Source organism: Synechococcus sp. W60.3, assembly GCF_047502615.1.
Taxonomy (GTDB): domain Bacteria; phylum Cyanobacteriota; class Cyanobacteriia; order Thermostichales; family Thermostichaceae; genus Thermostichus.
This window is the reverse complement of sequence record NZ_JANSHJ010000003.1, coordinates 47,410-105,080: the sequence shown is the minus strand read 5'-3', so window position 1 is coordinate 105,080 and position 57,671 is coordinate 47,410. Positions and strand designations below refer to the sequence as shown.

The 57,671-nt window shown below is 60.8% G+C and carries 46 protein-coding genes and 1 tRNA gene (1 of these 47 running past the window's edge); 16 read left to right on the top strand and 31 right to left on the bottom strand.

Annotated features, from left to right (window positions below; genetic code table 11):
- Together NW846_RS02035 and glgP are read left to right on the top strand one after the other, a co-directional pair.
- Positions 1-882, top strand: the 3' portion of a protein-coding gene (locus NW846_RS02035) for a SpoIID/LytB domain-containing protein (protein WP_041438653.1). The gene continues 315 nt to the left of window position 1, outside the view; the window shows 882 of its 1,197 coding nt (coding positions 316-1,197); its start codon lies off the left edge, out of view; the stop codon is at positions 880-882.
- A gap of 410 nt (positions 883-1,292) precedes the next feature.
- Positions 1,293-3,494: an alpha-glucan family phosphorylase gene (glgP, locus tag NW846_RS02030; protein WP_414346203.1), complete on the top strand. Its 2,202-nt coding sequence runs from the start codon at positions 1,293-1,295 to the stop codon at positions 3,492-3,494.
- 179 nt (positions 3,495-3,673) lie between these two features.
- Here glgP and ftsH read toward each other — a convergent pair whose 3' ends face one another.
- Complete coding sequence (ftsH, locus tag NW846_RS02025) at positions 3,674-5,590, bottom strand: ATP-dependent zinc metalloprotease FtsH (protein ID WP_011431525.1); 1,917 nt, start codon at positions 5,588-5,590, stop codon at positions 3,674-3,676.
- Between the two features lie 229 nt (positions 5,591-5,819).
- Here ftsH and NW846_RS02020 point away from each other — a divergent pair, with 229 nt between their 5' ends.
- Complete coding sequence (locus tag NW846_RS02020) at positions 5,820-6,293, top strand: hypothetical protein (RefSeq protein WP_011431524.1); 474 nt, start codon at positions 5,820-5,822, stop codon at positions 6,291-6,293.
- Here the strand turns inward: NW846_RS02020 and NW846_RS02015 are convergent.
- Positions 6,290-6,541, bottom strand: a complete 252-nt coding sequence (locus NW846_RS02015; protein WP_011431523.1) for a ferredoxin-thioredoxin reductase variable chain — start codon at positions 6,539-6,541, stop codon at positions 6,290-6,292. The genes NW846_RS02020 and NW846_RS02015 overlap by 4 nt on opposite strands.
- A 778-nt stretch (positions 6,542-7,319) precedes the next feature.
- On the opposite strand from NW846_RS02015, the gene NW846_RS02010 reads away from it, so the two are divergent.
- A complete protein-coding gene (locus NW846_RS02010; protein ID WP_168173328.1) occupies positions 7,320-7,523 on the top strand; it encodes an RlpA-like double-psi beta-barrel domain-containing protein in 204 nt (67 codons plus the stop codon).
- 59 nt (positions 7,524-7,582) lie between these two features.
- Here NW846_RS02010 and NW846_RS02005 read toward each other — a convergent pair whose 3' ends face one another.
- From NW846_RS02005 to NW846_RS01955, 11 genes are all read right to left on the bottom strand, one after another.
- Positions 7,583-7,795 (bottom strand): hypothetical protein, encoded by a 213-nt coding sequence (locus NW846_RS02005; protein ID WP_049749797.1) that lies wholly within the window; start codon positions 7,793-7,795, stop codon positions 7,583-7,585.
- 189 nt (positions 7,796-7,984) lie between these two features.
- Positions 7,985-8,590: a precorrin-6Y C5,15-methyltransferase subunit CbiT gene (cbiT, locus tag NW846_RS02000; protein WP_011431520.1), complete on the bottom strand. Its 606-nt coding sequence runs from the start codon at positions 8,588-8,590 to the stop codon at positions 7,985-7,987.
- A gap of 158 nt (positions 8,591-8,748) precedes the next feature.
- Positions 8,749-8,821 (bottom strand) — tRNA-Thr (locus tag NW846_RS01995).
- A gap of 82 nt (positions 8,822-8,903) precedes the next feature.
- Positions 8,904-10,520 (bottom strand): apolipoprotein N-acyltransferase, encoded by a 1,617-nt coding sequence (locus tag NW846_RS01990; RefSeq protein WP_011431519.1) that lies wholly within the window; start codon positions 10,518-10,520, stop codon positions 8,904-8,906.
- Positions 10,521-10,632: 112 nt separating this feature from the next.
- Complete coding sequence (locus NW846_RS01985) at positions 10,633-11,271, bottom strand: DUF305 domain-containing protein (RefSeq protein WP_414346209.1); 639 nt, start codon at positions 11,269-11,271, stop codon at positions 10,633-10,635.
- A 140-nt stretch (positions 11,272-11,411) separates the two neighbouring features.
- Positions 11,412-16,673, bottom strand: coding sequence for a response regulator (locus tag NW846_RS01980; RefSeq protein WP_414346211.1), 5,262 nt, complete (start codon positions 16,671-16,673; stop codon positions 11,412-11,414).
- A 183-nt stretch (positions 16,674-16,856) separates the two neighbouring features.
- Complete coding sequence (locus NW846_RS01975) at positions 16,857-19,307, bottom strand: methyl-accepting chemotaxis protein (RefSeq protein ID WP_011431516.1); 2,451 nt, start codon at positions 19,305-19,307, stop codon at positions 16,857-16,859.
- A gap of 308 nt (positions 19,308-19,615) precedes the next feature.
- Positions 19,616-20,134, bottom strand: a complete 519-nt coding sequence (locus tag NW846_RS01970; protein ID WP_041438647.1) for a chemotaxis protein CheW — start codon at positions 20,132-20,134, stop codon at positions 19,616-19,618.
- A 111-nt stretch (positions 20,135-20,245) separates the two neighbouring features.
- Positions 20,246-20,611, bottom strand: coding sequence for a response regulator transcription factor (locus NW846_RS01965; protein ID WP_011431514.1), 366 nt, complete (start codon positions 20,609-20,611; stop codon positions 20,246-20,248).
- Positions 20,608-20,994 (bottom strand): response regulator, encoded by a 387-nt coding sequence (locus NW846_RS01960; protein WP_011431513.1) that lies wholly within the window; start codon positions 20,992-20,994, stop codon positions 20,608-20,610. Before NW846_RS01960 ends, NW846_RS01965 begins: the two co-directional genes overlap by 4 nt.
- A 227-nt stretch (positions 20,995-21,221) precedes the next feature.
- Positions 21,222-22,364: a response regulator gene (locus tag NW846_RS01955; protein ID WP_414515196.1), complete on the bottom strand. Its 1,143-nt coding sequence runs from the start codon at positions 22,362-22,364 to the stop codon at positions 21,222-21,224.
- Between the two features lie 289 nt (positions 22,365-22,653).
- On the opposite strand from NW846_RS01955, the gene NW846_RS01950 reads away from it, so the two are divergent.
- Positions 22,654-22,938 carry a YggT family protein gene (locus NW846_RS01950; protein WP_011431511.1) on the top strand — a complete coding sequence of 95 codons (285 nt, stop codon included), beginning with the start codon at positions 22,654-22,656 and terminating at the stop codon, positions 22,936-22,938.
- 18 nt (positions 22,939-22,956) lie between these two features.
- On the opposite strand, the gene NW846_RS01945 is transcribed toward NW846_RS01950, so the two are convergent.
- Together NW846_RS01945 and NW846_RS01940 are read right to left on the bottom strand one after the other, a co-directional pair.
- Positions 22,957-24,075, bottom strand: coding sequence for an electron transfer flavoprotein subunit alpha/FixB family protein (locus NW846_RS01945; protein ID WP_011431510.1), 1,119 nt, complete (start codon positions 24,073-24,075; stop codon positions 22,957-22,959).
- A gap of 137 nt (positions 24,076-24,212) precedes the next feature.
- The gene (locus NW846_RS01940) at positions 24,213-25,064 is read right to left on the bottom strand and encodes an electron transfer flavoprotein subunit beta/FixA family protein (protein ID WP_011431509.1); all 852 of its coding nucleotides are present in this window, start codon (positions 25,062-25,064) and stop codon (positions 24,213-24,215) included.
- Between the two features lie 345 nt (positions 25,065-25,409).
- On the opposite strand from NW846_RS01940, the gene argS reads away from it, so the two are divergent.
- Complete coding sequence (gene argS, locus NW846_RS01935) at positions 25,410-27,206, top strand: arginine--tRNA ligase (RefSeq protein WP_414515194.1); 1,797 nt, start codon at positions 25,410-25,412, stop codon at positions 27,204-27,206.
- Positions 27,207-27,412: 206 nt separating this feature from the next.
- Here argS and NW846_RS01930 read toward each other — a convergent pair whose 3' ends face one another.
- The 7 genes from NW846_RS01930 to NW846_RS01900 all read right to left on the bottom strand — a co-directional run bounded on the left by NW846_RS01930 (position 27,413) and on the right by NW846_RS01900 (position 33,579).
- On the bottom strand, positions 27,413-27,628 hold the full coding sequence (locus NW846_RS01930) for a hypothetical protein (RefSeq protein ID WP_011431506.1): 216 nt from the start codon (positions 27,626-27,628) through the stop codon (positions 27,413-27,415).
- A 15-nt stretch (positions 27,629-27,643) separates the two neighbouring features.
- Positions 27,644-29,299 (bottom strand): hypothetical protein, encoded by a 1,656-nt coding sequence (locus tag NW846_RS01925; protein WP_240527793.1) that lies wholly within the window; start codon positions 29,297-29,299, stop codon positions 27,644-27,646.
- Between the two features lie 285 nt (positions 29,300-29,584).
- The gene (locus tag NW846_RS01920) at positions 29,585-30,460 is read right to left on the bottom strand and encodes a shikimate dehydrogenase (RefSeq protein ID WP_414346683.1); all 876 of its coding nucleotides are present in this window, start codon (positions 30,458-30,460) and stop codon (positions 29,585-29,587) included.
- A 35-nt stretch (positions 30,461-30,495) separates the two neighbouring features.
- Positions 30,496-30,999, bottom strand: coding sequence for a hypothetical protein (locus NW846_RS01915; protein ID WP_011431503.1), 504 nt, complete (start codon positions 30,997-30,999; stop codon positions 30,496-30,498).
- A gap of 67 nt (positions 31,000-31,066) precedes the next feature.
- Positions 31,067-32,299, bottom strand: coding sequence for a response regulator (locus NW846_RS01910; protein ID WP_414346684.1), 1,233 nt, complete (start codon positions 32,297-32,299; stop codon positions 31,067-31,069).
- Between the two features lie 320 nt (positions 32,300-32,619).
- Positions 32,620-33,390, bottom strand: a complete 771-nt coding sequence (locus tag NW846_RS01905) for an SIMPL domain-containing protein (RefSeq protein ID WP_240527312.1) — start codon at positions 33,388-33,390, stop codon at positions 32,620-32,622.
- 3 nt (positions 33,391-33,393) lie between these two features.
- Positions 33,394-33,579, bottom strand: a complete 186-nt coding sequence (locus NW846_RS01900) for a hypothetical protein (RefSeq protein WP_041438644.1) — start codon at positions 33,577-33,579, stop codon at positions 33,394-33,396.
- Positions 33,580-33,770: 191 nt separating this feature from the next.
- On the opposite strand from NW846_RS01900, the gene NW846_RS01895 reads away from it, so the two are divergent.
- Both NW846_RS01895 and NW846_RS01890 read left to right on the top strand, forming a co-directional pair.
- Positions 33,771-34,046: a DUF4404 family protein gene (locus NW846_RS01895; RefSeq protein WP_041438641.1), complete on the top strand. Its 276-nt coding sequence runs from the start codon at positions 33,771-33,773 to the stop codon at positions 34,044-34,046.
- 30 nt (positions 34,047-34,076) lie between these two features.
- Positions 34,077-34,619 carry a hypothetical protein gene (locus NW846_RS01890; RefSeq protein ID WP_414515191.1) on the top strand — a complete coding sequence of 181 codons (543 nt, stop codon included), beginning with the start codon at positions 34,077-34,079 and terminating at the stop codon, positions 34,617-34,619.
- Positions 34,620-34,665: 46 nt separating this feature from the next.
- Here the strand turns inward: NW846_RS01890 and NW846_RS01885 are convergent, their stop codons facing one another.
- Positions 34,666-34,890 carry a DUF2555 domain-containing protein gene (locus NW846_RS01885; protein ID WP_083759181.1) on the bottom strand — a complete coding sequence of 75 codons (225 nt, stop codon included), beginning with the start codon at positions 34,888-34,890 and terminating at the stop codon, positions 34,666-34,668.
- A 112-nt stretch (positions 34,891-35,002) separates the two neighbouring features.
- On the bottom strand, positions 35,003-35,353 hold the full coding sequence (locus NW846_RS01880; protein WP_011431494.1) for a hypothetical protein: 351 nt from the start codon (positions 35,351-35,353) through the stop codon (positions 35,003-35,005).
- 226 nt (positions 35,354-35,579) lie between these two features.
- Between NW846_RS01880 and gltX the strand changes: the two genes are divergently transcribed.
- On the top strand, positions 35,580-37,019 hold the full coding sequence (gltX, locus tag NW846_RS01875) for a glutamate--tRNA ligase (RefSeq protein WP_099813302.1): 1,440 nt from the start codon (positions 35,580-35,582) through the stop codon (positions 37,017-37,019).
- Between the two features lie 40 nt (positions 37,020-37,059).
- On the top strand, positions 37,060-40,197 hold the full coding sequence (locus NW846_RS01870) for a GAF domain-containing sensor histidine kinase (RefSeq protein ID WP_414515189.1): 3,138 nt from the start codon (positions 37,060-37,062) through the stop codon (positions 40,195-40,197).
- A gap of 182 nt (positions 40,198-40,379) precedes the next feature.
- On the opposite strand, the gene NW846_RS01865 is transcribed toward NW846_RS01870, so the two are convergent.
- Complete coding sequence (locus NW846_RS01865) at positions 40,380-41,024, bottom strand: class I SAM-dependent methyltransferase (protein ID WP_414346690.1); 645 nt, start codon at positions 41,022-41,024, stop codon at positions 40,380-40,382.
- A 118-nt stretch (positions 41,025-41,142) separates the two neighbouring features.
- Between NW846_RS01865 and NW846_RS01860 the strand changes: the two genes are divergently transcribed.
- Positions 41,143-41,358: a hypothetical protein gene (locus NW846_RS01860; protein ID WP_011431490.1), complete on the top strand. Its 216-nt coding sequence runs from the start codon at positions 41,143-41,145 to the stop codon at positions 41,356-41,358.
- A gap of 23 nt (positions 41,359-41,381) precedes the next feature.
- On the opposite strand, the gene NW846_RS01855 is transcribed toward NW846_RS01860, so the two are convergent.
- From NW846_RS01855 to NW846_RS01845, 3 genes are all read right to left on the bottom strand, one after another.
- Complete coding sequence (locus NW846_RS01855) at positions 41,382-42,236, bottom strand: ABC transporter permease (protein WP_011431489.1); 855 nt, start codon at positions 42,234-42,236, stop codon at positions 41,382-41,384.
- Between the two features lie 163 nt (positions 42,237-42,399).
- Complete coding sequence (locus NW846_RS01850) at positions 42,400-43,419, bottom strand: daunorubicin resistance protein DrrA family ABC transporter ATP-binding protein (protein ID WP_011431487.1); 1,020 nt, start codon at positions 43,417-43,419, stop codon at positions 42,400-42,402.
- Between the two features lie 74 nt (positions 43,420-43,493).
- Positions 43,494-43,691 (bottom strand): hypothetical protein, encoded by a 198-nt coding sequence (locus NW846_RS01845; RefSeq protein WP_011431486.1) that lies wholly within the window; start codon positions 43,689-43,691, stop codon positions 43,494-43,496.
- Between the two features lie 67 nt (positions 43,692-43,758).
- Here NW846_RS01845 and NW846_RS01840 point away from each other — a divergent pair, with 67 nt between their 5' ends.
- From NW846_RS01840 to NW846_RS01820, 5 genes are all read left to right on the top strand, one after another.
- The gene (locus tag NW846_RS01840) at positions 43,759-44,763 is read left to right on the top strand and encodes a hypothetical protein (RefSeq protein WP_414515187.1); all 1,005 of its coding nucleotides are present in this window, start codon (positions 43,759-43,761) and stop codon (positions 44,761-44,763) included.
- A 288-nt stretch (positions 44,764-45,051) separates the two neighbouring features.
- Positions 45,052-49,659 carry a glutamate synthase large subunit gene (gltB, locus tag NW846_RS01835; RefSeq protein WP_414346694.1) on the top strand — a complete coding sequence of 1,536 codons (4,608 nt, stop codon included), beginning with the start codon at positions 45,052-45,054 and terminating at the stop codon, positions 49,657-49,659.
- Positions 49,660-49,758: 99 nt separating this feature from the next.
- Positions 49,759-50,850 (top strand): magnesium-protoporphyrin IX monomethyl ester (oxidative) cyclase, encoded by a 1,092-nt coding sequence (gene acsF, locus NW846_RS01830; RefSeq protein WP_414346696.1) that lies wholly within the window; start codon positions 49,759-49,761, stop codon positions 50,848-50,850.
- 46 nt (positions 50,851-50,896) lie between these two features.
- Positions 50,897-52,378, top strand: a complete 1,482-nt coding sequence (locus NW846_RS01825) for a site-2 protease family protein (protein ID WP_414515184.1) — start codon at positions 50,897-50,899, stop codon at positions 52,376-52,378.
- Between the two features lie 2 nt (positions 52,379-52,380).
- A complete protein-coding gene (locus NW846_RS01820) occupies positions 52,381-54,336 on the top strand; it encodes a tetratricopeptide repeat protein (protein ID WP_414515182.1) in 1,956 nt (651 codons plus the stop codon).
- A gap of 42 nt (positions 54,337-54,378) precedes the next feature.
- Here the strand turns inward: NW846_RS01820 and lgt are convergent, their stop codons facing one another.
- The 3 genes from lgt to NW846_RS01805 form a co-directional block, all read right to left on the bottom strand.
- Positions 54,379-55,518: a prolipoprotein diacylglyceryl transferase gene (gene lgt / locus NW846_RS01815; RefSeq protein WP_414348323.1), complete on the bottom strand. Its 1,140-nt coding sequence runs from the start codon at positions 55,516-55,518 to the stop codon at positions 54,379-54,381.
- Positions 55,519-55,735: 217 nt separating this feature from the next.
- The gene (locus NW846_RS01810; RefSeq protein WP_414348320.1) at positions 55,736-56,428 is read right to left on the bottom strand and encodes a response regulator transcription factor; all 693 of its coding nucleotides are present in this window, start codon (positions 56,426-56,428) and stop codon (positions 55,736-55,738) included.
- 672 nt (positions 56,429-57,100) lie between these two features.
- On the bottom strand, positions 57,101-57,316 hold the full coding sequence (locus tag NW846_RS01805) for a hypothetical protein (protein ID WP_414515208.1): 216 nt from the start codon (positions 57,314-57,316) through the stop codon (positions 57,101-57,103).
- Between the last annotated feature and the right edge of the window lie 355 nt (positions 57,317-57,671).

Here is a 57,671-nt window from a genome sequence, read left to right as displayed (position 1 = left end):
CCCGATGGGTTGGTGTTCATCGACCAGAACTGGTACCGCGGCTGGGTGGAGCTGATCCCCGGCGAAAGTGGAGTGATCGCCATCAATCAAGTTGGTTTGGAGGACTACGTTTCCAGCGTGGTGGGCAGCGAGATGGGGCACCGCTTCCCGATGGAGGCCCTCAAAGCCCAAGCCGTGGCCTCCCGCACCTATGCCCTCTACCATCGCAGTCGTCGCTCCCAGCAGCCTTTTGACTTGGGGAGTGGGATTGATTGGCAGGTTTACAAAGGGGTGGCTGCCGAATCCAACCGCACCCAGGCAGCAGCCCGCGAGACTGCCGGCCAGGTTCTCGTCCACCAGGGGCAGTTGATCAACGCCGTTTTCCACTCCTCCGGCGGCGGCCACACAGACGATGCCGGCAATGTTTGGCTGGAGTCGCGGCCATACTTGCAGGGGGTGCCCGATTTCGATCACCACTCGCCGGTGTTTAGCTGGACGGCTACCATTCCTGCCCAACAGCTCCAGCAGTTGGCCGGCGGGATCGGGGCCATCCGCTCCATTGAGATCCTGCGCAGCTCTCCCTGGGGACGGGCCATCACCCTGCGCCTAGTGGGATCCCAAGGCAGCAAAGACGTCAGCGGCAGCGAATTCCGGCGGGCTCTGGGGTTGCGCAGCACGATGATCGCCATCAGCCCACGAGGGGAGGCGGCCACCACCGCCAGCCTGACCCCTGCTGGGGCAAACTTTCCCGCTTTCTTCCAAATCCAAGGGCGCGGCTACGGGCACGGGGTGGGCATGAGCCAATGGGGAGCTGCCGCCCTGGCCAGCCAAAACTATTCCTACCAACAGATCCTCAGCCACTACTACCGCAACACCAGCTTGGCCGTGGTGGAGGGACGCTAGGCTCAGTCGGAGCTCCTATCGAAAAAGGCCATTTGGTAGCGAAGGCAGCTAAAGCTTTGCCGAGCTTGTGGCAGTTTAGATTGCCCTGCCGGGATCAGGAGTCAGTGGCAATTCTGGAAACTCTGTTAACTCCGATGCAGCACCGTCTCTTCAGACAGGCCGCAGATCGATCAGCAGCCTTCTCTGAGATTGAAAACCGAACTGCCGGTGGCCATTGTTGTTGCAAGATCTGGGAAAAGACTGAGGAAATCTGGCTTGGAGCTGCTGCAAATTTTGTAGAGATCCTGAATCGTCCTGCCAGAATTCTCAAAGTTGGCTCAATAATAAAAAATTAGAAACGTTTACCAGGCACGATTAACCTCTGCCGCTTCTTTTTCCGGCCTATAGCTTCAACCCCAGGTATCTGTCCTATGTCCCTTGCCACTTTAGCCCCCGCTTTTCCCGAACGTTGCCCGGTGCTGCCGGAGGCGCTCACGCCCCTGTGCGAGATCGCCCGTAACTATTGGTGGATGTGGAACCCCGATCACCTCACCATTTTCCGGGAAATGGATCCCGCCCTGTGGGAAAAAACCTCTCACAACCCGGTGCGCATGCTGGAGGAGGTTTCTTACTTGCGCTTGGCGGCCTTGGCTACTGACGTCAACTACCTCAACACCCTCAATCGCATGGTGCAGGCCTATCGGCAGTACATGGCGGCTGAGGATACCTGGGCCAAGCGCACCATGAAGACCTACGACTGGCAGCGTCCTATTGCCTATTTCTGCGCTGAGTACGGCCTGCACGAGTCTTTGCCCATCTACTCCGGGGGCCTGGGCATGCTGGCTGCCGATCACCTCAAATCCGCCTCCGATCTGGGGGTGCCGCTGGTGGGCGTGGGATTGCTCTACCGCCAAGGCTATTTCCAGCAGCGCCTGGATCTCAGCGGCTGGCAAGGGGAGCTGTACGAAGATTGCGAGTTTGACGCGCTGCCTCTGACGTTGGTGCGGCAGCCAGATGGCAGCCCTCTGTTGGTGGAAGTGGCAATGCGGCAGCGGCTGGTGAAGGCACGCGCCTGGCGGGTGGACGTGGGGCGGGTGCCCCTCTTCCTGCTGGATACCAACCTGCCGGAGAATGATCCCATCGACCGCTGGATTACTGCCCATCTCTACGGCGGCAGCACCGATACGCGCATTGCCCAGGAGTGTATCCTCGGCATTGGGGGGGTGCGCCTGCTGCGCCAGTTGGGCCTGGATCCCATGGTCTATCACATGAACGAGGGGCATGCTGCCTTCTTGACTTTGGAGCTGCTGCGGGAGGAGGTGGCACGGGGTACGCCCTTTGAGGCGGCAGAGGCCAAGGTGCGGGAAAAGTGTGTCTTCACCACTCACACGCCGGTGCCGGCTGGGCACGATGCTTTCAGCCCCAACGAGATGGATGCGTTCTTTGCCTCTTTCTGGCCGCAACTGGGCTTGACGCGGGAGCAATTTTTGGCTCTGGGGGCGCGGCGCGGCGGGGATCCCTGGGAGCGCTTCAATATGACGGTGCTGGCTTTGCGCTACGCACGTGCAGCCAACGGGGTGAGCAAGTTACATGGGCGCGTCTCTCGCCAAATGTGGCATGTGCTCTACCCAGAGCGGTCGGTGGAGGAGGTGCCCATCGGCTCCATTACCAACGGGGTTCACGCCCGCACCTGGGTTGCCCCCCTCTTCTGGAACCTCTACGACCAATACCTGGGTCCCGACTGGCCGGAGCGGGTGTCGGATCCGGAGCTGTGGGCCAAGGTGGAAGAAATTCCCGATGAGGAGCTGTGGCGGCGCAAGGAAGCCCTGCGGGAGCGGTTGGTGTCTTTTACCCGCCACCGGGTGTTGCGGGCGCGGCGCAACCGCGGCGAAAGCAACGAACGTCTCCAGGCCGTCAACCAGTTGTTGGATCCCAAGATCCTGACGATTGGGTTTGCCCGCCGCTTCAGCACCTACAAGCGAGGAGATCTAATCCTGCGCGATCTCGAGCGAGTGACCCGCATCTTCACCAACAAAGAGTACCCTGTGCAGATTATCTTTGCCGGCAAGGCTCACCCGCGAGATGAAGAAGGCAAGCGCCTGATCCAACGGGTGGTGGAATGGTCGAATCGGCCTGAGGTGGCTCACCGGGTCGCCTTTATTGAGAATTACGATGCCTACGTCAGCCGCAATTTGGTCCAAGGGGTGGATCTTTGGCTGAACAACCCGCGGCGTCCTCTGGAGGCCTCCGGCACCTCCGGCCAAAAAGTGGGCTTCAACGGGGGGCTCAACCTCTCCGTTTTGGACGGCTGGTGGCCCGAAGGCTACAACGGTCGCAATGGCTGGGCCATCGGCCAAGAAATCGAAGGTCTGGATCCAGCCGCCCAAGACGATCTGGACGCCAGCTCCCTCTACGATGTGTTGGAATACGAGATTATCCCTATGTTCTACGACCGGGATGAAAAAGGGATCCCGCGCCGCTGGATTGCTCGCATGAAAGAAGCAATCCGCACCCTCAACCCGGTCTTCAACACCGACCGCATGGTGGCTGAGTACGTCCTGAAAATGTATGAGCCCCAGCCTATCGAAACGGAGGTGAGTCGCATCTTGTCGGGCTCGGCCGTCGTTAGCTAAGTTAGCCTCCCTCAACCCAGCCCTTCTCCCTGAGGGATGGCCCAAGCGCGCCGCGCCGCCGACGCGACCACCCCCAACCTCTCTCTGGGAGAGGGGAGATAGTTATCATCATGCAAAAATCGGGATCCCCGCCCTCCTCAGGCGAAAAGGCAGGGATCCCTGGCCTGTGTCCATGGAGACTAGGCACTAGCGTTGAGGGTTATCGGGAAGGTCAGCGGCTCCGGCTCCTCCTCAGGCGGTAGCATCACCACCTCCGAGCTGTCGATGATCGCTTGCAGCTCTTCCCCATCAATGGTTTCGGCCTCCACCAAGCGGCGGGCGATGCGATCCAAGAGGGCGCGGTTTTCCCGGATCAGGTAAGTGGCCCGTTGGTAGGCCTCATTCACCAGACGTCGCACCTCTTCGTCGATGAGGGCCGCCGTCTCCTCGGAGAAATCCCGCTCTGCAGCGATCTCACGGCCTAGGAAGATATTGGCATACTGGCGTCCCAGGGCCACGTTGCCCAGGCGGTCGCTCATGCCAAAGCGGGTGACCATGTTGCGGGCAATGCGGGCCACCTGCTGTAGGTCGCTGGCTGCCCCCGTGGTCACCTCCGCCTCGCCATAGACCACCTCCTCTGCCACCCGACCCCCCAGGGCGACGGTCATCATGTTTTTCAAGTGGGCACGGGTGGTCAGGCCCATGTCATCATCGCTGGGCATGAACCAGGTGAGGCCGCCCGCCTGGCCGCGGGGAATGATGCTGACCTTTTGAATGGGATCGTAGTTGGGCAAGAGGGATCCCACCAGGGCGTGTCCTGCCTCGTGGTAGGCCACCAGCTCCTTGCGCCGCTCGCTCATGAGGCGATCCTTCTTCTCTGGGCCAGCCAACACCCGATCCACGGCGTCGTTGATCTCGTCCATCGAGATCTCGGTGAGGTTGCGGCGGGCCGCCAAGATGGCCGCTTCGTTGAGTAGGTTGGCCAGGTCTGCGCCGGTAAACCCAGGGGTGCGGCGGGCCAATTTCTCCAGATCCACATCGGCGGCCAAGGTTTTGCCGCGGGCATGCACCTTGAGGATCTCCAGGCGGCCCTGGAAGTCGGGGCGATCCACCGTCACTTGGCGGTCAAAGCGACCGGGCCGCAGCAGCGCTGCATCCAACACATCGGGGCGGTTGGTGGCGGCGATAACGATGATGCCGGAGTTGCCCTCAAAGCCGTCCATCTCGGTCAGCAACTGGTTCAGGGTTTGCTCCCGCTCGTCGTTGCCACCTCCTAGGCCGGCTCCCCGCTGCCGACCCACGGCATCGATTTCGTCGATGAAGACAATACAGGGGGCATTTTGCTTGGCCTGCTCGAACAGATCCCGCACCCGCGAGGCCCCCACTCCAACAAACATCTCCACAAACTCAGAGCCAGAAATGGAGAAGAAGGGCACACCCGCCTCTCCGGCCACAGCGCGGGCCAACAGGGTTTTACCTGTACCTGGGGGGCCGACCAGCAACACCCCGCGCGGGATCCTGGCGCCCAGAGCGTTGTACCGCTCGGGGTTTTTCAAAAAGTCCACCACCTCGGCCAGCTCCAACTTGGCCTGGTCAACACCAGCCACATCGTTGAAGGTAACCTGAGTTTTCGGCTCCATCTGCACCCTTGCCCTCGACTTGCCAAAGTTGAGCGCCTGGCTGCCAGGGCCGTTTTGGGCTCGGCGCAACAGGAAAAACAGGCCAAGCAGCAGCAAGACGGGCAGGAAGAAGGTGCTGAGGATGCGCCCCAGCAGACCCTCCTCCTGAACCGGGCGCACCGCCAGCTCCACCCCTTGCGCAAGCAAGGTGTTCTCAAACTCGGGGGTGAGGGGAGGCAGGTTGACCAGCACTTGGGTGGCGCGGTTGTTGATTTCCGCCTCGGCAATGGCAATTTGGCGACCATCGGGGGCGATCTCGACCAAGACTTTGCTGACCTCGCCCCGTTCTATGCGGCTCATCAGGTCGGAGTAGCTGATCTCCAGACGCTCAGCCGGACGGGTGCCGAAGAAGGTTGTGGCCAGCGAGATCAAGACAATGGCCAGCAACGCGTACAATCCGGCGCTTCTCCATTTTTTGTTTTTACCTTTCTGACTCACGGAAGCGTTTCCTCCCAAAGGGTGCTTTTTATCGAACTCACAGATGGCATCTGGGGTCGAGTGGATTCTTGCAACGATAGACTATTAATTAATATTAACCCGGCTGAGAGGCCGGGGAGAATAGCCGAAGATCCGCAGGATCGCGCACTTTTGTCAACGGGCTTGCGGCTAGGATCGGGGGCGAAAGGGCCGCACTCCCCCTCTCTCCTTGGTTTTCTAGGGAATCCCCATGCTGACTCAACTGCGCCAACTGAGCCTGGCTGCCGACGGACGCTACCTCAGAGATGAGGAGATGCAGTTCATGGAGAGCTACCTGGCCTCCTTTGAGCTGCGCCTGGGCGCCTATCGCAAAATCCAAGCGGCGGAAGCCCAGATTGTCGGCGAGGTGGAGGCGAAGCTGCGCGCTCTGGATCCCTACTTGCTCATGCGAGGGGTGGAGGATTTCCGCAACAAATGGAGAGCCGACACCGTGCGGGTTTTGCGCCTCTCGGCTTTGGCCATGCTCCTAGACGATGAGCAGCGCTACAAGGAGCGATTTCTCTACTGGTTTCAGACCTTGATGCGGGCCTTCCGCACCCAGCGCAGTTGTGAGGCTACCTACCGCTTCTTGCAAGAGGTGATAGCCAAGTACCTCACCCCCGCGGAGTTTGCTTTGATCCAGCCGATTCTGGAAACCAACCGTACCCTGCTGGGTCTCACCTAGGCCGCAGGCTCGGAGGAAGGGCTCGCCTCGATCACCTCCAGCTCGTCGGCCTGGAGGTGGGCGCGGAACTTATTCCCAAACTGCACCTGAAAGGGAAAATTAGCGCTGATCGGGCGGCCGTTCCAGTCTTGGATCACAGCCGTCACTTCTCCCTCCATACCTTTGAGGTCAAAAGGTTGATTGCGATGTTCCGGGTGGTGATAGACGATCACGCTGGTACGCACCCGCACTCGATCTCCGACTTTCATCACACACCATTACACGGCGCTGTTAGGAGCCGTGCCCTCCAACCGTTGAACGTTAAAAACTTGCAATACCCTAGGTTGGCATTTTGCCATAGCTGCTTGCCAGGAGCGACCTCCTGCAAACTCACTCGATTGGTTGCTTTCAGCCGCACGCCCCGCTCACCTCGCTGCCAGGGGAGTGTGGCTTCGCCGCTTGCTACCCACCGTCTGGCGGGGCTGGGTTTGATTAACATCAGGGGGGTTTTCCCATCCACGGCAAACATAGGTACCAACACGGCTGTAAGCTCTTCTGTGTACGCCCCCTCGCCCCTACGGAGGTTTCAGGCTGGGGGAGAACCTGTAACATGTTTTGGGCCGCTGGGCCTAGATCCTCTGCTTGCCCTCCGGCGTTCCTTGCGAAGCTTGGCCAGGCTGTTCTCGCGCCTAGCTTGCCGTTGCGATGCTGGCATCGCTACTCCTGCCAATTGCTAACCAAGTGCCTCCAGCCCGCTGATGCGATCAGTCGCGGCACTTGGCCTCCTGAAAAGGCAGCCCACCCCAGGAGCCTGCTGGAAACACTCTAGCTCAGCCCCTAACGAAGACTGCGGAATGTAGAGAACTATGTAGAAATTGATACAGTGGTTTGCATTTCTCCGGGATCCCCTCGCCCTTGAGGAGCCGCGCCGGCTTCTGGGAGCATTGCCCCAACCCAAGCCCACTGACTTCAGCCGAAAGATCCCTCTGCGGAACCTGGGATCCGTGGGGCTCATCAGTGTATTCCCGGACACGTTTTTGGGAGACTTTGACCAATTCTGAGGATCCCAGGCCTAGAGTGGTGGTGGATGTTCTGGCTCGGGGCCCTTTTGTTCGCGGTCGAGATCTGGATATTTCGACGGCTGCCGCTCGCCAGCTGGGCATTTACGAGCAGGAAGTGGCGAAAGTAGAGGTGCCTCTACTGCCTCCCCAAGAAGTTCCTCTCTCCGGCGTTTTGATGAGCCTAAGGTAGAAATTGCTGGGCAAAAATAACTACTAGAATCGGCTCCCGATGGGGAGAATCTGCCCAGGCTAAATGCCTGAAGATTTGCTGGGCTGGTTTTCTGCTTCTTGTCTGCGGCGATCGCCAATGCCGCAGTCGCCGCAGCATTCGGGTCGCTTGAAGTCGTCCCAATGGATGCAGGCCCGGCAGCCCTTCAGCATTTCCGGCCAGCGCTCTCGAATTAGCAGTTGTCGCAGCCTCACTTCTCGTGATTCGGGAAAGGGGTGTTGCAATTCATCCATGGCCCTGGGATCCGCAGCTCTCTGTCTCTGGTATAAGGGCAAATGAAAGTCTGCAATCTAGAAATATCGGCATAGCTTAAGGTTTGTGCTTTGCCGATCTCCAAAGAGGGCTTGGGCTAGCCCAATTTTCTTGAGCCCATTACTTTGCGAAGGGATTTGCAAAAAATATAAACGGATTTCTTACAAGATTTAGCTGGATTTTTCCCCGCTTAACACAAAGGTGGGATCCAGAGGCAGCAACAGTTGGCTGCGACCGCGGTGTTCCAGGCGGTTCACAGCTGATTGGATCACCTCCACATGATGAGCTCGCACGGCAGCCAGCCCGGCAGAGAGGCCGTAGAGCCCCTCCAGAGAGTTGGTGGTCGCCACAATCCTGCCGTTGGGTTTGAGATGGTTCCAGGAGGCCTCCAGGATCTCCCGTAGGGGATGGCCACCTTCGATACAGATGCGATCGGGGGGCGGAGAGAGCTGATGCAAGCAATCGGGGGCGGTGCCCTGGATTACTTGCACGTTGTTGAGGCCGAATTTCTCGCAGTTGCTCTCGATCAAGCTGACCACCTCGGCATCGCGCTCAATGGCAATCACGCGAGCGCGGGGGCAGAGAATGGCCGCTTCGATGGCGATGGTGCCTGTCCCGGCGCCGATATCCCATAGGCAGTGGTCTTCTCCCAGGCGCAACTGGCTCAGCACCAGCACGCGTACCTCGCGGGGGCTCATCGGGATCCCCGGGATCCGCTCAAAGGCGGAGTCCGGGATCCCTGGGGTGCGATAGGGCCAAGAGAAGGGGGTTGCCATTGCCAAAAACCGCTGCCGGGGAAATGGCCATACTTCTCAGCATAAGGCGAAGCCCCGACCAACTGGCTACGCTCTTCATGTCCCCCTCCTGGGAGAGGGGATCCCCGCGCTAGGCCAGCCTAGGTCAGTAGCCCCGTGAGGGCCGGACAAGGCTCCAAAGCTGATGATCGGACTCGAACCGATGACCTGCTCATTACGAGTGAGCTGCTCTACCGACTGAGCTACATCAGCAAGGGTAAGCAATTCCGCATCCCTTTGTTCAGCCAGTTCAGCAGCGCAAACTGGGAACGCGGGACGGGAAAGCTGACTTAGACTATTGATGCTCACCAATCTTAGCGCATCCTTGCCCTGCTCGGGATCCCCAGGCCGTCAATCCTAGAGAAAGACCTAAGGTTAACCAGGCCAGCCAGTCGCCTGTGCGCGTGTAGAAGGTTACCTGGGATTGCCGCCTGACCTCTCCAGTCACCACTCCGCGCTGAAAAATCGGGCCCACCTGCTGGAGTCGACCTGAGGGATCCACCACCAGGTTGCCGCCGGTGTTGTTGACAAAGACCACGCTGCGCCGGTTTTCGACCGCCCGGAAAACCGAAAGCCGGCCGTGGAGCATGGGCCAGTGGCTGTTGCCAAACCAGCTATCGTCGGAGATCACGATCAACGACTCTGCTCCATTGCGGGTCAGAGTTCGGCTGGGGGCGGGCAATACACTCTCCAAGCAGATCATCACCCCCAAAGGCCCAAACAGCTCCCCTCCCGCCAGCGGCCGATAGCCATCTGGGGAGGGCGCGTAGCGCCCCGACTCAAAATAGGGGAAGATCCACTGCTTGCCAAACCAATCCAGCACTTGGCCTTGGGCGTTGAAGAAGAGGGCGGTGTTGAAAAATCGCTGCTCCTCCTCCGGCAGGTGGGCTGTGCGGGGATCCGGCTCCGTGGCCCCCGTAATCAAAGCCCCTTCTGGGGGGAGGATGGCTCGCATTGGCTCGATCACATGGGGTTGCAGGGGGGTGTTCAGCAACCGGGCCCGCAAGGCTCCTTCCGGCCAGATCACCAACTGCGCCCCCTCGGCCACCGCCTGGGCCGAAAGCTGGTGCAACTCCCGGTAGCGCTGGCTGCGGTACTCCCAACTGCGATCGGCTTCCAACCAGGCCACCTGCTGCACCGTCCCCACGCGAAAGCTGGGATCCCCTTCCGCCGCCGCTAAAACATCAAAGTAGGCCAGCCGCAGGCTGCCATAGGCCAAGACCAGCCCCCCCAGACCTAAGCCGCAGGCCAGCGTGCGCCGGATATCCGGGTTCTCGGCCCCCGAGCAGGATCCCTCTGCCCTCCATTGGCAGCGGAGCTGCTCGGCCAACTGCCAAACCACGCCATTGACGAACACGGCAAAAAAGGTCACTCCCCAGATCCCGGTGAGATCGGCAATTTGGATCCCCAGGGGCCAGTCAAAGAGCAGGGATCCCCAATGAAAGGGGATCGGCCACCAGAGCAGGCCCAGCAGCCCATCCAGGCCTGTCCAGACCGTGGCCAGGCCCAGGGGACGTGCCCAGGGGGGGAGGGGCCGGCTCAGCGCCAAGCTCAAGACCGTGGCTGTTGTGAAAAACAGAGGGATCAGGGGAGCCACCACTGCTCCTCCCAGGATCTCCCAGGCGCTGAGCACTTGAAGCGAGAAGGGATCCACCCAGAAGGCGTACAGGCACACGCAAAACCAGAGGCCATAGGCCAAACGCCACTGCCTCCAACCCTGTTGCTGTTCGCAAAGGTAAAACAGAGGCGCTAGGCCCAGCAGCGCTCCCGGAAACCAGTGCAGCCAGCGGTTGGGGGATCCCAAACACAGCAGCAAAACGGCCAGCCCCGCCAGCCAGCGGGATCTCCACTCTGGGCGAAGCGGTGGGAGCAAAGCCGGGTGTTGAGGGAAGGAGGGCAGCTCTAGGGCCATTGGCAATGCAGGGGAATCCTCTGAGTGCTGCGGGCAGCCGCAAGAGCCGGCCTTGCTCGCATCCCATCATCTTTACAGAGCCTGCTGAGGCCTGCAAACGATCCCAGCGGCCCTAGCGCGGATACCACCGCTTTTGCCAGGCCCGCATTTGCTCAATCTCCGCTTGCTGGGTAGTGACAATGGCTGTTGCCAGTTGCCGAATCTCGGGGCACTTGGATTTTTCCAGAGCCTCTCTAGCCATGACCAGGGCTCCTTCGTGGTGCTGGATCATTGCTTGCAGGAAGCGCAGATCGAACTCAGGGTCAGCGGCTCCCAGGTCGGTATCCATGCGCATAGCCGAGATCATTTCTGGAGTCATGGCCATCTGGTGGCCCATCTCTTCATGCCACATGACGGGCTCCTGGGGAGCTAGCGGGTACCAGCTCAGCCGCCAGTCTTGCATCTGCTTGATTTCTTGGCTTTGGGCGACCCCAATGGCCCTGGCCAACTGACGAATTTCCCGCCGCCGGGATTTTTGCAGGGCTTCTGTGGCCATGCTCACCGCTCCCTCGTGGTGGAGGATCATCGCATCCAGAAACCGCAGTTCGAAGGATTCGTCGGCAGGGCCTAGGCCTAGCCGATGAGCTCTCTGGATTGAGAGCCCCCCCTTGTTCTCATGAGCAGTTGCCTCTAGCCCCAGCTCCCTGGCAAGCCAGGGATTGCCCAGGACAAACCCACCAGCCAGGATGAGAGCACAGACAGTCAGGCGCATCGCCACTTCTCTCCGAGGACAACAGGTCAATATCCTACGCCTTCCAGCCCCCTCTGGAGTCAAACCCTTTGGCGATCCTGGCGCCAGAGTGGGATCCCTTAGCTTGGTGCCTCCATCTGGGCGCCCCTGGCGTCGCCAGTTCAGGAAGTGGGGTTGGGTGCCAACAACTGCTCCCCTTGCAACATGCGAGCGGCAGCGCTGAACAGCTCTTCCTCCAAGTAGGGCTTGGTGAAGTAGGCAGTGGCTCCCAGCTCGCGGGCTGTCTGCCGGTGCCGTTCTGCCCCCCGTGAGGTGAGCATAGCTACTGGAATATGCCTGAGGTTGCTGTCTGCCCGTATGCGGGAGAGCAACTCCAAGCCGTCCATGCGCGGCATCTCGATGTCGCAAAAGATGAGATCGCAGCGCAAGCCACCGCGAAGCTTTTCCCAGGCGTCCTGGCCATCGCGGGCTTGCTCCACCCGGTAGCCCACCTTTTGAAAGGACATGGAGAGCAGTTCCCGCACTGCAATCGAGTCGTCCACAATGAGCACCGTGGTTTGATGGGTTTCCTCGGCACGTGGCTCCGCAGCGCGACGCTCCGCCCAGAGGCGGCTGAGATCGCGACGGCGGCCTTGGGCCATATCTACCAGTTCAAGGACGTCAGCAATTGGCAGCACGCGACCATTGCCCAGCACCGTTGCCCCAGAAATGCCAGGTGGTTTGGGCACAGGCCCGCGCAATTGCTTGATCACGATTTCCTGCTCTTCCACAAAGCTGTCCACCTGCAGGGCAACGTACTGGCCGGCACTTTGCAGGACGACGATGGGCAGGATGCCCTCCTCTTGGGCGATGCTGTAGACCTCTGAGCGGCTGCGGCTGTGGCTGCGGCTGTAGGACAACAGATTCGAGAGGGGCTGGAAGGGAAGGCGTTGATCCCGCCAGGGAATGGAGGGCCGCCCTTGTTCATCCGGCTGCACCTCGTCGACGGGAACATCCAGCATCTCCTCCACACCGTCGAGGGGGAAGGCGATCAGGGCTTTGTCGCTGACACACACCATTGCCTTGGAAATGCTCAGGGTAAGCGGCAGGCGGATGGTGAAGGTGGTGCCCTTGCCGCGCACGGAATCCACTTGGATGCTGCCGCGCAGATCGGTGATGTTGCGGCGCACCACGTCCAAGCCAACCCCCCGCCCGGCCAGATCGTCCACCTCGCTGGCCTCGCGAACGCTAAAGCCGGGGTGGAAGAGGACGTTGAACACTTCTTCTTCGGTTGCCTGCTCTGACAGCAGCCCCAGCCTTTGCGCCTTGGCCTTGATTTTCTCCACCGGGATGCCGGCACCGTCGTCGGCGACGACGATGATTGTCTGGTTGCCCTGGTAGAAAGCTTTGACGGTGATCTTGCCTTCAGGGGGCTTGCCCAAGCGGCGCCGCTCCTCAGGGGGCTCGATCCCGTGCACCAGGGCATTGTTCACCAGGTGGGTCATCGGGTCGGAAAGCTCTTCCAGGATGGCCTTGTCGATGAGGGTGTCGCGGCCTTCCACCACCAGGCTGGCCTGTTTGCCCGTTTTGATGGAGAGGTCACGGACGGCGCGGGGCAGCCGGTCGGCAATTTGCGAGAAGGGCACCATGCGCGCCCGGTTCAGGCCTTCTTGCAGTTGGGTGGTGACCTGGCGGAATTGGCGGGTGATCTGCTCTGCCTCGTCCACCGCAAACTCGATGTCGGAAGAAGACTCGCGCACCCGCACGATGAGCTCAATGATCTCCTGAGCCAGCGTGTGGAAGGCCGTAAACTGATCCATCTCCAACTTGTCGAACTCTTGGCCTATGGAATGACCCACCCGTCCCCGAGGGGATTCCTCGCCGTTCCGACCAAACCCCACCGTTGCCGCGCTGCTGCGGCTGGAGAACAGCGCCGCTTCTAGCAACGAGCGGTCGTACTGATCCCGCATGCGCTGGCCCAGCTCCCCTAGCTGTTGCACCCGGCCCAATAGGCCATCCAGAAACTGGCGCAGGCGAGTTTGGTTTTGCTCCATGCTGTTGCGGATGACCACCAGCTCTCCCACCAAGTTGTTGATGGAGTCGAGGTGGCGCACCTCCACCCGCATTACAGGATTGCTGAGGGCAGATCGCCGTGTGGTCGGTGCTGTTGGGGTAGCCGGTGCCGTGGGGGCGGCTGTTGCTGGGGCGGCGACAGCGGGCGGAGAAGGCGCCGGCGCTGCTGCAGAGACTTGGGGGGCGACCTCGAGATCGCCTAGGAGGGATTCCAGTTGGGCTGCGAAATCGTCGGCGACCTCGCCGCTCACGGCTGTAGGGGATCCCACAATGGGAGCGATGACCTCCTCTAGCTCAGGGGGCACCGCTGGTTCGGCGGCATCGAAAAGGGCGGCCAAATCGTCCAAACTTGGGGCAGGAGAGGCTTCCGGCGCTTCTTCCTCCAAAGGCTGTGTCTCATCTGGGGAAACAGTCGCGCTCTGGGCAGCCAAGAGCTCATCCTCCGCGAACAGGCTTTCCAGTTGGCTGGCCAGATCGTCCTCTGCTGGCTGGGAAGCTCCGCCTTGCTCTGCTGCAGCTACAAGTGGTTCTGGCTCAGGCAGAGTCACTCCCTCCAGACTGCTCCCTTGCAAAGCCTCTGCCTCGCCCAGGAAAGTGGCCAGATCTGAGGGGATCGCTTCCTGGGCAGCCTCCCCTTCTGCAAAGAACCGGCTCAACTCATCCAAATCCACCTCGCCATCCATGGCCGAGAGGGATCCGCTGGTTTCTAAGCTCAGTGCTTCGGTAGCGGGCTCCTCGGCAAATAGAGCCTCGAGGCGGTCGAAGGCCTCCGCGGGCTGGCCCTCAGGATAGAGAGCTTCTTCCTGAACCGGGAAGAGGTTCTCCAAAAGAGCCCAGTCCTGGGCCTGTGCCGCATCCCCCGTGCCCGGGGCATCCTCCAGCGTCTCCCCGGCGAAGAGATCGGCTAGGCTCAGCTCGGCCCCCAAGTCCGGGGTTTCCGCCGCCGTCGACTTGTCGGAAGGGGCCAAGAAGCTCTCCGCCGCAGCGGCAGGTTCGCCGGGCGAAGATTCTTCGGCGAAAAGGTCTTCCAGTTGCTCGACTGCGGCAGAGTCGGCAAGGTCAGAAGAGGGTTGAGAAGCCACCTCGAAAGAGGGGGAAGGTTCGCCTGCTTCTTCTGGGCTCCACCAAGCCTGATCCGCCGCCGAGACAAGGCTCTCCAGGCCGCCTTCAGCCGCAGAGTCCAAAGATGTCAGGGATCCCGTCTCATCGGGGACAGAAAAGTCCCCCGGCCAGATGTCGGCGGGGAACTCAGCCCACAAGTCTGCGGCCGCCTCCCCATCCCCAGGCTGGAGGGACGGAGACGGCTCCTCTGCCCAAAGATCCGCTTCCGGCCCGCTGTCGGGAGCAGCCCCAAAGTCAGGCAACTGAGACAGCTCCTGCAGAGGAGAGCTCTCTACTGCCAGCTCCTCGAGCTCGAACAAGGCTTCCACTCCGACACTTGCAGCTTCGTCTGCAGCCGAGGCTTCCTCGGGGCTTTCCGCAGCGACTTGGGCCGCCCGCTCCTGGGCGGGGACATCCCAGATGGCCTGGCTGGTTTCCTCGGCTCCTGTCAGCTCGGCAGGCTCGACAGGTGACAGCTCTGCCGCCGCTTCGCCCATTACTTCGGCAAACAGCTCCGCCAAATCCGTTTCCGCTCCCCCCTCTTCTGGGCTCAGCTCCTCAAGCGCCTGCGAAAAAGGCTCGGGGGAAGGAGGGATCAGCTCCGGCGGCGGCTCTTCAATATCGGATAGCTGCTCTGCGTTGGCAAACAGCTCGTCAAAGGCGGCGGAGGCTTCTGCTTCCAGGCTCAAAGGAGGGGCGTCGAAATCGCCTGAGCCAAAGCTCAGCCTATCCTGGAGCCAGCCGCGGGCTGCTGCGGCTTCTTCTGGCGCGGCGACGCCCTCTTGGGCAAGGTCGGCGGCTGCTTGCCAGTCTTCCTCTGGCAAAGCCTCGGTGGACATCTCCGGCCAGCTCAGCCCTGGGCCCTCCTCGCCCGCCAGAACGCTGTCCATCTCCAAAGTGGACGGCGGCTGTTCGGCCAGCAGATCCCAGGCCGCCTCCTCCGCTTGCAGGGTTGCTTCGACGGGGATCGCCTCTCCTGGTTCAGGTTCTTCTTGGCTCCCATCAGGGGCAGAGGATTCTTCTGCCGGGATCCCAGCAGCGGCCCAGTCCGCTGGGGCAGGCGTGCTCTCGGGTTCGAGGAAGAGCGGCTCTGGCTCCTCAAGGGCCGGCAGCACAGGGCGGAAGGCCAACAACTCAGCGGAGGGCTGGATGGTCTGCGCTGCTCCGCTGGCCAGAGCTTGGTGAGCCTGTTTCAAATCTCTCAGAACCGGCAGAGCCAGTTGCCGCAAATCCTGGGCAGGATCTGCCAGGATCTCGCCAATCAGGCGGGCTAGGGCCGTCCAGCCGCCCAGATCCACACCTTCGGCCTGTCCCACCTGCTGGAGCGATTGGGCCAAGCTTTGCAGGGCAGGCCGCGTTGCCGGGTCGTCAGGACGCTTGAACAGCTCCAGCATCTGGCGCAACAGGGCCGGGATCTGCTGGTGAACCACCACCTCCAAAGGATCCGGCGGCAGAGCGGGAGCCGCCGGGCGAGCCAATTGCTGCAATTCCGCCGAGGCCGTCACCTCTTCGGCCCTGCCCGCCAAGATAAGCTGCTGCCCCTGCTTCAAGTCTCGCAGGGCGACCAACGCCAACGTTCGCAGATCGGCGTCGGGGTTGCCCAGGGCTTGCTCGAAGGTTTCTGTGAGCTGCTGCCAGCCCGCCAGATGATGGGCTTGCCCGATCTGCTTGAGAACGGCATTTGCCTCCCGCAACTGCTCGCGAATGCCCGGCTGATCCCCTCGCTTGAACAGCTCCAACATCTGCCGCAATTGCTGCGGCACCACTTCCGCCATCTCTTGTTGTAGGGTGCGGGCCGCCGGCGGCGGGGGGGCAGCCGGAGCAGAGCTAGCGACAGGGCCAGCGCCGAGAAGGCTCTGAATGTAGTTTTCAGTCTCCTGAAAAACCGGCTCCAGTTCCGCCAGCGTCGCGTTGCTGAACTCCTGGGTGAGACCGCGAGGGCTCTGCAGCTCGTCCAACAACGCCGCCAACCCATCAAAAACTCGCAGCAGCAGCGTCTCCAAGTGCTGATCCACCGGCACTTCGCCCGGGCGAGAGCGAAACACGTTGAAGAAATCCTCTAGGCGGTGGGCAGTCCGCTGAATGCTGGCGAGGGCCAGCATGGCCGCTCCGCCTTTGATGGAGTGGGCAGCTCGGAACAACTCGTTGATCAGCTCAGGATCGCTCACGCTGTCCCGCAGGCTGAGGAGCCCTTGCTCGATCGTTGCCAAGTGGTCGCGGGCTTCTTCGATAAAATAACCGAGGATCCGCTTTTGTGCTTCTTCATTCATGGCAGGAGGTTCCTCCTACAGCCCACAGGTACTCATATCAGTAGTAGCAGATCGGACAGGGGAAGCTCTCCCATGCCCGGATTCTGTTTTGGGACAGAGGGATCCCGATGTCCCTGAAGTGCGGCAACTTCCCATCGGGATCCTTGCTTGTCCCTAGGATGCCCGCCAACCGAGCAGATTTGCTCATTCATCCCCCACCCGGAAGCGACCGACAGAAGCTTGCAGCTCGCGAGCGATGCTCACCAACTGTTGCAGCGAGCTGGCTACCTTCTGCGCCTCTTCGGACGTCTCGTTGGCAGTCAGCTCCACTGATTGCATTACCTGGGCCACGGCGCGAGAGGTTTCTGTTTGCTGCACGGTAGCCTGAGAAATAGCCCGCACCAGCCCATCGATCCGCCGGCTGACCTCGATGATCTCGTCTAGGCTGCTTTTGGCCTGCTCAGCCCGCCGCGTCCCCTGGATCACCACCTGCGTGCCCTCCTCCATGGCCGTCATCACGTTGCTGGTCTCCGACTGGATCTGCAGCACAATCTGCTCGATCTCCTTCGAGGCTTTGGCGGCCCGGTCGGCCAGTTGTCGCACCTCGTCGGCCACGATGGCAAAGCCCCGTCCCGCCTCGCCCGCCCGGGCGGCCTCAATACTGGCGTTGAGGGCGAGCAGGTTGGTGCGCGAAGCAATTTGAGAAATCAAGGCCACGATCTTGGAGATTTCTTGGGAGGATTCTGCCAAGCGTTTCACCTTGCGGGTCGTCTCTGCTGCCATTTCCCGAATTTCCAGGATGCTGGCCACCGTGCGATCCACTGCTTCTCCGCCGCGGGCGGCTGCTTCCGTGGCTTGAGCAGTTACGTTGGCCGCCTCGCGGGCGTTGCTGGCTACCTCTTGAATTGATTCCGTCATCTCCTGAATGGAGTTGAGGGAGTTGGAAATCTCCTCCGCCTGGCGCAAGGCATCGGCAGAGAGGCTGCGGGCAAAGTTCTCGCTCTGCAAAGCCGCATCGTTGACGGCAGCGGCGGCCCGCTTCACTTGGACAACGATGTCCCGCAAGCTGCGAATGGTCAGGTTGAAAGAGTCGGCGACGGCGCCGAGCACATCGGCAGTGACCTCCGCCCGCACCGTTAAGTCCCCGCGGGCTGCCCCCTCGACGTCGTCCAGCAGGCGAATGACCTGGCGTTGTAAGTCCTCCTTGGCCTGTCCCTGCTCGGCAGCTCGCTGGCTCAGATCGGCAAAATGGGCCTCCAGGGCGGCAGCCATTTGGTTAAAGCTGTTGGCCAAGCGGCCCAACTCGTCATCCCCTCTCGCCTCTGCTCTGACGGAGTAATTCCCCTGGGCCAAGGCGGCAAAGTGGCTGGCCAGCTCTTGAGCGGTGGAGCGAATGTGTTTGGCACTGCTGGCCCCCAGCACAACCCCGGCTCCCGTGCCGATCACTCCACCCCCGATGACCCCGGCAAGCAAGCGAGCTCCCCCATTGGCGGGGATCCCCAGGCCAATGGCCAACCCGGCAGCCAAACTCACGGCTCCTTGGATCAGCGCTGTGGCCAACTGCCGATCGGCAAGCGGGCGGTTGGCGATCCCAGCGAACATCCCCGCTCCCTGGCCCCCTGGGAGGGGCATCGAGATTGTAGGCGAGCTGCGAGCCGTTCCGCCCGCCTCCTGCGTCTCCCCCTCATCGGGAGAGAAGACCGGCACCTCGCCGCCCTCCATGCCGGCCAGTTCGCGATCCAGACTGTCCAGCTCGTTGAGCTCGAAAAGAGCAGGGCCAGGACCGGCCGTGTCTTCTTCGGGGGCAGGGATCGGCTCGCTCATGGGGGTGGCCAATTCCGTCGGCAGGCCCTCATCCAGGGATCCCACCTCCTCTTCCCCAAAAGTGGGTAGGGAGAAGCCCATCTCCTCGGGAAAAGCCGCGTCGCCAGCCAACTGCGTAATAGAATCACTGTCTAGATCCTGCAGGTGCTGCCGGTCGAACTCGCTAAGGAAGGCAAAATCGTCATCGACCACTGGGTCTGTTTGAGGCTGCTCCCTGCCCGCTCGCAAAGCGGTCTCTCCCGGAACCGCTGGCGGCGTTACCTGAGGGTTGGCGGGCAGCGGGTGAGAGGAGGCAAACGGATCCGCAGGCTCCATTTCTAGCCTTGTCTCAAAAGGATCCGCAAAGCTTTCTTCCTCGCCAAAAGTCATCTCATCGGCGGCAAAGCTGTCGCTTCGCATCGAGAAGAGATCCTGAGCAAAGGGGTCGGCCTCCTGTTCCCTCATCGCCTCAAACTCAAACTGGGGAAAGGGATCCGCCTCCTCCGGTTGAGGTGGGAACTCCCCTTGAGGTTGGAGCTTGTCTTCCTGCGCCGGAGAGGGAACATCCGCCAGCTCCGGCGCCATCTGGAGCAGCTCCTCCAGGCCCCTGCGGGCCGACTCCAGCTCCTCAGGATCGCTGGCCGTCTTGAGGATGGTATCGTAGGTATGGCGGGCTTCCAGCAACTGCCCCGCTTGCTTCTGGGCCGAGGCCAGCAGCAACTTGACAGCAGTATCCTGCGGCTGAGCAGCGGCTACCTGGTTGAACAACCGCACTGCCTCGACGTAGTCTCCCTGCCAAAAGGCGACCATTGCCTCGGTAAAGTCTCTCTGATTGTTTGCGCTCGAAACCATGGATCCTCCCTTCCCTGCTTGGCTACCTCTGTTGCTACTTCAACCCAAATGCCCAGAACTCCCCCAACACCAACCCGCCTAAACCCTTTAGATTGTTAAGCTACAGATAGGTTACCTCTCCCAACTGGCTGCTTTGCTCCCAAAAAGAATGGGCTCTTGCCCTCTTTCCACAGACCATTGGGGCAGCACGGCCACACTCGCCGGGTGGCCGGGCGCCAATCTCTAGGGAACAAGATCGGCTCCATTCTTTCCATTGTGAATGGCTTTGGAATTTCCGCATTTCTGCCGAACTTGCGGCTAGCCATTCCTCAACCCCAACGGTCGGATCTCAGGATGGCTGACTGATCCAGCAGCGGCAAGCGGGCTCCCGTCGCGGGCACCACCCATTCCCCTCGCAAGAAGGGAGCTATCGACTCAGGAGCCACGAGAACAGGCCGCACCGCTTCCGTCTTCAGCCACTCCATGCCCACAATTAAATCCACAGCCAGGCCCATCAGCAAATCCGGTTGATCCATCACGGCCACCACAGGGAGCTCGGCGCGGTCGAGGTTGAGGGGCGGGCTGATCCCCAAAAACTGCCCCAGATCCGCAACCCAGATAATTTCGCCCCGCAAGTTCAGAGTGCCCAGCAGAACTGGCGCGACATTCGGCATGGGGGTAATTTTCTCAGGGCCGATGCTCATCACCTCTACAACCGATACTGCCGGCAGGGCAAATTCTTCTCCGGTGGCGACCTTGAATTTCAGGAATAGCTCACCTTCGGGAGCCTCCATTTCCTGCAATTCTTGGGTCTCATCCCCCATCAACAGATCCAGATCCCCTAGCATGACGCTCCCCCGTATCGATGGTCTTGTGGAGGGGTGGCCGCCGCTCCCTTGTCCAGGGCATGGAACCCCTTTGGGCTCTGCCAGCAGGCATAGAGGCGGGATGGGCGGTTCCTAGCCTCTCAGCAATTGCTTAATCGTACCCACCAGTTCCTGCGGCTGGAAAGGCTTGGCAATATAGGCATCTGCTCCCTGGCGGAGCCCCCAGTAGCGGTCGAACTCTTCGCCTTTGGAAGAACACATGACAATCGGGGTTTTTTGGGTGAGCGGATCGGCCTTGAGGAGACGGCACACTTCGTAGCCATTCATCCGCGGCATGACGATGTCCAGCACGATCAGGTCGGGCTTGTTTTGCTTCACCGCCTCTACGGCTTCCACGCCATCTTCCACCGTCATCACCTCGAAGCCGTTTTCCTGCAGCAACTTGCCGATCATCTCCCGCTGGGATTGGCTGTCTTCCACCACCAGAACGCGACTCATTTTTGGCTGGTCTCCTTGATCTCCCGCAACTGCTGTTTGATAGTAGCCAATAGCTCTTGAGGCTTGAAAGGTTTGGTTACATAGGCATCGGCTTGATTGCGCTTGGCCCACTCGATATCAAAGACTTGATCTTTGGTGGAACACACGACGATGCGGATGTGCTTGGTGCTTTCATCTTTCTTCACTTCCCGGCACACTTCGTAGCCGTTCATGCCAGGCATGACGATGTCCAGCACCACCACGTCAGGCTTCTGCTGACGAATGATGTCCATCGCCTCCACACCGTCCATGGCTGTGGAGACTTCCAACCCGCTCTCGGAGAGCAGGCTGGAAATGGCCTCCAGATAGGTACGGTTATCATCCACCACCAGTACTTTGCTCATGGTCATCTCGCCCCTGCTGTGTTTCGCGTGTCCGGTCAACCCTGGCGGCTACCTGAAGTGGGATCCTGTCTTTCAGCGCTTTTGGCTGCATCTGGCCTTGCAGCCCCAGGCTGGTTGGGCTACCTCCTATTGTTTGGTGAAGTTCCTCTTCTGTCCAGTATTCTGCAGTACTCTGCTTGCTTGGCTCGAATCTCGACATTTTTTAGGGATTTCGGCTGGCCCCCCGCTTATTCGCCACCGCCCCGCTTGGGAGGTGGGCCCACATAAGATTCGACGACGGTCAACAATTCCCTCTCAGAAAAGGGCTTGCTCAGAAACTCGTTGGCCCCGGCCATGCGGGCCTTGAGCCGGTCGGTGAAGCCGTCCTTGCCGGTGAGCATGATCATGGGGGTTTCGCGGAACTGGCTGGATTTGCGCAACATGGCGCACAGCTCGTACCCATCCAACTTGGGCATGGCCACATCGCAGAGGATCATGTCGGGGTTGAGGAGAAACACCTGTCCCAGGGCTTTGAGGGGGTTGCCGATGGTGGTGACCTGGTAGCCCTCGTTTTGCAAGATGAACTCCACGGTTTTTTGGATGGCCATGGAGTCGTCGATGCAGAGGATGTGGGCGGGCTTGTCGCTGGGTTTGAGGGGACGAGTGCGCTGGGGCTCGATGATCAGGACGGGATCGGAGAGGTGGATCGCCCCTTGACGAACATAGGGATAGATGGCTTTGGCTACCACCAGGGTGTCTCGGCCCAGGTAGCGACCCATTTGGCGAATGCTGGTTTTGCCGTCCGACCACTCGCTCAGCGCCTTGAAGACGGGGGCGGGCAGGTTTTGCTGGAGCGGCAGGGGGTTGACGATGGTGGGGGCTTGGTTGGGGTCTTGGATGTAGGGGTGCAGCTTTTTCCACTCCTGCACCTGGGTGACCATCTCGGCGAGCAGAGGGGTGACAGGAAAGGTGGTCAGTTGGGGGGCCAAGGGGGATCCAGCCTCGAAAATGAAGGAGCCCTGGTGGAGGCTGAGCAGGTCGAAGAGGACTTCCCGCACCATGCCCAGCAGGATTTGCTTGCCTTGGCTGGGGTTGAGCTTGTGGTTTTCCAGCAAAGACCAGAGGCGGTTGTATTCGGGGGCATTGACCGCAGCTTTGGGAGGGATCTGAACTTCGTCTAGGGCGGCTTCCAGCTTGAAGCGGCGCAGGTAGTCTTTGAGGCGGGCGATGTGGCCTTCGGTTTCAGAGGCGTAGATGATTCGCCCGTTCAAGAAAAAGACAAACCAGTAGATGGAGGGTCTGGCCTCTACGAAAAGCTCACCGGTGCGCTGGCCCAACTCGATCAATTGAAGGATGCTTCGGATATCGATCTCTTGTAATCTTCCCTGCATGGGATCCCTGCCTGCAGTCAGCAAGATATGACCATTATGACGCTAGCCTTCTTGCTGCCATCCCACAAGGGGAGCTTTTTGGGGAAATAACCCACTTTGAATCCTGAAGATTTCTGGGTTCCTCGGGCTTTTAGGTTGGAACTGGCCAGAAGCGGATCCAGGGATCCCTTTTCAGCGACCAAAGGACTAACTTCTGGTTTGAAGGCAAGCCGATGGATCTGCACAGGCGGCTTTCCTTGGAGCAGAATAGGTGAAGAACCTCCCCTGAAACTCAATTGTTGCAAAAGCAATGCTGCCGATTTTCACCACTTGGGTGCTGGGCCCGCTGCTGGCGCTCTACACCGTTCTGTTTGTGCTGCGCATCTTCTTATCCTGGTATCCGCAACTGGATACCTCTCGGCTGCCCTATTCGCCAGTGGTCGGCCTGACGGAGTTTTTGCTGCGCCCGACACGCCGCCTGATCCCGCCCCTGGGGGGGGTGGACATGGCGCCTGTAGTGTGGGTGGGCCTGGTTACCCTGTTGCGGGAGGTGTTGCTGGGACAGCAGGGATTGTTGACCATGGCCCTGCACTAAAGTGCTTTCCCAGGAGGATTAGCGGCCCTGCAAGATAGGGATCTGCAGGGCGGGGGTTGGCGAAGGCCGGGCAGGAGAGTCCGCCTGGGTTTTCTCCTGCATCTGCTGCAGTTGCCGGATCAGTTCGGGCACCACCTGGTAGAGATCCCCCACGATGCCGTAGTGGGCAAATTTGAAGATGGGGGCAGAGCTGTCTTTGTTGATGGCGATGATGGTCTGGGACTTGTCCATGCCGACGCGGTGTTGGATGGCCCCGGAGATACCACAGGCGATGTAGAGCTGGGGGCGGACGGTCTTGCCAGTTTGCCCCACCTGGTGGGCATAGGGGATCCAGCCGGCATCCACAGCCTTGCGGGAGGAGCCGACGGCGCTGTTGGGGAAACAGGCGGCCAGCTCGCGCATCAGCTCAAAGCCGTCTGCCGATCCCAGCCCGTAGCCGCCAGCAACGATCACTTTGGCCCGCGTCAGATCGACGGCCTGGGAGAGGTTGCGCACCGTTTCCACAATTTGCAGCTTGAGATCCTCCGGCTCCAAGTTAACCGGCACCGGGATCACTTCTCCTTGGCGGGATCCGTCCCAGGGAAGCGGCTGCATCACCCCGGGGCGCACGGTGGCCATCTGCGGGTTTTTCCAGGGGCCGAGGATGCGGGCCTTGAGGGACTCGCCAAAGCTGGGCCGAATGGCGTACAGGCAGTCGGGGAAGAAGCCAGACTTGCCGGGATCTTTGCTGTTGCTGTACTCGAAGGGGCCGATGTCGAGCTCGGTGCAGTCGGCGGTCAGGCCGGTTTCCAGGTGGGCGGCCAGACGGGGGGCCAAGTCCCGACCGGTGGTGGTGGATCCCAGCAGGATGGTGTGGGGCGGCTGGGGCCAGCTTTTGATCAAGTCCAGGATAACGCGGCGGTAGGGCAGGGTGCGGTATTCGGCCAGCTCGGGGTGGTCGGCAACGAAGACCTGATCCGCCCCATGGCCGATCAGGATTGGGGGCAGGTGAGCGATGTTGTGCCCGAGGACAAGGGCGCTCAGGGTGGCTTCCAGCTTATCGGCCAGCCGTCGCCCCGCTCCCAACAGCTCCAGGCCGATGGGCTGCAACTCACCCTTGATCTGCTCGGCGAAGATCAACACCCGCTTGTGCTCCATAGAGCTTACGACTCCTCATCAAAGTAGAAAGGCTGGGAAGTTTGGTTAATTCCTATACAGATTTCCGCAACTTAGCGATAACTCACCTTTGGGCAGGCTGCAACTGAGAAGTTAAGGAATGGGTTTAGAGGGTGGAGTTAGCGGAAGGGGAAAGAGGGTAAAGCCTCTGGGGTAGCCAGGTAGAGGCTCAAGTCAAGTGCCTGAGCCAATTCCTTCACCAGTTGCGGCACGGGCTGCCCTTGAAAGATCTGACAGTTGCCGCCGATTTCCCCTACTTTTTCGGTGGCGGCCACGATGGTCGGGGATCCCTGGAGGCCGCAGCGCTTTGGATCGGCCCCCACATCGTCCAGGTTGAGGATCTGGATGGCCTCGGCCCGCGCCGCCTCATCCCGCATCAGCCGCTGCACCCGCTGCACACCGCGCAGGGTAGGATAGGCCAGACGCCGCGCCGAATTGGCTACCGTGACCAAGGCCGGCAGAGGCACCATCACGATTTGGGATCCCCCTTCGATGGCCCGCCGCGCCACCAGCATCCCATCGCGGATCTCGAAGGCCTCGCAATAGGTAACCTGAGGGATCCCCAGCCGCTCGGCCAACTGGGGCCCCACCTGGGCCGTGTCGCCGTCAGTGGTCTGGAGCCCGCAGAAGATGACATCGGGCTGGCCGGCGTAGCGAACCGTGTGGGCCAGGGTATAGGCGGTGGCCAAGGTATCCGAAGCGGCCAGGCGGCGGTCGGTCATCAAAATGCCCCGATCCACGCCGTGGGCAATGGCCTCGTAGAGCACCTCGATGGCCGGGGGCGGCCCCATGGTAATTGCCGTCACCCTCGCCCCGTGTTGCCGTTTGGTTTGCAGGGCCGCTTCCAGCGCATAGCGATCGAAAGGGTTGAGCATCCGCTTGGCCTTGGCCCGGTCGATCGTGCCATCGCTGTTGATGCCGGCTTTGGCATTTGGATCGGGAACTTGCTTGATCAAAACAAAGGTTTCCAAGAGGCAACTCCCCAGCAATTTTCTCCACGTTAGAAGGGATCCCCAACCTGCGCAGGCTTATTTAGCTTTTCTTTGGGATCGATAGCAGCTTTGGGCTTGAGCGTAGCCATGGCCGCAGAACCTGCCGTTTTCAAGGTTTCTCTCTAAGAACTGAAGAACAATTTACTATGGTTAATGAGGCGCAATGATCTCTGCTTTTCAGTAACTTTGTTAGACATCTAACTTGATACTAACTTGGCGCTACAGCAGGAGTGGCTCTGGTAGAGGGGCCTAGCCCAGGCGGAAGTATGTCAAAATCGAAAAACGCCTCTTCTCTGGGTTGAATTTTCCGGCAAGGTCTCTGCCATGGCCACCCAACCCCTCTCCACCTCGCTAGTTCGCTTTCTCACCGCCGCTGTATCCGAGAGCATTCGACGGGCCTCCGAGGCAGGGCAACTGGGATCGCTGACGCTGGAGCAGGCGGCAGGAGTTGCTCCCACGATCCAAATTCCCAGCGATCCCCGCTACGGCGACTACGCCTGTCCCACTCCTCTGGGCATGGCCAAGCTCTGCCGCATGGCGCCGGCCCAGATCGCCCAGACTCTGCAAAAACACCTGGATCTGCCGGGCATTGCAACTGAGGTAGCAGGGGGGGGGTACCTCAATTTCCGGCTGGGGGATTCCTTTTTGGCCGAGCGGTTACAAGAGCTGTTGCGGTTGGGGGAAGATTTCGGCAAAACTGCTGCCCCCCATCCCGAGCGCATCCTGCTGGAGTATGTTTCCGCCAACCCGACGGGGCCCCTGCACGTGGGGCACGGGCGCTGGGCTGCTGTCGGCTCCACGCTGGCCAACCTGCTGCGCTGGACGGGGCACCAGGTGGAGCGGGAGTTCTACATCAACGATGCCGGCAACCAGATGCGGCTCTTGGGCCAGTCGCTAGAAGTGCGGGTGCGGCAACTGCAGGGCGAAGAGGTGGCTCTGCCGGAAGACGCCTATCACGGCAGCTACTTGGTCGATATCGCCCGGCGGCTGCTGGATCAAGTTAAGGCCGGGATCCGCCCTCTGCCCACCACCCCGGAAGAGTACACCGATTTTGCCTACGCCGAGATGCTGGCTTGGCAAAAGCAGACTTTGCAACAGTTGCGCACCGAGTTTGACCACTGGTTTAGCGAGCGCCGCCTGCACGCCCCGGATCCCCAGACGGGCCTGAGCGCCATCCAACAGGCTTTGCAGGAGCTGCAGGAGCGCGGCTTCCTCTACAGGGCCAAGGCGCCGCGGGGTGAGGATCCCAAGCCGGGAGCGGAAGAGGCCGTCTATTTCAAAACCCAAGAGTTTGGCGACGACAAGGATCGGGTGGTGCAGAAGGCGGATGGCTCCTTTACCTACCTGGCCGCCGACATTGCCTACCACCGCGACAAAGTGCGGCGGGGCTATCAACGGCTCATCAACATCCTCGGCTCGGATCACCACGGCTATATCGGTCGCTTGCATGCGGCGGTGTGCGCCTTCAGCCCGGATGTCAAGCTGGAGATCCTGATTGGACAATTTGTCAAATTGTTCAAAACCGACCCGGAAACCGGCGAGAAAACCGAAGTGCGCATGTCCAAGCGCACCGGCAATTTTGTCTCCTTAAACGATCTCATCGACGATCCCGAAATTGGCGTTGGGGTGGATGCGGCCCGCTGGTTTTTGCTCAGCAGCAGCATGGACAGCCCCATCAACTTCGATTTGGATTTGGCCGTCAAGCAAACTTTCGACAACCCGGTGGTCTATGTCCACTACAGCCATGCCCGCTGCTGTACCCTGCTGCGGCGGCTTCAGGAAGAAGAAAAAGTGGAGCTAACTAACAAAGTTACCTTGACAGAGCAACAAAAACTGCCCTACCAAGAACCCGAAGAGCGGGCCCTGTTGCTGCGCCTGTTGGCCCTGCCCGATGAGCTGATCGCCGCTGCCGAAGAGCGCGCCCCCCACAAGATCATCCGCTATGCCGAGGCGATTGCCGCCGATTTCAACAAGTTTTATGACAACTGCCGCATTTTGCCCCTTTTGAAAGAGGATCCCCTCTTGGCTCAAGCCCGCATTCAATTGGTGCAGGCCACGCGACAGGTTTTGTTTAACGTGCTTACCGGCATTCTCGGCCTGAGCGCGCCGGAGTCGATGTAGATTTTAAGTAACACCGATCCCCATCTCAATACGAGAGGGAACTTGGGGATCAACTGCCTAAGTTTCGACTCTGTGGGCGCGCAAGAGCACGTTGGTTCCTAGCCTCTCTTGAGCCATCCAAAAAGCGCAAATCCACCACGAAACCTCGTCTTGGCGATAGATGCCACCGGTGAAAAGGTAAGGTTGCAAAATATCGGCCATCTGGGCTAAAGCTGGCACCTCAGCACATGATTGGCCCACACTTCGGGATCCAGAGCCTCATAAACGTAATCGGAAGGGAAATATAGATGGCTTGCTTCCAGGCTAGGTTGGCTGGTCAGCAATAACTGAGCAGGATCCGAAGACTCACATCCCAAGCGATCCCCGATTTGAAACGTGAGTTGAAACAAGCGGTTAATCAGCTCGAATTGTTCGGCGCTCATAGATTGAGATGGGCATCAGAGTTGACAAGTGCGACGGCTGCGTTCCAGCTCCGGCTCGATCCAAGAGAGGGCAAAGTGACTCACACAGGGCAACTGCGGGAAGCGGCGGGCCAGCTCTGCCATTTGGGCTTCCAGGCTGGGGCGTTTTCGCTGCGCTTGTCCCCACAGGCCGGCAATGGCCGGGCAGACAAAGGTTTGGGGAGAGGCCACGGCCAAGACCTGCTCCACCTGCTGCGCCACACAGGAGCCATCCTCGCACTTGGCATAGGCCATTGGGTGCCACTCCATGCCGGGATCGAAGCGATCCCAGGGCTGGAGACGAGCGTCAAACCCTTCTCCCACCGCCTGATTGCCATCGGGGAAAAAGACGGCTCCGCTCGGGATCCCAAGGCTTTGGGCCGGTTGGGCAGCTTGCCGTAGGTAATCGAGGATCCCGTAGCGGGCAAACTCGACGCTGAGCTGCCAGAGCTGCTGCTGCCAGCGCTCCTGTCGGAAAGCGGCGCTGGGTGTCGGAGAGGGGGTGGGATTCGCCGACGGCTGGGAATCCTCGTTTGCAAGGCTTGAATGTAGATCTTCGTTCCCGCCTGCTCTGCCTTGGGCCATCCCGTCCCATAGCTCTGGAGAAAGCGGCCGCTCCCCGCTTGCGCTGGGCCTGGGATCCCCTGGCTGACGCCACTTGGGCTCTTCGCCATAGGTGGCGTCCAGGTGGAGCACATCCGCCACTGTCACGTAGCCCTGGCTGAGGTAACGCTCCAGCAAGGCTCGGCCTGCCGCGTTTTCTGCCAAATCCAGGTAGGCTTGCCGGGCCGCCTCCCCATGGATCCAGAGATCCCGGACGGTGGCTGCCAGGCTGGATCCCCCAGAGCCGCGGGGATAGCGAATGTAGTCGAAGAGGATCCCATCCGGCTGCCGCTGCAGGATGCGGCGGATCAGCTCGGCAAAATCCCGGCGCGCCACGGGATGGAAGGGATCCACAAACACCTCATCCGGGCTGCCCAAATCTTCCAGAAGGGCCGTTGCCGGATCCAAGACGGTGGTGAGGCCACGGCCGTTGCGGGCCAAGACTGCCTGACGATCCGGTCGCTGTCCGTAGCTGTAGCCAAAATTGAGGGAAAACACCCAGGCATAAGCCGAAAGCCCTCGCCGTCGCGCCGCCTTGAGGGCCAAATCCAACAAATCGGCGTTGGGCTGTAGGCTGGGCCAGATCCCGCCCCCACCATCTGGCAAAATGGAGCGGCCATCGTAAAACGTCTCGATAAAGACGCGGTTGTAGCCCAGGTTCACCACCTGGTCAAACACCTGATCCAACACGCCCGGATTGGCATCGCAGGGATGCAAGCGCACCCAAATGGCTTGGATTTGCGGCCAACGGCGGCTACGGCAGGCGATCAAGGCAGCGCGATGTTCTGCCAAAACTTGGTTGTATTCAGCTCGGGCGGCATCTGACTGGGCGGCCCGCTGGCGCAGTTGGGCCTTGCGCGCCACTTCCTCAGGCGGCTGCCGGCAGAAGGCGTCGAGGGATCCCCTCTGTTCCCCCCTACCCTGCAACCCGGAATGGCCGGGCCAGAGGAATTGGGCCTGGGCGGCGATCCCGGATCCCAGGAGTATCAGCGCGCCGAGCACGCCCCCCAGCCAACGGATCCCGTATTTTTTCCACCGTTGCCTCAGCACTCCCGACACTCTCAACCTCTACTGAGAATGGCTTCAATCCTATCCTCTTTCTCCTCTAAAGATCGGCAAATCAAAAGCAATTGTTCCCGCTCGAACAAGCTCAATCAAGCTCATTTAACTTCGAGCCCGTTGTCCTGAAACTTCTCGCACGACTGTGGGCTTCTCAGCGCGGAGAATAACATTGCAGGAAGCTCGATCGTTTACCGATTTCAACAGAGTGAGGAGCCTATCTTTGTAGCAAAAAATACGGCTCTGTTTGAATTCAAGACTCAGCCAAGAGGACAACTAGGAGTTGGGATCCCCGATCTGGGCCAACTGCTGCCGGGCCGCCTGCCGCATCACCTCTACCGGCACGGGCTTGCCCCCCAGCCAGAGGGAGAGGGCTTTGGCCCCCTGGTGGATCAACATTTCCAGGCCGCCAATAGGGGTGTGGCCCAGCTCAGCAGCCATGCGCAGCAGCGGTGTGGGATTCGGCACATAGACCAAGTCATAGACAGTGGCGCCGGCGGGCAGAAGGCGCAGTTGCTCCCAGCTGAGGGGAGACAGCTCAGCAAGGGATCCCGGCTTATGCATGCCCACGGGGGTGGTGTTGACCAAAAGCCGCGTCTCAGCCAGGTGGCGATCCAGTTCTGCCCAGCTCAGCGTCTCCACCTGCGGCCAGGTCTGTTGCAAGGCACGTAACTTCTCAGGGGATCGCCCGGCCACCCGCACTGGCCCCAGCCCCAGCTCCAAACAGCCCTGGATGGCCGCCCGCGCCGCCCCGCCGGATCCCAGGATCAGGGTGGGGATCCCTTTCTCCAGGCCCAGCAAAGGCTGGACAAAGCCGTCGATATCGGTGTTGGTGCCGCCCCAGCCTCCCTCCGGCAGGGCGTAGACCGTGTTCACCGCTCCCACCGCTGCCGCCCGCGCTTCCACCTGGCTGAGCAAAGGCAGAATCGCCTGCTTGTGGGGAATGGTGACATTAAACCCCCGCACGCCGATGGCCGCCAGGCCGGCCACCGCCACCGCTAAGCGCTCTGCCGCCACCGGAAAGGGCACATAGCAGTAGTCTTCTCCCATGGCCGCCAGAGCGGCGTTGTGCATCGCCGGGGATAGGCTGTGGGCCACCGGATCCCCGATCAGGCCCAGCAACTGTGTGCTTCCCGAAATCCGCCTGTCCACTCCAATCCCAACTCCAAATTGTCTGCGAGTCTCGGCTATCGAGATTCCGACTCCACGCGATCTAGAGTTTGCCGGTAGCGCTGCCGCCAACTGGCCAGGGATTCCTCGGAAATGTGATCGATTAAGTTGCTGATCTCTCCCAGAATTTGGTAGGCGCGGTCAAAGCTTTGGCGGGTGCGCTCTTCTTGATCTGGTTGGCGCGCCTGCACCATGTACAGGCTCATCTTGATGGTTTGCAGCCGGTTTTTGCCCAGATCCTCCAGCATTTCGCGAATCTGACCGATGGCCTCCTGCCGCACTCGGCGCTGCCGCCGCCGCAACAGCCAGAACAGAATGCCGTGGATAACCCCCACCACGGTGGCGCTGACTGCCGTTGCCATTGCTACGGAAAGAGCGCTGCGGCTGGCCACCCAACCGCTGAGCAGGATTACGCCTATCCCCACCGCTGTCAGGATCAGCTCGATGTTGTCGAGAAACCACCTTCTTGCTGACTTCCAGGTAGCGGATCCTGCTCCTCGGCCCTGAATAGAATTGAACATCGCTGTTACACCTCTCCCCCACCCATTCTGCTCAAGCCAACCTGATGGCAAACTTTGGGGATCGGACTTACCGGCGCAGTCGCCATTTTCCGCGGCCCAGTTGACGCTTTAGACGACGCCGCGGTTTCCGCCGGCGGATCCACAAGGGCCTCTGAGAGCGGGATCCCGCTGCAGAGGTTTCAGATCCAAGCCTGCCAACCCTTTGGCTTAGCTCTTGGTTTTGTTGCCGCAACTCTTCGAGCTGCCGGAGGTGAGTTTCCAACTCCTGGCGCAGGTTGGCATTTTCTTGTTCCAGACGTTGCAGAGATTTCAGCAGCTCTGAAGACTCCGTCCCCCTGACACGGTCGGAAACGAGGATGGGATGGGGAGCAGTCACCACCGAGGTGTGGACATTTTTGCTGTCTCGCAGGGCTTGGGCAGCCCGTCGCAACAGGGCCACCCCCTTGGGATCGTCCTTATCTGTGAGCGTGGCCGCCCCAAATTGAAGCTGCACCGGCAGCGCTTGCCCATTCACCACAAAGGGATCCTGGATCAACCGCTGGCAGCAGCGCTCGGCAGCGATCTGGGCAGCGGCCAGAGTGCTCCCCGGCAGCACCACGATAAACTGGCCCTCGTCGTAGCAAAAGAGATCATCCCCCTCTCGCAAATTGTGGGCCAAGCGATCCGTAAACAGCTTGAGAAGAGCAGCCCGACCGCCGGCCTCCAGTCCTTGCCCCAGAGCAGCGAGGTTGGCCAAGCGCAGCACAAACAAACTGAGGGGATCCGATTGGGCACGGGCTTGGGCCACCCGCAACGGCAGGCGAGTAACCAGATCCTGCCGATTGCCCAAAGCAACCGAGCCAGAAGGAGATGAGACTTGTTTTTGTCCAGTCTGGAGCAGATATTGCTGGCGGCGGCTCTCCACAATGCGCAGCCCTGCCCGCACCCGCGTCAGCAGCTCCGCCGCCTGAAAAGGCTTAGAAAGAAACTCGTCGGCTCCGGCTTCTAAAGCCCGCTCCATGTTGTCGTTGCCCTCGCGGGCGGTCATGAGGATGTAGTACACCCAGGCATATTCGGGCGCTTGCCGCAACTGCCGGCACAGCTCTAGGCCGTCGAGAGCGGGCATGACCCAGTCGGCAATGATGAGATCTGGAGTTCGGCGGCGGATTTGTTCTAGGGCAGAAAGGCCATCCAGGGCATAGGAAATACTACAGCCCTGCTTGCCGAGAAAATTAGAGAGCATTTCCGCCACCATGTAGCTGTCATCCACGATCAGCACATGGGCCCGCAAGCTGCTGGCTTCGCCTTTGCTAGCGCCCAAGCTTGCCTGAGGGCCTTCAGACGTACCAGTGGCAGCAGCGCTCTCCAAATTGGGATCCACGGGCAAGCCAAAGCCAGATGAGAAGGAAATCCGGGAAAGCAAACTTTCCAATGGTTTTCCATCGCCATTCTAGACGTAGGGATTGGCAGCCACTACCTAACTTTGCCGGGTTATTTTTTTGAGATTTTTGAAGTTTCGTAGTCATTCCCAACCCGAGGAAGAGGCTTCTAGGCGTTCCTCCCTCTCCCAGGGGGAATCCTTCTCTGCCCCAGCGAGAGGGAAGGCAGGGTTCGACGCGACTTCATGGCCGCCACAGGAACCTAGAAACGAATCTCGAGCGTGACTTGGGCGCGCACGGTTTGTTGTCCTCCCTCCACTGGCGTGGAGGCTGCCTGTAGGCGAGCATACTCCGCTCCACCCATGCCTGCCAGAGGAACTGGCGGCGCGATGTAGCCCTCGCTGTGAATTTGGATGCGCTCCACGGAACGGCTGCTCAGGTTCAAGGCCCTCAACACATCGTTGGCTTGACGTTGGGCATCTTCTACAGCCTGCCTTAAGGCACGGCTGCGCGCCTGCAGCAAGGTGGCCTCGTCGGCCCGGAAGCTGACTGATTCCACCTGGGTAGCTCCGGCGGCCACGGCTTCATCCAGCACTTGTCCGGCTCGGGCTATGGGCACCTCAAATTGCAAGCTGTTCTGCCCCTGTACCCCGCTCAGGCGGGGTGGGCTCTGCTGGTAGTCGTATTGGGGATAGAGGGAAATGCCGGTGGTCTGCAGGGCGCTCACCTGCAGCTCCTTGAGGCGGTTCACCAGCCGCTCCGAGCGCTCGGCCACCTGTTGCTGTACCGATTGCGCCGTCTCCCCTTGGAGCACCACCCCCAGCCGGATTACCGCAATGGAGGTTTCCACCGCAACAGATCCCTGGCCGGTTACCGTCAAAGTTCGGGATCCTTCACCGGGACTGGCCATCGCTCCTCCATTGCTGCCAAGCCCATTCCACACCAATAAGACCAGCGCCAGTCCCAAAGCCAGCCAGGGCATTCCCTTCAAGAATCCCAACTGCTCTTTTTTCCAGCCCTTGCTCCCTTCCATGCTTCATCCCCAACTTACTCCCACCGCTCTTCCATCTGGCTGGACAAAAGCCCCAGCCACCAGTGCCCTAGCCTCACCCAGACGTTGCGTTGCTGCCCACCGCTGCAACAGCCCCTGGCCCTGTCTAATTCCTAGGAACAGGGCAACGGCAACTGCTGCCCCCAGCAGGGCCAATGCCAGCTCAGACATAGGGATAGACAGCAAGGCTACTGGCCATCCTAATGAGAGTTGCTCCAAGGTTGGAATCCCTGGCTGCAAAAGTTAACCTTTGCCGCCTCAGCCACCCCCAAAAGAGCGATCTCCGCTCCTGCCCATAGGACGTATGATCGAGTCAGCGTGGTCAAAACTTGATTTATTGATTTGTTAAGGTCTTTTTGAGAATGGCCGAATCAAAACTGCGACAACTGCTGCACGATCTGGATGTTGAGCTGCAAAAAACCTCCGGCTTGGATGAAAGGCAGCGGCAGCACATTGCCGCCATCCGCCAGGAGGTGGAAGCCGTGCTGGCAGAGCTGGGATCCCCAACCAAGGGCCAACAAAACCCAGGGCGCAAAGCTCGCATTGGGGAAGCGCTGGCACTGTTTGAAACCTCTCACCCCAACCTCACGCTGATCCTGGAGCAGGTGATTGACACATTGGCAGGAATGGGTTTGTAGTTCCCGCGGTGGGTATCCAAGGGTTTCAGAATGAACGGCCAAGACCGCTTAGATCGAGTAGAACAACTCCTAGCTCAGGCAGCCGAGCAAACTGCTGCTAACAGCCGCGAGATCCAAGAGCTGCGCCAGGCCATTCGGGAAAGCCACGCCGAGCTGAGCGAGCAAAACGCCGCCCGCAGTCGAGAAATCGAGCAGCTACGCCAGGCTATTCGGGAAAGCCACGCCGAGCTGAGCGAGCAAAACGCCGCTCGCAGCCGGGAAATCGAGCAGCTGCGCCAGGCCATTCGGGAAAGCTATGAGCAAAACGTGGCTCAAGCGCAAGGCTTGAGAGACTTACAGGAAGTTGTCCGTGAGACCCGCTCGGACTTAGCACACTTGGCCGAATGGGCCGAGGAAGTAACTCAAGCTCTCATCACTCTCACTGCATTGCAACAAGAGCACGAACGCGCTATCCAGGCCATCAACCAGCGTCAGATCGAGAATGACCAGAGGTTTAACGTTCTCCTCGAAGAAGTGCGCTATCTTATTCGCAGACAGGGGCTAGATGGAAGCTCTTCTCCCCCTTCTGGTTGAGGAGGGGGATCCCTTCTAAGCAAAGCTCAGAGCTACAAGGACAGCTCTAGTCTTCATCCACTTCCCACTCCAACAGATGGGCATAAGGAGCCACCAGCTCGGGAGAGTAAAAGGCAATGGCCCGCAGGGTGTGCCAATCCTCCAGGCAGTCGAACACGTTGGGGTACTCGTTGCGCTCCAGACGCTCCGCAATGGCCGCCACATCGGCTGCAGTGAACTGGCGGGGATCCATGCCCTTGGGGAGGGCTTCTACTTTGGATCGGGCAGACATAGGCAGCCTGAACACGCTACAAGCCGATCTTAGCCTCTCGGCCCGACGCCCCCTGGCCGAAACCACGAATTTGTAGAGGTTCTACACAATGCAGGCTGGGTATCTGCCTTGCCTAGCGGAGGAGCTCGGCGTCCAAAACAGGCTCTGTCTGGGTAACGCGGTAATAGCCAGCCTGGGTGCGGACCGAGGCTTGGTAGGGGCTGGGCAAATCCAGCGAGCGCAAGGGCGGGATGTTGGTGCGCTGGTTCAGCAAAGTGGTGAAGAAGGCGGTGGTTCGCCGGGCCTGGGAGCGCACTACCTCTTCAGGGAAAACCACCGGATCCGCATCTCTGCCCCTATCCAGCAGGATCGCATCCAGGGCATCCCCCACCGGGTAAGAAGGATAGGCAATTTGGGCAAAAACAGCCCCCGCCGGGATCCCGGCGGCTAGACAGCCCAGAACAATCGCCAGGGTTAGACGCATGTGCTGTAGTTCCTCCTACGCTACTGTAGTTCGTTCCTCAACACCGGAAAAAGCAGAAGCTGGGCGTTGCCCACCAACCTTGACCCCCGGGGAGCCTACCTCTTGACCGGCAGCTAAGGCGGATTCTACCCGAAAGACTTCGGTTGACAACGGTTGCAGCCCCCAACATGACACGGGATCCCCCTGCCGACTAGGATCGGGATGCACTGTTTGAGAACCGTTGCCTGTGAGTGTTCGCGTTCGCCTTGCCCCTAGCCCAACTGGCAACTTGCACATCGGCACCGCCCGGACGGCGGTGTTTAACTGGCTCTACGCTCGCCGCCACGGTGGCCAGTTCATTTTGCGCATCGAAGACACCGACCGCGAGCGCTCTTCCCCCCGCTACACCCGCAACATCTTAGCAGGGCTAGCCTGGCTGGGACTGGATTGGGATGAGGGGCCCATCTACCAGTCCAACCGCATCGCGCGCTACCAAGCGGTGGTGCAGCAGCTTTTGGACCAGGGGCTGGCTTACCGCTGCTATGTCAGCGAGGTGGAGCTAGAAGCAATGCGCGCTGCGCAGAAGGCCGCCGGCAAGGCTCCCCGCTACGATAACCGCCACCGCTTTCTCACTGAGGAGCAGCGACGGGCCTATGAAGCCGAGGGTCGGCAGCCGGTGATCCGTTTCAAGATCGAGGAGCCCCTGGAGGTGTCGTGGGTGGATCTTATCCGCGGCCCCATTACCTGGAACACCCAGGATTTGGGGGGAGACATGGTGATCGCGCGGGCGGATGGCTACCCTCTCTACAACCTGGCAGTGGTGGTGGACGACATCGACATGGGCATCACCCATGTCATCCGTGGCGAAGACCATATCGGCAACACGCCTAAGCAGATCTTGCTCTACCGCGCTCTGGGTCATGAACCGCCGCAGTTTGCCCATTCTCCCCTGATCCTGAATCCAGAAGGGAAGAAGCTCTCCAAGCGGGATGGGGCGACCTCGGTGGCGGAGTTTCAGCAGATGGGCTTCTTGCCGGAAGCTCTCAAGAATTACTTGGCTTTGCTCAGTTGGTCGCCTCCCGATGGGGAAGAGATCTTCTCGTTGGAAAAGGCGGCTACGATGTTTGACTTCGACCGGGTCAACCGGGCTGCCGCTCGTTTTGATTGGGACAAGCTCAACTGGATCAACAGCCAGTACATCAAGCAGCTCTCCCCGGCAGAATTGGTGGAGCGGCTGACACCCTTTTGGCAGGCGGCGGGGTTTGACCTGGGATCCGTGCCGGATCCCACTTGGCTGGAAGAGGTGGCCTGCCTAATCGCCGAGGGCATCGACCGCCTGACGGAGGCTCCTCCCCTGAGCCGCTTTTTGTTTCAAGAGCCCCTCAGCTACTCGTTGCCGGCTCTGGAACAGTTGCGCCTGCCGGGGGTGGCGGAAGCGATGGCCGCCATGGCCACCACGTTGGCTGCTGCTGAGTTGCCCCAGCCAGTTTCCGCGGACAGCCTAAAACCGCTGGTGGAAGAGGTGGCCAAAAGCCAGGGGATGAAAAAGGGCCTGCTGCTGAAAAGCTTGCGGGCCGCCCTGACAGGGGATCTGCAGGGGCCGGATTTGATGGCCTCTTTTGCGCTGTTGCAGCGGCGGGGCTGGGCTTTGGGGCGGCTGGAGGCGGTGCAGAAGGTGGTTGCCTGAGTTCAGGCTGTTGGAGTTGACTTTTCTATTGCTTGCTGCTATGCCTTTGCAGGCTTTTGTCGATCCGGATTCCACTTTCTTGATCCAGCTTCAGGCTGCCAACCAAATCGTTCAGGAACTGGTGCTGCTCTCTTCGCAAGAGGCTTCAGAAGCGGCGGAGCCGGAGGTGTGGGAGCAAGGCCTGCTCAAGTTGGCTCAAACCCTAGTGCACCAGATGGTGAGCCGCCTGGGCGTGGCCTCCGCTCGCCTCTGGTTTTTCGACCCGCAAGAGGGTTGCTTTCGGTCGGTGGCCCATGCTGGCCTGCTCAGCCCTGCCCACGCCCAAATTGAGCGAATCTACCCCGATGACAGCCCTATGGGGCGTGTGGTCCAGCAAGGGTTGCCCCTCTTGAGCAACAACCCGGATCAAGAGGTCTGGATGCCTGCCCCGGAGTGGGTGAGGGCCAATGGCCTGCGGGGCTTTGTCGCCTACCCAATTAACCGCGGGGAGGAGCGGCTGGGCGCTTTGGCTCTGCTGAGCCGGACACCCTTGGAGGCCAGCTTTGTAGAAGTAGTGAAGTTTCTTTGTTCCTATACGGCCAGCGCCATTATCAATGCCAAGCTGCTGGAGCGCAGCCGCCGACAGGCGGTGCGGGAGGCGTTGCTCAACCGCATCACCAGCACTGTCCACCGCTTTCTGCAGTGGGATCAAATCGTCAGCACTGCCCTGAAGGAGCTGCAGCACGCCTTTCTCTCGAAAGGGGTGAAGGGGCTGAGCCGCTGTTGTTTTTACAGTATCAACCCGGATCAGGAGACGGTTCAGGTCACCCACGAGGCCCTAAGCCCTGGGCTGGCCCCGTCCCTGGGGCAGGTGTACCGGATCCAAGACTTTGGCTCGCTGTGCGAGCGGTTGCAGGAGGGGCAGGTGGTGCAAATAGCCCTGCATATGCAGCCGGCTCAGGAACATCTGTTGCCGCCGCAGGGACTGGCCGCTTTCCAGGCGCTACAGGCTCGCTCGGCGGTGCTGATCCCGTTGCAAGCGGTGGGCTCAGCAGGAGCCGGGCTGGGGGAAGCCGGCGGCAGGGATCCGCAGACGGGCCGATCCGACTTGGCTGCTGTGCCAGGGGGGATGATCGGGCTGCTGGGGGTATACCTAACTACACCCCACCCCTGGCAGCCGGAGGAGATTGACCTGTTGCGCTCGGTGGCCTACCAACTGGCGATTGCCCTAACTCGTTCCAGCCTGTTTGAGCGGGCCCATCGGCAGGCGGAACGGCTGGCGCTGTTGCACTCGATCACAGCGGCAATTCGCTCCAGCCTGGAGCCCACCACTCTCTTCCACGCGATTACCCAGCAGATTGGTGCGGCTTTTCAGGCGGATGTGTGTATCTTGGCCCTTTGGCAGCCGGAACAGGAGATGCTGCATCCTGTGGGCATCTATGCGCCGGAGCTCACCCCTGCCGTGCGCGTGAGCGGGACGGAGCCCTTGCTGGATGCCCCGCTGACGGGATCCCTCCAGAAGCCCTGGCCGGAGCCGGGGATCCCGCCGGAATTGTCGGAAACGGTTCAGGCCAAGTTGCGCTTGGCAGCCAGCCTGCTGACCACCTTGAAGGAGCCGGTGGTGGTGCCGGATGACTTGAAGCCGCAGCGGCAGGGAAGCGGGCTGTTGTGGGTGCCTTTGTTTGCCTCTGACCAGCCGCAGCGACAACAGGAAGTGTTGGGGGGTATTGCCCTGCTGCGCTACCCTCACGGCGGATCCCCCTGGCAGCCGGAGGATCTGGAGTTGGCGGAAGCCGTGGCCGAGCAGGCGGGGATCGCCCTCCAACAGGCGCAACTTTACGAGCAAACCCGCATCTCGGCCCAGCGGGAAAGCTTGTTGCGCCAGGTCGCCCAGCGCCTCAGCGGCACCTATGATCCCCACCAAGTGGTAGAGATTGCCCTCGAGGGCATGGCGGAAGTTTTGCAGGTCGATCGCTGTACTTTTGTGGCGCCGCGGAGCGGCTATGGGCCGAGCGCCCAACAGCCTGCAGCGGCTCCAGAACCCCTCGCCATTCTTCAGGAATACCGCCGTCAGCCGGGGATCCCTTCCCAGGTGGGGCAGACGTTGACCCCTGAGCTGAGCCAGCTCATTTGGGTAAGTTGCTACACCCATCTGGACACGCTGCTGATCCCCGATGTCCAAACCTTTCCGCTGCCCCTTCCCACCCGCCAGACGCTGTTGCAGAAGGGCATCCGCTCCCTACTGTGTGTACCTCTGGTTACCGATGCCAACCAGATTGCGGGTGTGCTCTGCGCCTCCATTCCGCCCCTGGCGACGGCAGGCCGGAAGCCTCCAACTGCCGATACTGCCCCCGAAGCCGCCGGATTTGCCCCTGCAGATAGGGACTTGGTGGAAGCGCTGGCGGACATTGCGGCAGTGGCGCTGCAGCGGGCCTCCTTCTACGAGCAGGTTCGCCGTCAAGAGGCGACGGCAGCAGCCTTGCAAGGGCTGACCGAGGGGCGAGAGGCGGAAAGTCGTCGCCTGGCCGCCGATCTGCACGATCAGACCCTAGCGGATCTGGGAGCTCTGTCTCGTCAGATTCAGGAGCTCGCCGGCGATCCGACCCTCAGCCCTGCCGGCCAGGCTCAGCTACGCGTCATGAGCGTCCAACTGCAGGAGACCATGGCCGAGTTGCGGGGGATTGTCGAGGATCTGCAGCCGCTGGCCATGCGGGCTTTTAACCTGGGCCCGGCTCTGCGCAGCCTTCTGGAACGGGCGGCCCAGCGTTCTCCTCACCCGCTTCTCACCCGCTTCGACAACCGCGCCGATGGCCTGCTCTCCCGTCTCAGCCCTGCCTGCCAAAGCAACATCTTTCGGATCGTGCAGGAGGCGCTGAACAACATCGTCAAACACGCAGGGGCACGGCGCATCGACATCACCATTCAGCCCAAGGTTCAAGCCGGTAGCGGCGCAGAGGAGCCTTCTGTCAATCCCGAAGCCCCTTACACCCACCTGGAGCTGAAGATCATCGACGATGGCCGTGGCATGCCGGAGTTCAACGGTGGGATCGATCCCGATCAGAAACCTGGCCACGGCCATGGATTGCTCAACATGCGCTACCGAGCCGAGCTAATCGGGGCAACCATCACCTGGCGCAACCGCCGCTTGGGTAGCGGCACAGTGGTGGAGCTGCAGATCCCTTTGCCCCCCCCTTCCTAAGCTTGCCCGGAGAACCCCCGCAGAACCTCCTTGGGATGGCAGTTTGCCTCAGGGATCCAGTCTCGTCGCCTTTGCCCCCGTCGTTCGGCAGGGAGCAACCCGCCCCTCAAGGCCGGGGAACCGCAGCGGCATGCCGGTTGGAGTCCAGAAATGCAAGGGCGCCACGCGCAAGATGGATGGCCTCATGCCTCAGTTCGCCGACCGACCACAGCGTAAAAGGGATCCCCGCCGGCCAAAAGGGCAAGCCAACCCAGGGGAGCAGGCCGCTGGATCACCTCGACGATCTCGAATCCCGGCACCGACTCAAAATAGCGCTTGACCAGCTCCACCCGCTCTGCTTCCGAGCCATCCCGCCAGGCCTGGATGGCCTTCTGGAAAAACATGCGATTGGAGAAGCTGACAATGAAAAGGCCCTGGGGCTTGAGGATGCGATGCACCTCGGCAAACACCTGCTCCGGCTGCTGCAGGTATTGCACCGAAACCGCGTTCAGCGCTGCATCAAAAGTGCAGTCCGGGAAGGGCAGAAGCGGGTTTTGGTTGAGGTTCTGGACGAAGAAATGGTCAAGCCGGGGGTTGGCGGTCAGTTCCTGAGCATTCATCCCATGCCCTTCCACATGGGCAAAGTTCATCTCCGGCGGCAGGTGGGAAACCCAACTGCTCATTAGATCGAGAATGCGGCTCTGAGGCCGCAAATACTCGCGGTAGAGATCGGTGAGCTGGCCGATGAAGCCGGCATCCACATGGGTTACGAAGCGGGGATAGTCGTAAAAGAGGGCATCGTCGCTGGGATCCAACTTGGAGCGCTGCCAATCTTCAAGAACCGCCATGGCCAAAATCTGTTGCAAAGCTTAATCAAAGCTAACATTCTGGAACTCCCTCGAGGGGAGCAGGCGTGATAGCGTAGCAGGGCGACGGTGGCCATTTTCCGAGGGACTTCTTGCCGTGATGTCTGCCTCTTACGCTTCCGCTACAGCTCGCTCCTCTTCTGCCGCTGGCTTTGACCTGCGCGACTATGTAACCGAACTGCAGCTCCACATGGCCCTGCAGGCCCGCAGCCTCACCCCTCCTCTACATCTCTCGCCAGCAAAGGACAGCCCTCTGGCCCTGGTGCAGCAAGCGCAGGCAGAGCTAGAGAAGTCCGTCTCCCGCCAGTGGCTTTGAGGGGCACAGCCTGGGCAAAATGCTCAGGCCAAACTCTTGCGCAGCACCCCCTGCACCAGCAGCACTGACACCACCACAAACCCTGTCAAGAGCCCCAGGGATCCCGCCAGGGTGAGTTCGCCCCAGGGGGCCTGCAGCACCACATCGGCAAAGCTCCAGGTGCTGCTGCGATAGACGTGGCGAATCGGCTCGATGGCAAAGGTGAGCGGGTTGAGGCTGGCCACCCAGCGAAGCCAGGTGGGCATAAAGCTGAGGGGAGCCAAAGCGGTGCTGGAAAAGATCAGCGGCAGATTCACCAAAAAGATAAAGGCCAGCAACTGCTGGTGCCCCGGCATGGCAAAGGCCAGGCCCAAGCTCAGGGCGGTGAAACCCAAGACCAACAGGCCCACGATCAACGCCACCACCGCCAAGCCCGGCCCGTCCGGGATCCCGCCGCCGAGGACGTAGTCTGCCCCCACGATCACCGCCGTCTGCAGCAGCGCCAAGCTGACGATGAACAGGCTAGAGGCCAGCACAATGGAAAAGCGAGAGGTGAGGGGAGCCACCAGCAATCGGTTTAAAAATCCGAACTCCCGGTCGAAAATCACCGGCACACCGGCGTTCAAGGCCCCGCCAAAGGCCGTAAACACGATCACGCCTGCCCCCAAAAACTGGGTGTAGTTTTGTCCGGCCCCGAAAATGCCGGCAGGGGCATTCTGGAACAAGGCCCCGAACAAAATCAGCCAGAGCAGCGGCTGGATGATGCCGACCAGCAGGGTGGCGGGGCGACGCTGCAATTGGATAAACAAGCGGCGGGCGAGGGCAAAGGTCTCCTGCCAAAAGTCGGCTGTAAATAGAGGAATCGGGTTGGATTGGATGGGGGAAGCGGCAGAGGTCATACCAAGGCTCCTGCAATGTTGCGATCAATAATCATCAATGCAATCTTCAATCGATCAATCAATATCAATGGAACTTTGTACATATCAGCTTGTAATCAGTATGGCTCAATTGGGGAGTTAGGGATCGACGTGGGGAACCGTTGCATTGCTCTTGAAAATGAAGTTACTTTTTCTTTTTGCCCAGGTTGGCTTCGGCGGCAGCCAGCTCCGCATCCAGGAGGGTTTGCCCGGTTGCCGCCAAATACACGTCATCCAAGCTGGGGCGAGATTGGCTGCTGCTAAACACCTCCAGCCCATGGGCCTCGAGGTGGGCGCGGATCTGGCTGAGGGGATCCTCCCCGTTGCGCTGCACCACCAGGTTGAGGGCGTTGCCCTGGGCGCTGTTGATCACCACTTTTTGGACAAAGGGCAGGGATCCCAGCAGTTCGGCACCCCGCTGGGCCAGTTCTGGCGGGGCAAACTCCTGCAGCTTGACGGTGATGCGCTCGCCGCCGACGCGGGCTTTTAGCTCTTCTGGGGTGCCTTCGGCAATCACCTTGCCGCGGTCGATGATGGCCACCCGGTCGGCCAATAGGTCGATCTCCTCCAGGTAATGGCTGCTGAGCACCACTGTAACGCCGGTGTTCTTGAGCTGGCGCAGGAAGTCCCAGATGGCCTGCCGGCTGGGAACGTCTAGGCCCACCGTGGGCTCGTCCAAAACCAACACCTGGGGCTGGTGCAGCAGTCCTGCCGCCAGATCGAGGCGTTTGCGCAAGCCGCCGGAGTAGGTGCCGATGCGTTGGTCGGCCCGGTCGGCCAGCCCCAGTAATTCGAGGACGGTGGCAATCCGCTCTTGGGCCAAGGGCCGCGGCAGGTGGTAGAGATCGGCCTGCAACTGCAACAATTCTCGCCCCGTCAGCACCTTATCCAAAGCCACCTCCTGGGCAACAAAGCCCAGCTTTTCGCGTACTGCCTTGGGATTTTCGTTGACGGGGATCCCGCACACCTCGATCCGGCCTGCGTCGGGGCGCAGCAGGGTGCACAGGCAGTGCAGGGTGGTGGTTTTGCCGGCGCCGTTGGGGCCGAGAATGCCGTAGATCTGGCCGGGCTCTACTTGGAAGGAGACATCGGCCACGGCCACTGTGGAGCCGTAGCGCTTCTGGAGTTGTTCTACCAAGACTGCAGGGGTATCTGACATGGGCATCCACCTTTCGCTCCCTCTAAGCTATCAAGCCGGCTCAGGAGAAAGGAGTAGCGATTCCCTCAATTCCTCCCTCCCTATCGCCGACTCATGGCTCCCAACCCCATAGGGATGGTGGGATCCAAACCGAAGCTCAGGATATAGTGGTTCAGGCGACGCTGGGGGGCTGCAGGTGGATTTTCGCCGATTTCCCGCTCAGCCCGGTCGCCAATCTCTGTTGTGGGGAGAAGATGAATGGTGAAGCCAAAGCTTGCCTGCCGGCCTGCGCATCCCACCTGTGCGGGCCCGACTTCCCCTGTTCAATCTCTTATCCCAAATCTCGTCAAACCTAGACTGGGATCTTTGGCAGCTGGGGCGATCTTGGCGCTCGGTCTGGTCGGCTGTGGCGAGGCGACAACGCCGCTTAGCCCGCTGGAAAATGCCTTTCTGCGGGCCGACGACTTTGAAATTACAGGGGGATCCCCGACAGCGGGCGCGGTGGGGCCCTACTTGCAGTTCAACGTGCGGCGGCAGCGGGACAACCAGATCTTGAATCGCCCCTTCAACGTCTATGTGGAGAATGCGGGGCTGGCGGAAGGGCGGTCTCCTCTGGTCGATACCCAAAACCGCCCCATCCTGCTCCAACGCTCGGTGGCTTTTTTGGGCAACGGCCTGGACTTGAACAGAGATGGCCAGCCGGATCCGCCTCCCAGAGAACCCCCCAGCCTCAATAGCGGCCCGCTGCTGCCCTATGCGCCGCCCAACAATTGGCAGACGCGGGCCGTCCTCGCCTACGTCCCCGGCCAGGCCAACATCCCTGGACGGGGCCCTAGCGATCGCTTTGGCCTCTACTTCTCCTCCATCCTGCCCTACAGAGGGCAGCTCCGCTTCCGCGCCCGCGACGAGCTGGGCAACGCCTCTGCCCGCACCTTTGAGATCACCTATCCCCCAGCGCCCAGCCGGGCCACCGTCACCATCACCTTGGCCAACGTCAGCGCCAGCGCCCAAGAGCCGGTGCTCATCGCCATCTGCAACCAGTTGGGGGCTGCTGCCGTGGTGGGCCTGCGGAGCGGCACCTTTACCGAGCTGGTGGATCTTTTGCCGGCCCCCAGCTTGCCGGTGGATCCCAATTTGAGCGAGCCCATCCGCTACGTGGCCGAGGCCTATCAGTTCAACCGCCAGCAAGCTGTCATCCGCGTCTCCCAGAATCCTGCGGATCCCAGCCGCATGAGCGTCCCCCTCTTGGGATCCGAGGGCGCAACCGGCAGGGCAAATTTAACCCTGGTGAGCTCCACCGATGACCGGCTCACCTGCTTCAACGACCGGCTCTCCGATCTGCGAAATACATTTTCCGACTTCTTCAGATAACAGTTAATGGCAGTTCTCCACATGGCCGGTTGGCGGCAAGCGAAGCCAGCGCCAGCTGAGGCATACCCTCTGGTTGTCCCAGATCGTCCAAAGTCTGCCGAAGAAGCTGGCAGAAAAACTGGAAAAATCTGTTCGTAGCGAGCCTTTTTTGGCTTTCTTCGCTTATCCGATTGTCCTATCGGCAAAATCCAGCTTGACTTGGGGCTGACCCCTTTTCCTGCCGGATTGGATTGCGATATGCTAGTTTCCCAACTCTAAAGCGTGATTCATTCCAAGCCGTTTTTCCCCATGAATCCCCATCGCTCCCAGGTCTCGGTTCCCATCCTGCAGGAAAGCTGGCACTTTCAAGAGCGGGATGCCTGTGGCGTTGGGTTTTTGGTGGATCGCCAGGGGAGAGCCAGCCACGAGCTGCTGCAAAAAACCCTCCAAGCTCTCGCCTGCATGGAGCACCGCGGCGGCTGCGGCGGCGACAACCAAAGCGGCGATGGGGCCGGCATTGCCACAGCCATTCCCTGGCAACTGCTGCAGGCAGAGAGGGACGAGATCCGGGCTTGGGATCCCGGCCGCAGCGCGGTGGGCATGGTGTTTTTGCCTCAGGCTCCCGCCGAGTGCCAGGCGGTACGCCAGCTTATCGACGACTACTTGGCCACCAGCGAGTGGGGGCGGCCCCTCTGGCGCCAGGTGCCGGTCAATCCGGAGTGCCTGGGGCCGATGGCGCGGCAAACCCTGCCTTCTATCTGGCAGATGCTTCTCACCCATCCCAGGCTGGCGGGAGATGAGCTGGAGCGGCAGCTCTATCTGCTGCGGCGGCGTCTGCGGCGGCAGGTGGAAAGCCGGTTTGGCTTTTATTCCATCTATTTTGCTTCTCTCTCCTGCCGGCTGATTGTCTACAAAGGCATGGTGCAATCGGCGGTGCTGGGCCAGTTTTACCGCGATCTGCAAGACCCCCTCTACACCACCGCCTACGCCACCTATCACCGCCGCTTCAGCACCAACACCTTGCCCCGCTGGTCGCTGGCCCAGCCCTTCCGCTACCTCTGCCACAACGGCGAGATCAACACGTATCTCGGCAACGTCAACTGGATGGCTGCCCGCGAGCCCACCCTGGCCCATCCCCTCTGGGGCGAGGCCATCGAGGAGCTCAAACCCGTCATCGATCCCGGCAGCAGCGACTCAGCGGGCCTGGACGCGGTCTTTGAGCTCTTGATCGCGTCGGGCTACTCCAGCCAGCAGGCGATGATGGCGCTGATCCCGGAGGCCTACCGCCACCAGCCGGAGCTGCAAGATCGCCCGGAAGTGGTGGACTTCTACGAGTTCTTCGCCGGCCTGCAGGAAGCGTGGGACGGGCCGGCTATGGTGGTCTTCTGCGACGGCAAAACCATTGGCGCCACCCTGGATCGCAACGGCTTGCGCCCGGCCCGCTATGCCCTCAGCCGCGATGGGTTGCTGGTGGTGGCTTCAGAGGCCGGGGTGGTTCCGCTGCCGGAAGCCGAGATCCTGGAAAAGGGGCGGCTGGGGCCGGGGCAGATGCTGACGGTGGATCTGCAAAGTGGCCAGCTTTACAAAAACTGGGAGATCAAAACCCAGGTGGCAGCTCAGCACCCCTATGGGGAGTGGTTAAGGGCTCACCGCGTTCAGCTGGCTAGCCAAGACTTTGAGAACGCCCCGCAGCTTACCGAAGAGCAGCTGCTCCAACTGCAAACTGCCTGCGGCTACTCCTCGGAAGATGTGGAGATGATCATCGAGGAAATGGCCGCCACAGGCAAAGAGCCGGTTTTCAGCATGGGGGACGACGCGCCGCTGGCAGTGCTCTCCACCCAGCCCCACCCCCTTTACGACTACTTCAAGCAGCGCTTTGCCCAGGTAACCAACCCGGCTATTGATCCCCTGCGGGAGAGCCTGGTGATGTCTTTGGAGGTGTACCTGGGATCCAAAGGCAACCTGCTGGAGATTCGCCCAGAGCATGCCCGTCTGCTGCACTTGCGCAGCCCGGTGCTCAACGAGGCGGAGCTGGCCGCCCTGCAGCAGACGCCTTTTCCCTGCCGCACGCTGCCGATCCTCTACCCGGTGGCCGCTGGGCCAGCAGGGCTGGCCGCCCAGGTGCAAGCCCTCTGTCAAGAGGCGGCGCAAGCGGTGCGGGAGGGAGCAGAGATCTTAATCCTCTCGGATCGCGGCCTGAGCGCCGAGCAGGCCTTGATCCCGCCTCTGCTGGCCGTGGGGGCCATCCACCATCACCTCATCCAGGAGGGGCTGCGCCTGCGCGCTTCCCTGGTGGTGGAGACAGCCCAGTGCTGGAGTACCCACCACTTTGCCTGTCTAATTGGCTACGGGGCCAGCGCCGTCTGTCCCTACCTGGCCTATGAGGCGGTGCGCCAGTGGTGGCACAAGCCCAAGACGCAAACCCAAATGGCCGCCGGCAAGCTGCCCCAGCTCTCTCTGGCCGAAGCTCAACTGAAGTACCGGGCAGCTATCGAGGCGGGCTTGCTCAAGATCCTCTCCAAGATGGGCATTTCCCTCCTCTCCAGCTACCACGGGGCCCAGATCTTCGAGGCCATCGGCCTCAGCCAAGAGGTGATCGATCTGGCCTTCCGCGGCACGGTGTCGCGGGTGGGGGGGATGACGCTGGCGGATCTGGCCCGCGAGGGCATGGCCAATCACCAGCGAGCCTTCCCCCAGCTCACCTCGAAAAAGCTGGAGAACTTTGGCTTCATCCAAGCGCGGCCCAAGGGGGAATACCACATCAACAGCCCGGAGATGGCCAAGCTGCTCCACAAGGCCATTGCCTCAGGCCAGCCCGACCACTACGAGATCTACCGGACCTATCTGCGGGGCCGCACCCCCACAGCCTTGCGGGATCTGCTGGACTTTCGCAGCGACCGGGATCCCATTCCCCTGGAGGAGGTGGAGCCGGCCACCGAGATCTTCAAGCGCTTTGCCACGGGGGGAATGTCGCTGGGGGCCCTCAGCCGCGAGGCCCACGAGACCCTGGCCATTGCCATGAACCGCATCGGCGGCAAGTCCAACTCCGGCGAAGGCGGGGAAGATCCGGAGCGCTACATCCCCATCACCGATGTAACACCCGAGGGGACCTCGGCGCGCTTTCCTCACCTTAAGGGCCTGCGCATGGGGGACAACGCCAGCTCGGCGGTGAAGCAGGTGGCTTCGGGCCGCTTTGGCGTGACGCCGGAGTACCTGCTCAACGCGCGGCAAATCGAGATCAAAATTGCCCAGGGGGCCAAGCCGGGCGAAGGCGGACAACTGCCCGGCAAAAAGGTCAGCCCCTACATCGCCAAGCTGCGCCGCTCCAAGCCGGGGGTGACCCTGATCTCGCCGCCGCCCCACCACGACATCTACTCGATTGAGGATCTGGCGCAGTTGATCTTCGATTTGCACCAGGTTAACCCGCAGGCGCAGGTGTCGGTGAAGCTGGTGGCGGAGGTGGGCATCGGCACCGTGGCGGCGGGAGTGGCTAAGGCCAATGCCGACATCATCCAGATCTCCGGCCACGAGGGGGGCACAGGGGCCTCTCCCCTGAGCTCCATCAAACATGCGGGGGCACCCTGGGAGCTGGGCCTGGTGGAGGTGCATCATGCTCTCTTGGAAAACGGCCTGCGGCAGCGGGTAATTCTGCGGGTGGACGGCGGCATTCGCACCGGCTGGGAAGTGGTGATGGCGGCCATGCTGGGGGCAGAGGAGTTCGGCTTCGGGACAGTAGCCATGATTGCCGAGGGGTGCATCATGGCGCGGGTGTGCCACACCAACAACTGCCCGGTGGGGGTGACCAGCCAAAAGAAAGAGCTGCGCAAGCGCTTCCCTGGCACTCCGGACCAGGTGGTGACCTTCTTCGCCTTTGTGGCCGAGGAAGTGCGCCAGATCCTGGCCCGGCTGGGCTACCGCTCCCTGGAGGAGGTAATTGGGCGGGTGGATCTGCTCTGCCCCCGCGCCGATGTGGCTTTGGCGAAAACCCAGTCCTTGAATTTGGAGTGTCTGCTGCGAACTCCGCCGGGCTTTGATCCCCACAAGCGCCCAGAGTGGCTGGAGCACGAGCCGGTGCACTCCAATGGCCCGGTGCTGGATGACGCCATCTTGGCCCGGCCCGAGGTGCAAAAGGCCATCGAGACCTGCGGCGCGGCCATGCTGGAGCTGCCCATCGCCAACACCGACCGCTGCGTGGGCGGGCGCATTGCCGGCACCCTGGCTCGGCTGTATGGGGATACCGGCTTTGTCCGACAAGGGGGGCTGTTGGATCTGCGCTTTGTGGGCACAGCCGGCCAGAGCTTTGGGGCCTTTACCCTGGCGGGCATGCGCCTGACCCTGACGGGAGAAGCCAACGACTACGTGGGCAAGAGCATGTGCGGCGGTGAAATTGTCATTCTGGCTCCCCCAGAAGCCCCGCGGGATCCGGCGGAAAATGTAATCCTGGGCAACACCTGTCTGTACGGGGCCACGGGCGGATCCCTGTTTGCCAACGGCCAGGCGGGGGAGCGCTTTGCCGTGCGCAACTCCGGCGCCCAGGCGGTGATCGAGGGATCCGGCGACCACTGCTGCGAGTACATGACCGGCGGTGTGGTGGTGGTGCTGGGGCGGGTGGGCCGCAACCTGGGGGCGGGGATGACCGGCGGCCTGGCCTACGTGCTCGATGAAGAGGGCAACTTCCCCGCCAAGGTCAACGGCGAGATCGTGCGCATCCAGCGGATACAGACGGCGGCGGCGGAAGCGCAACTGAAGGGCCTGATCCAAGAGCACTACCGCCGCACCCATTCCCCCAAAGCCGAGCGCATCCTGCAGAACTGGGAGCGCTACCTGCCTCTGTTTTGGCAGGTGATCCCTCCTTCGGAGGAGGGGAGTGAGCTGACGGATCCGGCGCGATCCCAGCCGGCGGCGGTGCAGTCGTAGGGGGTTGTGGGGCCTGTCGGTAACACTTCTTATCCCCCCGCCGGCCACAAGGGCTGGTAAACTGCGAGAGTATACTGGCCTTTGCATCCTGTAACCCCTATGAGTTCCACTTTGCGAGCTGCCCAAACCCAGGCGCGAGTGCCCACCGAGACCATCCTGACGCCGCGCTTCTACACTACCGACTTCGAGGCCATCGGCAAGATGGGGTTAGGCGATCGAGAGGCCGACTTCCGGGCCATCTTGGAGGAGTTTCGCGCCGACTACAACCGCCACCACTTCGTCCGCGGCGAGGAGTTCAACCAAGATTGGGAAAGCCGGCTCGATCCGGAGGCGCGGCGGCTGTTTGTGGAGTTTTTGGAGCGCTCCTGCACGGCGGAGTTCTCCGGCTTCCTCCTCTACAAGGAGCTATCCCGCAGGCTGAAGGAGACCAACCCGGTCTTGGCTGAGTGCTTTGCCCTGATGAGCCGCGATGAAGCTCGCCATGCCGGCTTCCTCAACCGCGCCATGGGCGATTTCAACATGGCCTTTGACTTGGGCTTTTTGACCAAGCACAAGTCCTACACTTACTTTGCGCCCCGCTTTATCTTCTACGCCACCTATCTCTCCGAAAAGATCGGCTACTGGCGCTACATTCTCATCTACCGCCACCTGGAGGCTCACCCCGAAAACCGCGTTTACCCAATCTTCAACTTCTTCAAGAACTGGTGCCAGGACGAGAACCGCCACGGCGATTTCTTTGCCCTCATGCTCCTGAGCCAGCCGCGGCTGCTCGAGGGGTGGGTGGCGGAGCTGTGGTGTCGCTTCTTCCTGCTGTCAGTGTTCGCCACTATGTACCTCAACGATGTGGGAGAGCGCCCCGATTTCTACCGCCTCATCGGGCTGGATCCCCATACTTATGACATGGAGGTAATCTACAAGACCAACCGCGAGGCGGCCAAGGTGTTTCCGGTGGTGTTGGATGTGGAAAACCCTGAGTTTGTGCGGCGGCTGCAGAAGTGTGTGGCCAACAACGCCAAGCTGAGGGAGATTGCCCGCGGAGCTGGGCCCTTCAAGAGCCTGCGCAAGCTGCCTCTTTACCTCAACAACGCCTACCAGTTCCTGCGGCTGTTCCTGCTCAAACCGCGCAAAGCTGGCTTTTACTTGTGGGAGCAGCCGGAGCCTCGGTTTGAAGGAACGGCTGTTTCCGCTTGAGCCGTTTTGACTCCAGCTCCCTATTGGTAAGCCTCGTGGGTTAGCCATGAACATCGCCGCCGAGATTACGCCCCTCTTTTTGTTGGGAACGCTGGCGTTTTTGGGTTGGGGCTTCTGGCGAGCCCGCCGGCGGGGATCCCTGGCCGTCTGGGTGTGGTTACAGGGATCCCTGCTCCTTTTGCCGTGGGTGGTCTTTCTGGGGCTGCTGTTGCTGGGGATCTACCTCAACTTCGCCGGCTTCCTGCTGCTGTTGCTGGTGTTCACGGGGCTCTACATTGCCGTGGGGCGCAAAACCCGTCAGTTGGCCCAGCAGGAGCTGCAGGCGCGGCGGCAGCAGTTGGCCCAGATGGAGGAGCGGCAGGAAATCCCCTCGGAAGGGGCTGGGGAGACGCCTGCCGAGCAGCCTTTGGTCTTGCGGGGCATCTCTGCGGAAGATTTGCAGGCCATTCAGTCCATCTTCAGCCTGGACACCTTTTTTGTGACTGAGACCATCCCCTATGGGGAGGGGGCGATCTTCAAGGGCAACCTACGGCGGGAGGCGGAGGGGGTGGTGCCGCTGCTGCAGGAAAGGCTAAGGGAGCGGCTGGGCAGCCGCTACCAACTGTTTTTGGTGGAAGATGCCTCAGAAAAGCCGGCGGTGGTGGTCTTGCCAGATGAGATTGTTAACTACCGCACCTCGAGGGGAGCCCAGATTCTGGCAGCAGGCCTAATGCTGGCTAGCTTTCTGGCCACTTTGGAGGTGGGGGCCAACCTGTTCGGCTTCCGGCTGTTGGAGGCGCCGGGGCGTTGGGTGGAAGCCCTGCCGGTGGCGGCCGGGATCTTCGCCATCTTGCTGGTGCACGAGACCGGACACCGCTGGATGGCGGGCAAGTACGGGGTGCGCCTCAGCCCTGCCTTTGTTATCCCCAGCTTGGGCATTGGCACGCTGGGATCCCTAAACCGCATCCAATCGCCGGTGCCCAGCCGCAAGGCCCTCTTCGACATTGCCTTTGCCGGCCCGGCAGCGAGCGGGATCCTGTCGCTGCTGGTGCTTTTGGTTGGCCTGAAGCTCTCCGGCTCCGAGGGTCTGTATGTGCCCACGGAGATCTTCCGCAGCTCCATCCTGGTAGGCACCCTAGCGCGGCTGGTGCTGGGATCCCAGTTGCAGGCGGAGCTGGTTCCCATTCATCCTTTTGTTGCCGTGGGCTGGATTGGCCTGGCAATCACCGCCTTGAGCCTGCTGCCGGCAGGGCAGCTGGACGGGGGTCGCATTGTGCAGGCGGTGTACGGGCGGAAGACGGCTGCCCGCGCCACCTTCATCACCCTGATTGCCTTGGCGGTGGCGGCCATCAGCAACGTCTTGGCCCTCTACTGGGCGCTGCTGATCCTGTTCATCGCCCGCGAGCCAGAGCGTCCACCGCAGGATGAGATTACTGAAACCGACGGTCAGCGGGATGCTTTGGCATTGCTGGCCCTCTTTTTGATGGTCATGACCCTGCTGCCGATTGCCCCGGCCTTGGCAGGCTTTTTGAATTTTCCCAACGGCTAAAGATGTCGCCGCCGGGAAAGGGCTTTGGCCCCAGCCGAGAGAACCAGGAACAGCACCTGCAGCGCCTGCTGGTTCAGGCTGTCCACCATCACCAGGCGGGGCAACTGCCGGAGGCCATCTCCCTCTACCAACAGGTGTTGCAAGCCCAGCCCGCCCACCCGGAGGCGCTGCACCTCTTGGGGATCTGCCGGCAGCAGCAGGGATCCCTGGAAGAAGCCATTGCCCTGATGCAGCAGGCCTTGGCCCAGCAGCCGTGGTTTCCCGACGCCCACTACAATCTGGCAATTGTCCTCAAGCAGGTAGGCTGCCTGGAGGAGGCAAAAGCTCACCTCCAACAGGCTCTGGAGCAGGGGGGGCCGGATCCGGAAGTTCTGTACCAGTTGGGGCTGGTGCTGCGGCAACAGGGGGAGTTGGAGGCGGCCCTGGTACCCCTGAAGCAGGCTCTGGAGTTGCAGCCGGACTTTGCCGATGCCGCCTACACGCTGGCCATCCTGCTGCGCGATTGTGGCCGGGAGGCGGAAGCAGCGGAGCTGTTCTACCGCCTCTGGCAGGCCGATCCCGCCGATTTGGCCGCGGCCCTGGGCTGGTGCGTCAGCCAGTTGCCTTTGCTCTACGACACCCCTGAGCAAATTGCAAGCGCCCGCCAGCGCTACCGCCAAGCGCTGGAACAGGTCAAGGCCCGCTGGGCCCAACTGCCGCGGGATCCCGCTGCTTTAGAGCGCGCTGCCGCCGGCGTCGGCTCCGTCCAACCCTTCTTTCTGCCCTACCAGGGCCAGAACGACCGCGAGCTGCAGCACCTGTACGGATCCCTGGTGGGGGAGGTGATGGCGGCCCGCTATCCCCAGCCCTCCGTCCTCTGGCAGCGACATCCTGGCCGAGTGCGGGTGGGCATTGTCTCCGGCCTGTTTCGGGATCACTCCGTTTGGAAGATCCTGACTCGCGGCTGGGTAGAAGCCCTGGATCGTGCTCAAGTGGCCCTCTACGGCTTCCACACCTCGGTCATCCAAGATGAGGTCACGTGCTCCCTGCCCCCTCGTTTTGAGCACTTTGTGGCCGGATCCCGCAGCATAGAAGAATGGCAAGCGGCTATTCGAGAGGCACAGCTGGATGTGCTCCTCTACCCGGAAGTGGGCATTGACCCGGTCTGTGCCCAACTGGCCGCCCTCCGCTTGGCGCCGGTACAGGCGATGGCCTGGGGCCACCCGCAAACTTCTGGCCTGCCGACAATAGACGTTTTCCTCAGCAGCGAGCTGATGGAGCCGCCGGACGGGGCCGGCCACTACACCGAGCAGCTCCTGCCCCTGCCCGGCATCGGCACCTACTACATCCCTCTGGACATTGACCCCGCCCCTGTGGACTGGCTAGCCTGGGGGGTGGATCCCGACAGGGTGCTCTACCTCTGCGCCCAATCTCTGTTCAAGTACTTGCCGCAGTACGACGAGGTGTTCCCCCGCATTGCTCGGGAAGTGGGGCGGTGTCAATTCCTGTTTTTGCGAGGCCGCCTCTCCCAAGGGATCCGCCAGCGCTTTTGGCAACGGCTGCAGCGGGCCTTTCAAGCCTACGGCCTGGCCGCTGAAGACCATGTGCTGCTGTTGCCGGAGCTCTCGCCTGCCCAATATGCCGCCTACAACGCCCTGGGGGATGTTTACCTGGATAGCATCGGCTGGTCCGGCGGCAACACCACCCTGGAAGCCCTGCCCCATGGCCTGCCCATCGTCACGCTGCCGGGATCCCTGATGCGGGGCCGCCACACCTACGCCATCCTGCGGCAGATGGGGATCTACGAGACCATCGCCTCTAGCCTAGAGGAGTACATCCAGATTGCCGTGCGGCTGGGCCTGGATGACCGCTGGCGTGAGGAAATAGGGCAGCGGGTAAAAGCCCGCCAAGAGCGCCTCTACCGGGATCCCGCTCCCATCCGCGCCCTAGAAGCGTGGCTGCAAAGTCTGAAGACCTGAAGGTTAGTTTGGGTGGCCTAGTCCGGCCCGATAGCTCTGGCGCTAACTTGGCTGGGGAAGCCCTTCTCCAGCGGGATCCCGACCTTCCAAGCGGCAGAACAATTGCCGCATCAGCAGCTCCCGTTGGCCCAAAGAGAGATGGGGGGCAAGGGCGCTGGGAAAGTGTGGCATGGCCAGGGTGACGCGATCCAGCAAGTCAGCGCGGCGGTGCTTTTGCTGGATGGCCCAGGCCCGCTGCACCAGCTCAGCAGCCGTCTCCTGTTCTAGCCCTGCCTGTTGGGCTAGCCAAGCTGTCAACTGCTCCAAATCGGGGTCGAAGCGCAGCCGGTACATATAGACCAGCATGCCGATCCCCAGCACCAGGCCTACGGCGCTGGCCACGTAGGCGGCCTTGATGGAAGTTCCCGGCAGATAGGCCACCGCCGAGACGCGCAAAATTTCGTAAGGGATGCGGATCAAGCTATAGCCGACCACATAGGTCCAGACCCAGGTGCCATCTTTGAGCTTGGGGAAGCGCCAGAACATCCCCATCAAGAGAGCAAACAGAAGCAGGTTGAGCAGGCTTTCGTAGAAAAAGATGGGGTGGAAAAACTCAAACTGGCTGTAGTCAGGCTCGCGGGCTTGGGGGGGGATATATACCCGCAAGGGCCAACTGCTGTCTGGGGGAATGGGGGCTCCATAGGCCTCAGAGTTGAAAAAATTGCCCCAGCGCCCAATGGCCTGGCCCAAGATTAGCCCCGGCGTGATCACATCGGCGTACTTCCAGCCGTTGATCCCGGTGGCGCGGCAGTAAAGGTAGAGGGCAAGTGCACCAGCCAAGATCCCACCGTGGATGATGATGCCTCCCCGCCAGATGGCAAAGGCCAGGAGGGGGTTGTCTTGGAACTCTGACCAGTGGGTGAGGACGTAGTAGAGGCGGGCGCCCAGAAATCCCGATACCACTAGCCACAGGGCCAGGATCTCGACCCGTTCGCTGGCCTCGCCTGGCTCCTTCTCCAGGTGGCGGGCCTCCGCCAAGGCTTTGGTCAAGAGCAGCCCCAGCAACACGGCAATGGCCATCAGCAGGCCGTACCAGCGCAGCCCCAGCCCACCTACGAGAGGGGTTTCGGGGGGAAAGCGGAAGACAAATTCTCCAGGTGAGCTGAAGGTAAGGCCCAGCAGCCCTGCACTCCCTAGATTCATCGACAACACCCTCTGCACCCCAAAATCCCCCCATTCATTTCCAGCAGTCGGCTTCCATCAACCTCACCTGCTAGCAGGACGAAATCCTCTCCGGGTTCTTTTCTCCAGTTTTGAGCAGCCGTTCCCGCGCCTCGATAGGGATCCATTCTCCCCAATCTTGCCGCAGCAGCGATCCCCCCAGGCTGCCCAGGCCATTCTTCTGGGGGATGTCGGCCTCCTATTCGCGCAACACGTAGCCTACCCCGCGCACCGTCTGGATCAGGCGCTTCTCCCCTGGGCCTTCGATCTTAAGACGCAAGTAGCGAATATAGACCTCGATGATGTTGGAATCGCCTGTAAAGTCATAGCCCCACACATGCTCCAAAATTTGTTGGCGTGTGAGCACCTGGCGGGGGTGTTCCATCAGGTAGCGCAACAAGTCGTATTCCTTGGCCGTCAGCTCCACCTGTCGCTCTCCCCGGCTTGCCTGGCGTGTCACCGGATCCAGCGTCAGATCCATAAACACCAACCGGCTGTCGCCAGATCCCTTGGGGGGCTGCAGATAGATCCGTATCCGCGCCAGCAACTCCTGAAGGCTAAAGGGTTTGACCACATAGTCATCTGCCCCAGCATCCAGACCTGCCACCCGATCTGCCACCTCGTCGCTGGCAGTCATCAGCACCACGGGCACGCGGTTGCCCGTCAAGCGCAACTGCCGACAAACTTCCAACCCCGAGATCCCGGGCAACATCCAGTCCAGCAGCACCAAATCGGGGTTCTGGTCGCGGGCTGCCGCCAAGGCCACCGTGCCATCGCCGACCACACTCACCCGATATCCCCTATAGGCCAGCTCGGTTTCCAGGAAACGGGCCAGTTTGGCCTCATCTTCGATCACCAGAATGTGGGCTGAGGAGAATTCCGGTTCTGGCATATTCTCTCCTCAAAAGAAAAGGCAGGAAACTTGCTCACTGCTCACCAGCATACCCTAGCCGTGGGAACTGGCGGTACTAATCAATCCATCCTGCTTCCGAAGTTGGTTTGCTAGGTGTTGCTACTGTGCCCTTTAATTCTTTAACAGGCCGTACCTGAGTTCCTATAAGGGTTTTGGCCTGTCTAAATGACTAAAGATACTCCCCTACTTAGACCTGGAAAGCGTCCAGAGAGATTGCTGCCTTGCCTCGAAAAGTAGGTATATTTGACACTCCCACCGCCTAAAGGCGGGGGATTCTTACGCAGTCCACAAAAGAACCCGTAACGGCGTTGTCAAAGCGCCTCTAGACAGTTCCTGAAGGCAAAGCCCCAAGGTTCTGCTGACTTTCTTAAGCAGGTTGGCGGCAGCATTCGCCTCAGCCCAGAGGGTCTCCACCCGTCGGGTTTTTCACCATAATTAGGTAGCTCATCTCCATCTAGGAAGCTTGCCTGCGAGCTGTACGCTTCCTCTACCTCAATAAACTCCATGCCATAATGCCAACATAATTGCGCGATACGCTTCTTGAACCGACCTGTTGGAATGAAAACAAAGTTTTGGTTAAAACCGCATTCTTATTTTTGTTCTTTGTTCCAACCGAAGAGGATTCTCCCAATTGAGTGGTGTAAACAGAAGTCAATGACCTTGCCCGCAGCTTTGTGGACCGCATTCTCCGGTTTCCGTAATTCGACGAAGCTTTTGCAACCAAAACCCCCGCAGCTTGTGAGTCTTGAGCCTAGCCAGCTCCTTGTTGTACCCCTGGTTAAAGGACTTGACTTTGCGGCCACCAATGATGAAGCTATGTCCTAAGTTGCTAACGCACGTAAGCCAGTTGTTGACTCCGTGGTCAATTGCTAGAGCTTTTCTCGGATCCAGTGATTTGGTCTGGGCAGGCTTGGCATAGACCCACTCCAGCTACAGACTTACACGTCTGTTGTGCGGCGGAGACATACATTGCGATGAAGTGCTTGCTTTGGGTTCTCCCCATCTCAGCGCAAAGCGCACCATAGCTTGCCCATCGCTTCGTTTTGAAATAGACTTGTCTCGCATAGTACAAAGCACAGTTGTACACCTTATTAGACTGTTGACACAAGTACTCTAGTAGGGGGACTAGCTCCCTGTTCCTGACTCGAACCTGCTGACAGCCGCACTCCATCATTGTTGGCAAGCGGCATGACAACCGCAGTCTGACATGGGCAAGCGATAG

What these genes read in the sequence shown, in the direction of transcription:
- acsF (WP_414346696.1), top strand. Translation starts at nt 49,759, where the DNA reads ATGAGTTCCACTTTGCGAGCTGCCCAAACCCAGGCGCGAGTGCCCACC.
- NW846_RS01985 (WP_414346209.1), bottom strand. Translation starts at nt 11,271, where the DNA reads ATGCGCCTGACTGTCTGTGCTCTCATCCTGGCTGGTGGGTTTGTCCTG.
- NW846_RS01980 (WP_414346211.1), bottom strand. Translation starts at nt 16,673, where the DNA reads ATGAATGAAGAAGCACAAAAGCGGATCCTCGGTTATTTTATCGAAGAA.
- NW846_RS01905 (WP_240527312.1), bottom strand. Translation starts at nt 33,390, where the DNA reads ATGGAAGGGAGCAAGGGCTGGAAAAAAGAGCAGTTGGGATTCTTGAAG.
- NW846_RS01820 (WP_414515182.1), top strand. Translation starts at nt 52,381, where the DNA reads ATGTCGCCGCCGGGAAAGGGCTTTGGCCCCAGCCGAGAGAACCAGGAA.
- gltB (WP_414346694.1), top strand. Translation starts at nt 45,052, where the DNA reads ATGAATCCCCATCGCTCCCAGGTCTCGGTTCCCATCCTGCAGGAAAGC.
- argS (WP_414515194.1), top strand. Translation starts at nt 25,410, where the DNA reads ATGGCCACCCAACCCCTCTCCACCTCGCTAGTTCGCTTTCTCACCGCC.
- NW846_RS01850 (WP_011431487.1), bottom strand. Translation starts at nt 43,419, where the DNA reads ATGCCCATGTCAGATACCCCTGCAGTCTTGGTAGAACAACTCCAGAAG.
- NW846_RS01965 (WP_011431514.1), bottom strand. Translation starts at nt 20,611, where the DNA reads ATGAGTCGCGTTCTGGTGGTGGAAGACAGCCAATCCCAGCGGGAGATG.
- NW846_RS01885 (WP_083759181.1), bottom strand. Translation starts at nt 34,890, where the DNA reads ATGTCTGCCCGATCCAAAGTAGAAGCCCTCCCCAAGGGCATGGATCCC.
- NW846_RS01930 (WP_011431506.1), bottom strand. Translation starts at nt 27,628, where the DNA reads ATGAGCGCCGAACAATTCGAGCTGATTAACCGCTTGTTTCAACTCACG.
- NW846_RS01975 (WP_011431516.1), bottom strand. Translation starts at nt 19,307, where the DNA reads ATGGTTTCGAGCGCAAACAATCAGAGAGACTTTACCGAGGCAATGGTC.
- NW846_RS01810 (WP_414348320.1), bottom strand. Translation starts at nt 56,428, where the DNA reads ATGCCAGAACCGGAATTCTCCTCAGCCCACATTCTGGTGATCGAAGAT.
- NW846_RS01860 (WP_011431490.1), top strand. Translation starts at nt 41,143, where the DNA reads ATGTCTGCCTCTTACGCTTCCGCTACAGCTCGCTCCTCTTCTGCCGCT.
- NW846_RS01865 (WP_414346690.1), bottom strand. Translation starts at nt 41,024, where the DNA reads ATGGCGGTTCTTGAAGATTGGCAGCGCTCCAAGTTGGATCCCAGCGAC.
- lgt (WP_414348323.1), bottom strand. Translation starts at nt 55,518, where the DNA reads ATGAATCTAGGGAGTGCAGGGCTGCTGGGCCTTACCTTCAGCTCACCT.
- NW846_RS01970 (WP_041438647.1), bottom strand. Translation starts at nt 20,134, where the DNA reads ATGCTAGGGGATCTGGATCTGTTGATGGGGGATGAGACCCAAGAATTG.
- glgP (WP_414346203.1), top strand. Translation starts at nt 1,293, where the DNA reads ATGTCCCTTGCCACTTTAGCCCCCGCTTTTCCCGAACGTTGCCCGGTG.
- NW846_RS01950 (WP_011431511.1), top strand. Translation starts at nt 22,654, where the DNA reads ATGCTGCCGATTTTCACCACTTGGGTGCTGGGCCCGCTGCTGGCGCTC.
- NW846_RS02015 (WP_011431523.1), bottom strand. Translation starts at nt 6,541, where the DNA reads ATGAAAGTCGGAGATCGAGTGCGGGTGCGTACCAGCGTGATCGTCTAT.
- NW846_RS02005 (WP_049749797.1), bottom strand. Translation starts at nt 7,795, where the DNA reads ATGGATGAATTGCAACACCCCTTTCCCGAATCACGAGAAGTGAGGCTG.
- NW846_RS02020 (WP_011431524.1), top strand. Translation starts at nt 5,820, where the DNA reads ATGCTGACTCAACTGCGCCAACTGAGCCTGGCTGCCGACGGACGCTAC.
- NW846_RS01990 (WP_011431519.1), bottom strand. Translation starts at nt 10,520, where the DNA reads ATGGCCCTAGAGCTGCCCTCCTTCCCTCAACACCCGGCTTTGCTCCCA.
- NW846_RS01900 (WP_041438644.1), bottom strand. Translation starts at nt 33,579, where the DNA reads ATGTCTGAGCTGGCATTGGCCCTGCTGGGGGCAGCAGTTGCCGTTGCC.
- NW846_RS01890 (WP_414515191.1), top strand. Translation starts at nt 34,077, where the DNA reads ATGAACGGCCAAGACCGCTTAGATCGAGTAGAACAACTCCTAGCTCAG.
- NW846_RS01945 (WP_011431510.1), bottom strand. Translation starts at nt 24,075, where the DNA reads ATGGAGCACAAGCGGGTGTTGATCTTCGCCGAGCAGATCAAGGGTGAG.
- NW846_RS01960 (WP_011431513.1), bottom strand. Translation starts at nt 20,994, where the DNA reads ATGAGCAAAGTACTGGTGGTGGATGATAACCGTACCTATCTGGAGGCC.
- NW846_RS01870 (WP_414515189.1), top strand. Translation starts at nt 37,060, where the DNA reads ATGCCTTTGCAGGCTTTTGTCGATCCGGATTCCACTTTCTTGATCCAG.
- NW846_RS01915 (WP_011431503.1), bottom strand. Translation starts at nt 30,999, where the DNA reads ATGTTCAATTCTATTCAGGGCCGAGGAGCAGGATCCGCTACCTGGAAG.
- NW846_RS01825 (WP_414515184.1), top strand. Translation starts at nt 50,897, where the DNA reads ATGAACATCGCCGCCGAGATTACGCCCCTCTTTTTGTTGGGAACGCTG.
- cbiT (WP_011431520.1), bottom strand. Translation starts at nt 8,590, where the DNA reads ATGGCAACCCCCTTCTCTTGGCCCTATCGCACCCCAGGGATCCCGGAC.
- NW846_RS01955 (WP_414515196.1), bottom strand. Translation starts at nt 22,364, where the DNA reads ATGCAGGGAAGATTACAAGAGATCGATATCCGAAGCATCCTTCAATTG.
- NW846_RS01880 (WP_011431494.1), bottom strand. Translation starts at nt 35,353, where the DNA reads ATGCGTCTAACCCTGGCGATTGTTCTGGGCTGTCTAGCCGCCGGGATC.
- NW846_RS01895 (WP_041438641.1), top strand. Translation starts at nt 33,771, where the DNA reads ATGGCCGAATCAAAACTGCGACAACTGCTGCACGATCTGGATGTTGAG.
- NW846_RS01855 (WP_011431489.1), bottom strand. Translation starts at nt 42,236, where the DNA reads ATGACCTCTGCCGCTTCCCCCATCCAATCCAACCCGATTCCTCTATTT.